The sequence below is a fragment of the Spirosoma fluminis genome (assembly GCF_054778895.1).
This window is the reverse complement of record NZ_BAAGZD010000016.1, coordinates 1-56490: the sequence shown is the minus strand read 5'-3', so window position 1 is coordinate 56490 and position 56490 is coordinate 1. Positions and strand designations below refer to the sequence as shown.

Sequence of the window (56490 nt, the reverse complement as noted above, 5' to 3'; positions counted from 1 at the left end):
ACCGCAGGCTACGTTGATTTTTATTTTACATGGCTCAGGGGGCAACGGCGAAGGCATACGTAACGGCGCGAAGAAGTTAGAAGATATAGCTCCGAAAGAGAATATCCTGCTGGTGTACCCCGATGGCTACAAACGCTATTGGAACGAGTGCCGCAAAACCGCTCAGTCGGCGGCTAACCTGGAGAACATAAACGATAATGCCTTTTTCGACAGCATGATCCATTATTTTCAGCAGCGCTATCAAATTAACCCTAGGAAGGTATTCGCGGTGGGAACCTCAGGTGGGGGCCACATGGCTTACAAACTGGCTTTAACTATGCCCGAGAGATTTCGGGCTATATCAGCCATCATTGCCAACTTACCCGACACCAACAATCTGGATTGTCCCGAAAAGCGCATACCACTTCCCGTCATGATTACGAACGGTACCGACGATACCGTTAACCCCTACAATGGCGGAGAGGTGATCACCGGCAACGTTAGCTTAGGCTTGGTCCGATCGACCGAACGCACCTTCCGGTACTGGGCCGATTTAGCAGGTTACACCATTAAACCGACTACAACGCAACTACCGGATGCTGACCCTACAGATGGGAAAACGATCGAGCGATATACTTACAAGCAAACAGGTAAACCCGAGGTCACGCTGCTACAAGTGAAAGGAGGTAAGCATGATTATCCGAACGATATAAATGTCTACCTCGAATCGTGGGCCTTTTTTCAAAGGCAATTACAGCCTTAATATTGGTATGCGTGCATAATATTTTTACAATAGTCCTGTAATTATTCCCGCAAAAAATAAGTTATTGCAATGAGTTTTCTGCTTAATCCGTAATCAACAGTCTAGATATGGACGCATACATTGTAGCCGGTTACCGTACTGCGGTGGGTAAAGCCCCCCGTGGTGGTCTCCGTTTGACCCGCCCCGACGATATGGCGGCCGAGGTTATCAAACACTTATTAAGTCAAGTTCCTAACCTTGATCCGGCGCGGGTTGAAGACCTTATTGTTGGCAACGCTGTACCTGAAGCCGAACAGGGCATGCAGATTGCCCGGTATATTTCGCTGCTTTCTCTACCTCAGAGTGTACCCGGAATGACCATCAACCGCTATTGCGGCTCCGGACTGGAAGCCATTGCGATAGCTTCTGCAAAAATTCATGCGGGTCTGGCTGACTGCATGATCGCAGGAGGAACCGAATCAATGTCTCTCGTCCCGGTGATGGGCTGGAAGACAGCGCTGAATTACGAAATAGCCAAGACCAACCCCGACTATTACATTGGTATGGGGCTTACAGCCGAGCAAGTCGCTCAGCAATTTAATATCAGCCGCGACGCACAGGATGAGTTCGCTTATGAGTCTCATCAGAAAGCGTTAGCCGCTCAGGCTGCCGGAAAATTTGCCGACGAAATTGTGCCTATCAAGGTTAGCGAAACTTACTTCGACGCGGAGAGCGGTAAAAAGAAAACCCGCGAGTGGAGCGTTACGCAGGATGAAGGTCCGCGTAAAGACACCAGCGCCGAAGGACTGGCTAAGCTAAAGCCTGTATTTGCGGCTGGTGGATCTGTTACGGCTGGTAACTCGTCTCAAACATCGGACGGTGCGGCTTTCGTACTTATTATGTCAGAACGGCTCGTCAACGAGTTGAACCTGCAGCCAATTGCCCGCCTGGTATCGTATGCCTCCGCTGGTGTAGAACCTAAGATCATGGGCATCGGGCCAGTAGCGGCCATACCTATTGCGCTCAGGAAAGCAGGTCTGAACCAGGACGATATTGAGTTGATCGAACTTAACGAAGCGTTTGCGGCTCAATCGTTAGCCGTTATTCAGGAACTTGGTCTTGATCGCGACAGGATTAACCCGAACGGTGGTGCCATTGCACTCGGTCACGCACTCGGTTCAACCGGTGCCCGCTTATCGGTTCAGTTACTGAATGAGATGCGCCGTCGTGACCAAAAATACGGTATGGTATCAGCCTGTGTGGGCGGTGGTCAGGGCGTTGCCGGTATATTTGAGCGGTTGAACTAAATTCCGTTCGTCGTTAATCAAAAAGGCTACTCATCTGAGTAGCCTTTTTGATTAACGACGAATAAGTAAACGCTGCCCTACAGCGATGGTATAGTTCGCTAAGTTGTTCCAGCGCATCAGGTTAGGAATACTGACTTTATTAATCAGGGCTATCCGGTAAACTGTTTGCCCAGGTTTAACGATATAATAATACACACTTGGGGTATTCGGGACAGACTTCGTCGGCCGGACGGATACTTTCGCTGGGGGCTTAGAAGCCGGTTTACCAGCTACCGGTTTACTGGTGTCAATAATCAGCTCCTGACCTACTCTTAAAGCAATCCGCTCCGATAAATTATTCCACCTGTAGAGTTGCTGTACGCTAACGTTGTACAATCGTGAAATAGCGTAATACGTTTGGCCTGGCTTAACAACGTGCATTTTAAAGCGCTCGGTGGGCTGCGGTTCAGGTTCAGACATCTCTTTGTAGTTGGCTAACGTATCGGCAACATGTTGGACGGAATCTACCTTGATCGAATCATGTCGAGCCGAATCAGAGGCAATGACGGTAGCCTGAACAGAATCTTGACGAGCGATGCTGCTACTATCCTGAGCCTGTGCCTGCGGAAGTATGGCTAAAGACGAATCGGCTATTACTGTATCTCGTTTAAGAACTGGGGTTTGATCGACAGGCGGTAATTGCAGATATTCAACCGGCCGACGGTAAGGCCGTTTTTTGCGCATCCAGATTATACGGCCCGGCTGTACACGCTGCGTTGGGGCAATATCATTGAAGAACAAAAGGTACGACAGGCGAACTCCGTACATGTTTGATACTTCCCGTAAGGTCTGATTCCTCTGCATCACATGATACGGAACCTTGGCCCGTTTTGCTTTTGGTTCGAGGTAATAAATTTGCCCCGGCCACACGACATCCTGCTCCGTGAGCTCATTGTACTTCAAGAATTGGCGAATTGATATCCGACCATAATAAGCGAGAATAACCGGGTTATCACAAACCTGCGCCTGAACTCCCAACCGTTCATTAATGGTATACAAAACCGCCTTTGAACGTAGCCCGGACTCTCGCTCCGGCATCTTTTTCACAATCGGAAATCCGATATCCGTTTGATAGTCAGGGGCTACTGGAAGATTTACATCCGCAGCTAGTTTTACCGTGGGAAGCTCGTCGGGCGTAACGAGGACTAATACTGAATAGTCTTTGTCGGTAGGAACAGTACTGTCTAGCAGCCATTTATTAACTGGCGTTACTCGATCGATATCTACTTTCAAACTTTTGGCAATAGACACCAACGTTTGCCCCCCACCTTTGCGATACTCGAAAAATAAATAGGCGGGTATGGGCCGATACGTTGGCTCTTCATTCTCAATTGCCAGCTTTCGGGCCAGCACTTTCCAGAGTATAGAAGGAACCTGCGGGCTAAGTTGGATATCAGCAGGATCTTTTTGGGCAACGGTATAAGGAGCAGTAGTCAGTTGGAAATAGCGTAGCAGCGTGGCTACGTAGTTGCTTTGTGTTTCCTGAAGTCGGCTTAGATACGGAAGTACAGCTTCTGTAACCAGGATGGGGTGGTATCGCTCATCAACCTCACTATTCACCAATAATCTTAAGGTTTGAACCTGTGATTCCTGAACGGACCAATACGTATTAGGTTTTACGTCCGCAAAGGGCATAATAACGTAACGGAAATCGTCTGGCAAACCTGCTTCCCGTATTCGTGGCTGCAAAAGTGCGGTTAACTGACGTAGCGTAGCCACCTCACGCAGAAGTTGATTTCTGTTTCCGTATAGTTTACTTACTTCCTGCTTAAGTTGTATCTGTTCCGCATCGGTAAGATGGATAGTAACACCAGCGAACTTTATAGTGGGCGAAACATCCGGAATCGATTGCCCTGATACACGATAAGTGAATAAAACTAAACTTTGAAAAATTACAAATACATTAATAAAGGCTTTGTATTTACTCATGCAACAATAGCTCGTTAGCGGGTTATTTTATCTTGTTTAAAGTAACATACGTTATTGCCCATCTTTCAAAAATACAAATTAGAATTGTGAATAGACTAGCCGTTAACTATGAATTTTGAATTCTTCCGTAGGTTAGACCTGCTTCAGATCCGGCTACGTAGCACAAAAAATTGCTTCTGACTAAGCGGATTATTTTACCATTACTTTTGTTATTAGTATGCTTGCATACTAATCCTATTCTTATTTTATTTGTACAATAATTAGTATGCAAGCATAACAAACAACCTTAACTATGATTGCGACAGAGCCCAAAGCCTCTATAAAGGGAGGTGAGTTCCTGATTAAAGAAACCACTGCTGCTCAGGTATTTACTCCAGAAGAGTTTACGGAAGAGCAGTTAATGATTGCTGCCAGCAGCCGCGAGTTTTTGGAGCGTGAAATCTGGCCGCGTCTCAACGAAATAGATAATGCTAAATCACCAGAGTTGATTTCATCGTTGATGGATAAGGCTGGTGAACTGGGTCTGCTGGGCACATCCGTACCGGAAGAGTTTGGGGGCTTCGGCATGAATTTCAACACCTCCATGCTCGTGGCTGAGGTGACTGGTGCAGGCCACTCGTTCTCGGTTGCCTTATCGGCTCATACGGGTATTGGTACGCTGCCTATCGTGTATTACGGCAACGAAGAGCAAAAAGTTAAATATTTACCTAAACTTGCTACCGGCGAGTGGAAGGCCGCTTATTGCTTAACTGAGCCAGACTCGGGTTCAGATGCGAACTCAGGCAAAACTAAAGCGACCCTCAGCGAAGACGGAAAATACTACATCCTGAACGGTCAGAAGATGTGGATTACCAACGGTGGCTTCGCCGATATATACATCGTTTTCGCGAAGGTTGATGATGGCAACCGGTCCGCCGGTGCGGGCCAATTGGACAAAAACCTATCGGCGTTCGTCGTTGAGCGCACGTACGAAGGTATCACCATGAATGAGCCCGAGCACAAAATGGGTATCAAAGGCTCCGATACGCGTCAGATCTTCTTCAACGACGTAAAGGTACCGGTTGAAAACCTACTGTCGGAGCGTGGTAACGGCTTCAAGATTGCGGTGAACATTCTGAACATTGGCCGTATTAAGCTGGGTATCGCTGCGGTAGGCGGTTCTAAAGAGGTGATCAACAACGCGATTCGGTACTCAAACGAGCGGAAGCAGTTTAAAACGCCGATTTCAGAGTTTGGCGCGATCAAGCATAAACTGGCTGAGATGGCGATAAAGGTGTATGCCTCTGAAACCGCTGCGTACCGGGCTGGCCAGAACATTGATGAGCTCATTGAAGATCTGAAAGAAAAAGGCATGGAAGACGGCCAGGCTAAGTTGAAAGCCCTTGAGCAGTTTGCCATTGAATGCGCCATCATGAAGGTGCACGGATCAGAAGTACTGGACTACGTAGTCGATGAAGGTGTGCAGGTATACGGAGGTATGGGCTATTCAGCCGATGCGCCAATGGACCGTTCCTACCGTGATGCCCGCATTAACCGGATTTTTGAAGGTACGAATGAGATCAACCGCATGCTGGTTGTCGATATGCTGCTGAAGCGGGCCATGAAAGGTGAGTTAGACCTGATGGGCCCAGCGATGGCGGTTGCTAAGGAAATTATGTCTATTCCCGACTTCAATTCGGATGAGGAAGAAGGCTTGTTTATAGCGGAGAAAAAAGTCTTGCGTAATCTTAAAAAAGCAGGGCTCATGGTGGCTGGCGCGGCTGTACAGAAGTTCATGATGAACTTATCCTCCGAGCAGGAAATCCTCATGAACATTGCCGACATGGTTATCGAAATATACGCAGCCGAGTCAGTATTGTTACGCGTAGAAAAGCTGATCGGTACGAAAGGTGAAGAAGCCGTTGCGTTACAAAAACAAATGGCCCTGGTGTATTTACACGAGGCAGTCGAAAAAGTGAACAATGCAGGCCGGGCAGCTATTACGTCTTTCGCCGAAGGTGATGAGTTGCGGGGAATGCTGATGGGCTTGAAACGGTTCACGAAAATTGAGCCAATGAACCTGAAGAACGCTCGTCGTCAGATAGCAGACGCTATGATTGCCGAGAACAAATACATTTTTTAATCATTCCGATTGACTTCATCAACTATAAGCCAGCCCCGGTACTTGGGGCTGGTTTTCTTTTTTACCGCATTTCCATAAACCGGTCGAAACCCTGAAGCTCGCCATCAGAGACTTGTATGTTCTGCACCTCGGTACCATCGGGACCTGTTTTGCACCAATCCACGAGTTGATCCAGGGCTTCTGGCACACCTTCGGCGTCGATACGCAGATCGCCGTTCGGTTCTATCTGGGCATGGCCTACCAAGCCAAGTTTTTCGCCTTTCTGCCGAGCCTCCTGCCGAAACAGCGTTCCACCCAATTGGCCCGATACATGAATGATTATGTTCTTTTTCATTAGTCGTTTTGTTTGAGATACGGCAGAAACGTCTTTCTGAAGCCCGTCGTAGTCTTCTAACTGCCATCAGCTACGTATTGTTAGCGCCTTAACGTCATGGAATCTTTGAGAAACTATAATACGTCAATTACCAGTACCTAACCATCAGAATTTGTCTTCATTACGATACACATACCGCAATCGGGGAGCTGACAATGCGATACATATCTTCTTAAAAATTTGTAAAAAGCTACTGACATAAGGCTGTCACAGCTACGCCCGACCTTTGGTGCAGTCGTCTGATAAACCCAAAAATTATGACAATGCAGCAAACAACAGGTATTGATTTACACGCTACCGATGTAGAACCGTTCACGGCCTTGTGCTTCACTACTCAAACTACGCTCCAGGCGATGAATGAGCATAACCACATTCCGGAGGAGCTGTATGCAGAAGCTGATCGCTTAGGCCTTTTTCCCGCCGGGCCCATTCACTACGTGTACACCGACGTTACCGGCAACCCAGCCAATGCCTTTCAGCTCAACATCGTTCTGCCCATTGAGCGGGCAAAAGACGAATCAAACGTATTTTCGGTCACGACATTCCGACCCTTCCGTTGCGTATCATATACGCATACCGGTTCATGGAGTGAATTTCCCACTGTGTATAACACCCTGTTTGCTCAATTTTATGGGGAAGGGTATCAGGGTGGCAGCATCATTCGTGAGGTGTATGTTGTTGTTGATATTGAAAATCCAGCAAATTGTGTGACAGAAATTCAAATCGAACGTCTGTAAAATAAGCCAACCTTAATGTATGTCCACAGTCATGCCCGCAAGGGCTGATTTGTGGACAGTTTTTTTATGGCCCAACTGCGTGCTGCATTTTTCGTAGCTTTACCGCGTATCCTATACGCTTATTTCCTGTCCATGAAAAACGCAGATTTCTCTCGCAGAAACTTTTTACATCGCCTGTCGGCGTTAAGTGCCGGTATGGCGTCTATACCGCTCGTCGGTCAGGCGGGTACCGAAGCTTATCTGGACGAGTATGCCCGTACTCATTCATTAATCACAAGCCCGGACTTGACTCGCCTGCACCAGCCCGGTCGGAAGCTGGGTATTGCCTTGGTTGGCCTGGGTAGCTACAGTAAAAATCAGCTCGCACCAGCGCTACAGCAAACGCAGTATTGCCGCCTGGCCGGTATCGTTACGGGTACTCCGTCGAAGGCCGACGAATGGATGAAGAAGTACAATATCCCGAAGGAAAATGTGTACGACTACAAGACCTTCGACCGCATCGCTGACAATAAGGATATTGATGTAGTATACGTAGTGCTGCCTAATTCGATGCACGAAGAATACGTAATACGGGCGGCTCAGGCAGGGAAGCATGTCATCTGCGAAAAGCCGATGGCCATTATGCCCAAAGCGTGTCAGAACATGATTGATGCCTGCAAAAAGGCGAACAAGCAGCTTGCCGTTGGCTATCGGCTTCACTATGAACCATTTACGAAAGAAGTGATGCGGTTAGGCCAGGAAAAGGTGTTCGGGCCGGTAAAATTCATTGAAAGCAGCGACGCCTTTCGTATTGGTGATCCGACTCAGTGGCGGATGAAAAAAGACATGGCCGGTGGTGGTGCTCTCATGGACGTAGGCATCTATGCCATTCAGGGCGCTCGCTACGTAACGGGCGAAGAGCCGATTTCGGTTACTGCCCAGTTTTCGCCGAAAACCGAACCGCAAAAGTTCAAGGACCTGGAAGAGACCATGTTCTGGCAGTTTCAGTTTCCGAGCGGAGCCGTCAGCAACTCCACCACCAGTTACACAGGGGGCGTTGAGCGGTTATACGCTTCTTGCGAGAAAGGCTGGTTTGAGCTTTCACCCGCCTTTGGTTACGGACCACTCAAAGGACGTACCAGCAAGGGGCCCATTGAGCAACCTGTGGTGAACCATCAGGCGAATCACATGGATGGCGTCTGTAAAGACCTGCTCGATGGCAAAAAACTTCCCGATCACATCACCGGCGAAGAAGGCCTGCGCGACGTTCGGCTTCTGCAAGCCATTTACAGAGCCGCCGAAACCGGCCGCAAGATTGACCTAAAAGCTTAACTTGGCAGATACGTAACGTGGGTGCAGCAAGTGGAGAGAATACTCATTCCCTTGCTGCACCCACGTTACGTTTGTACTGATTTCACCTACTCCGCCGATTCAATCGACTGCATAAGCGCTCTGGCTTTACGTATGTTCGTATTCACACGATCCGTTTCAACGAGTCCATCGCGCAGACGAATGATGCGGTGAGCATATTCGGCAATATCTTCTTCGTGCGTAACCATGATTACCGTGTTGCCTTTGCTGTGGATCTGATCGAAGAGGTCCATAATTTCATAAGACGTCTTCGTATCCAGGTTACCGGTCGGTTCATCAGCCAGCAGAATACTGGGGTCATTTACCAGCGCTCTGGCCACAGCGACCCGCTGGCGCTGACCACCCGACAGTTCATTGGGCCGGTGCCCGGCGCGGTTTTCTAAACCCACATTTTTCAGAGCCAGCATTGCCTTTTCGGTCCGATCGGCCTTGCTGTAGCCAGCGTATATCAACGGCAGCGCTACGTTCTCAAGCGACGTTTGCCGGGGTAACAGGTTGAACGTCTGGAACACAAATCCAATCTCTTTGTTACGTACCTCAGCCAGTTCGTTTTCGCCCATTCCGCTCACGTCCTGACCGTTCAGGACGTACTGTCCGGACGTTGGCGAGTCCAAACAACCAACAATGTTCATCAGCGTCGATTTGCCCGAACCGGATGGGCCCATGAACGCGACGTATTCTCCTTTTCTGACGGAGATTGTGATAGATTTAAGGGCTTCTACCACTTCAGTCCCCATCACATAGCGTTTAGCGATACTGTGGGTTTCAATAATGTTCATCAACTTCTATGATTAAGCGCCAGCGGCTGCGATGGCTCCGGCAGCGACTCGCCGACGGCGTTGAAAATAGTTTCTAATAAATAAGCCTGTCAGCACAACCAGTGCCGACGTTGAGCTCGTGTCTTCGATGTTTATGTCACCATGATCGCTGAAAAACTGGCGCGTAAGGGAGTAGTTCACAACCTCTTTATCCTCAGCGTCCGTTTTGCCCTCCCGAATCATGTCCCACTGGCGCATCAGTACGTTATGGCGTTTCCAGGTATAAAGCTCGCCGTTTTCTAACCGTAGTTCCGCGCGTTTTCCGAAATGAAACGTAATCCGGCCGACAATCTGGTCGCCGTTACTCACATCATGGATATTAACATTGTGGACCAGGAAACCCATTACATCAAACCGAATTTTCAGGCTGTACAAGTACGCTTCAACGTCCCGGCTAAAGGCATCGCGATGCATACCACCTACTGGCTGATTGTTTTCAGTAATGATCGTGTCACGGCTGAATGCGTTCTTGACCCAGCTTAATTTTTTATCCATGGTGCTTCTGTTTAGGTAGCACCAAATCTACACTACTGAATGAATTTATTTCTATCCTTTTCGATTAAAGCGAGCCTTTCCTGATAAGTTACCATAAACGCCTGATAATCGGCAGGAGTTGTAGCCGCCTGGAGCTTACTTAACGCGTTGGTAGCGTAGTCAGGCAGGCTCAAATCAAGGCATAAAGAGATGTATGTTTTGAGCAGATCGGCATTGTCTTCATTAAACGGCAAAGCCGTCAGCACCAGGTCATACGCCTGTTGCATTTGCTTTCCCAGCTGTTCTAACTGAGCGATGGCCGTAATGATCGGCGCATTCAGTGGTGCGTGGCTATAGGCCCGTTTATAAGCCTCCATTGCCTGAACGGGTCTTCTGGCTCGTTCATACGTTTGTCCCAGCCAATACGCTCGTTCGGCTTCGTGTTGTGGCAGAACAGGTAACTTCGCTATGGTTTCGGCAGACCCAACGCTCCGGCGAAACGCGGACAAACGCAAAGCGGCTATATTTCGCATTGACAAAGCTACCGGACTGATCGGCTGGGTTGAATCAGGAAGCGTAGACAGCATCAACTGCGCATTTCGCCACTGGAGCTGAACAAGATAATCGTTTGCCAGAGCAACACCAGCTACCGTTTTTAAACTAGCGTCGGTAATGGTTTCCCAATACGCGCCCCGGTTCAGATCGTCGGGGCGGTACGTTACGTAAAACGCTTTTTCCAGATCGGTTTGCGGCTTTCGCTCGTCATACAAAACCTGTTTCAGCGAAGCGACCGCCGAATCGTTCATGGAAGCCGTTTCCCAAAACGACTGAGCCAACACCGGATCACCCGCTTTGGTTAATGCCAGGGCTTGGTAATACATAGATGTCGTATCCGTATTATACCCAAACTGCTCAGCCGCCTTGCGGTACAATCCCTGTTCGAGTAACCATAAACCCGTGATCGAACGGTAAGCCGGGCCATTACGTTGGTCCCCCTCCGCGAGCTGACTGATCAGCCCGAAAGCCGTTGTGTGGTTATGGCGGTTGTATTCAGCTACGGCCTGCGCAACTAACAGGTCATCCGTAAAATCCTGATTGACGGGATCAGCTGCGCGACGCTGCAGGGTTGATGTTAGCGTCGTGTCAGGACGTGGATTAACCAAAGCAAAGTTATACAAGCTGGCAAATCGGCCAACACTTAGCCCTTCACCGGCCTGGTTTCCTCCCAGCCATTCTGGCGGATCAGGCTGTGTTGTATCGGCATCAGCCTGGGTAAGCAGTCGCAGAGCAAGCGAATTCGCCTGATAGGATTCGTAGTCTGACTGAACGCTGCTCTTGACCAGGCTCGAGTCAGCAGCCAGCAATTTAGGGTTCTTCACGTAGAATGCCAGTAAATTCGACTCAGCGACCTCCGTTCGACCCGCATTTGCAGTAGCCGATTTAAAATAATAATAAGCCGAGTCGGCGACACTCGTCCGGGCGTAGAGATAACCCAGATTGTTCTGTAACTCACCACTTTTCGGAAACACCCGTATGCCCCGCTGCAACGTTTTGACGGCTTCAAAGAACAAATCCGTTTGCAGGTACGTCTGACTGAGCCCTACGTAATCCTGTGGATTAGGTTGCTTCAACGTAGCCTGCTGAAAATAAAAAGCGGCCGCCGTCTGGTTATTCTGCGATAACGCCAGCGAGGCCAGCGCATAGTTCGACTTATGGTTCTGAAACTCCTGCTCCAGCGCAAGCTGGTAAAACGCATTGGCCGACGCAGGCTCATTGTTAGCCGTGTATAAATCGCCCAAACCGTTATAGTATCCGGCGGCAAATTGCCGCACGGTAATCAGACCACCCGAAGCGAGAAGAACCACCACGCCAAACACCCCCGCGACCCGAAACAAGCTAAGTTCCAGTCGCTTCGGTTTGTATAAGATCCGGTAGACCGGCAGATTCTGACGAAACATTGGCCATAAGTTTATCAATACGTAGGCAACAAAGAACAGCCCCATGGCCAGATGTGTGTAGACTATTACGTCTTCAAACATCTCGACCAAAGGGTCATTGGCCGTACCAAACGCGTACGCCATCGTCAACGTAGTAAGCAGCGCAAGACCCGTGTACAAACACGCTGCGCCCCCGCTGAACGTAACGACACCCTGCTGTTCGGTCAGTCGTTTAAACCCCCAAACCCCTACCGCTACCGAAATCAGGTATAAAACGAAGGGACTGATGGCCAGTATATCCCAGTCAATCGACTTCGTGTTCTTTAGCCAGATGAGGATTAGGTTGATTAAATATAGAGAGCTGATGATGAGAAAATTGGTCAGCCCCAGGGCCCGCCGGTTACCACTTGCGGCACCGGCATCTGAACGCCCGGTTGAGGTCAACCATACCAGCCCCGCAATGATTTCGGCCGCGATAAAGAAGATGAACCCGATGCTAAATGCCAGCAGAACCGGCATTCCATAGCTAACGATGGTTAAGGCAGGCAGCGAAACCGGTGTCACGGCACTTAGCAGAGCGGCTACTAAGGCGGTTACACCGGCGAATACCCCAACACGTACCGGTAGCGCATGATCCGTCCGAAATGCGTGGAAATAATAACTAACCGACCCAAACACAAACGTCAATAGCAAAAACAGATAATTACCGCCCAGACCAGGTATTTCCAGCATCTCCCACCGAAAAAAGGCCAGTCCTACGATCATCACGACCATACTGACGAGATACCGAACACGATCGAAGCGCGTAATGGCGCTGTTCAGAAGAACGAAAGCGATGCCTATGCCAATCAAAAAAGCCGTGGCCAGGCCGGGTATGACCTGCATGGCTGAAGCGATAAACTGTTCGGAGACAGCATAGGCTTTACCATTTACGGAATAATCGAGCAGGCCATCGGTGAATGAATGGAGCACGATGGGCAGTTCATTCAGCTCGCTTAGTACGTCCCAGCGAACAACATTAGACAGACCGCGCAGCCAGGCAACGGCAAACAGAATGAGACTACCACCGAAAAAAAGAAGAGAGGCCAGGTAAGTAAGCCGGTAAGACCGACTCCATTCTTTCCAGAAAAATAATGACGACATGCAAAGGAAACGCAGTTGCGAACGGCTTAGTGCCTTTGCGGACCTTCGCGTGGGTAATCAATTGCCTGTCAAAGTCTTACTCAACCGTATAATCACACGTAGCGGAATATACTCTGCTTTAGTCTGGCGGCTGACGTAGCAGGCCGGGCAACTACTGACCAACCAACACGGACTTCGTTCTTAAACTAACTTTTGTACAAATCGGCGAACGACTCCGTTTCAGCGCCCCAACACCTAAAAAGCTTATTGCCAAACCCATTCGATGGTGAACTAGCTGTAAAATGAGTAAAGCGTCCCTTGACCTTACGCGGTTTTTCTCCTACTTTTGCAGTCCCAAATAATGGGCAACTTTTCAATCAGCTACATCACATACAAATGATTACGGAAACGGCAGTCAATACGGGTAAGATTACGCAAATAATCGGGCCGGTCGTGGACGTGAGTTTCGAGGGCGAAGGCTCGCGGATTCCCGCCATTCTGGACGCCCTCAAAGTAACCAAAGCCAATGGGCAGCAGGTAATTCTGGAAGTTCAGCAACACCTTGGTGAAGACCGTGTTCGGGCCATTGCGATGGACTCGACCGACGGACTGTTCCGCGGGATGAACGTTACCGACCTTGGCCACCAGATTACAATGCCTTCGGGCGACGGTGTTCGCGGACGGCTGTTCAACGTCGTTGGCGACGCTATCGATGGTATTCCTCAGCCCCAGAGCGCTGGCGGGTTGCCCATTCACCGGGGTGCACCAAAATTTGAAGACCTTGCTACGTCTACCGAAGTACTCTTTACGGGTATTAAAGTAATTGACCTGCTGGAGCCTTACGCGAAAGGCGGTAAAATCGGCCTTTTCGGTGGAGCTGGTGTAGGCAAGACTGTATTGATCCAGGAGCTAATTAATAATATTGCTAAAGCCTACGCGGGTCTGTCGGTATTTGCTGGTGTTGGCGAACGGACCCGCGAAGGAAATGACCTGCTCCGTGAAATGATCGAAGCCGGTATCATCCGGTACGGCGACGCGTTTAAGCACTCGATGGAAGAAGGCGGCTGGGACCTGACGAAGGTCGATGCCGAAGAGCTGACCAAAAGCCAGGCAACGTTTGTATTCGGTCAGATGAACGAACCCCCAGGCGCCCGGGCTCGGGTGGCCCTGTCCGGTCTGACCATTGCTGAATATTTCCGCGATGGTGACGGCGAAGGTGCTGGTCGCGACATTCTGTTCTTCGTTGATAACATCTTCCGGTTTACCCAGGCTGGTTCTGAAGTATCCGCTCTGTTAGGTCGGATGCCCTCTGCCGTAGGTTACCAGCCAACCCTGGCAACCGAGATGGGCGTCATGCAGGAGCGTATTACGTCGACTAAACGTGGTTCCATTACGTCGGTACAGGCCGTTTACGTACCTGCCGATGACTTGACTGACCCCGCGCCGGCAACGACTTTCGCTCACTTGGATGCTACGACCGTATTGAGCCGTAAAATCTCTGAGCTTGGTATTTATCCCGCGGTTGACCCGCTCGATTCTACGTCACGGATTCTTACTGCCGAAATTCTGGGCGATGAGCATTACAACACCGCTCAGCGCGTAAAAGAAATCCTGCAGCGTTACAAAGAGCTTCAGGATATCATCGCTATTCTGGGTCTGGAAGAACTTTCGGAAGAAGATAAGCTGATCGTTTCGCGCGCTCGTCGTGTTCAACGGTTCTTGTCGCAGCCGTTCTTCGTGGCTGAACAGTTCACCGGTCTGAAAGGCGTTCTGGTTCCGATCGAAGACACTATCAAAGGTTTTAACGAAATCATCGACGGTAAGCACGACCACTTGCCAGAAGCAGCGTTTAACCTGGTCGGCACCATTGAAGATGCCGTTGCCAAAGGCGAACGGATGCTGAAAGAAGCCGGGCAATAACAATACGTTCAGAATACGGCCGGTAAACTTAGGTACGGCCGTATTCTGAAAACCAATTCCCTCGACTTCAGGTCTACTTGTTTAATTGATAACCCAAACGGTTTTATGAAAACATGGATTAGATTGACGTCGGGACTATTGCTGGCAGTGTTTCTCCTGGCCAAAACAGTAGTTTCGGCACAAAGTGAAATTTCGTTAGCACAACCAAAGATTACGGCAGGAGCCATTCGTGAGCCTGCGATCAGTGCACCTGCTGCGCTGGAAGATACGTCGTCTACTGCTCATCTGGACAAAGCAGTAACGGCTTTAGATAAAGGCGATCAAGCCACTACAAGTCAGGAACTTGAAGCGGGCATCGCCCGTATGGAAGCGGAAGCCCAGCAGAAGCCAACGTCGTTTAAAACGAAGCTGTTAGCGCAGGCAAGCAAACTAAAGGCGTTGTTGCCACTTATTCCCAATGGTGCACTTGGCAACGGCGTACTGGGAAAAGCAGTAGCGCTGGCTAAGTTAGCATCGGGCGGTAATCAGCTTGAAAGCATTTTGGGGGCAGGCTCTTTGTTGGGTAAAGGCAGTCAGCTATCGGGTGGTTTATCAAGTATCGGCAGCGCCCTGGCGACGCTTGGCGGACAAACTCATTCGACCGGGCAATCGTTGCTGTCTAAAGCTCTCGGAACGGTTAGCAAACTGGACCAGGGCGGATTTGTAGCTAAAGCCGCCGAACCCATTGCCAAAACAGAAGTTGGCAGTTTGCTTAATTTTGTGAAAGGAGTGCTTTGATTCAGGGCTTACGATGTACTTAACCGTGCATCCGCCGAGAATCACAAATCGTAAAGTAGTATGAATCTCGATATTATAACTCCTGACCGCAAGGTCTTTTCTGGCGAAGCCACTGCGGTAACGTTCCCCGGCAGCCAGGGACAGTTTCAAGTTCTGAACGACCATGCTCCGTTGGTGAGTACGCTGGCCCGTGGCCCAGTTGTTGTTCAGACGGCCTCTGGTCAGCAGACGTTCACGGTTGACGGCGGTGTCGTTGAAGTACTCCAGAACCGGGTACTGGTATTAGCCGAAGCTATAGTGGTCTAACATAGCCACTTAGTTACTATAAAAGCGAGATGCTCGAGCTGGGTATCTCGCTTTTCGTTGTATAAAAGCCGTTTGCCTATCAACACTTGAACTGGATTCATTTTGTTTTAAGCGCTTCCAGTTCATTCCCACATATCTTTACCGAATGATCAACAAACCATTTATCGTTGGTATTACTGGTGGTAGTGCCTCGGGCAAAACCTCGTTTCTGAAGGATATCCTCAACGCATTTACTCACGATCAGATTTGCCTTATATCTCAGGACAATTATTACCGAACGCTTGAGCACATTCCGTTAGATCCGAATGGCATCTATAACTTTGATTTGCCCGAAACAATAAATCACGAATTGTTTGCCGGGCATTTAGAGCAGCTTCACGCCCGGCAAACGGTAGAGACGCCTGAGTACACGTTCAATAACCCAAACGTTACACCAAGAACGCTTGTTTACCGCCCTACCCCGATTATCATCGTTGAGGGTTTGTTTGTGTTTCATTTTCCCGATGTAGCCCGCCAGTTAGACCTTAAGGTTTACATTGCCGCTAAGAACAAGATTAAGCTTAACCGACGCATTACCCGTGATCAGGCTGAGCGAGGACTAACCCTTGAGCTAATCCAATATCAGTGGGATAACCATGTCCGTCCGGCCTATCGCGAATTTGTAAAGCCGCATAAAGACGAGGCAGACCTGGTTATTCCAAATAATGTGCACTACCAGAAAGGGCTGGAAGTCCTGATAGCGTTCCTGAAAACCAAACTCTAATCGCTATAACTGGCGGCTAAACCTCGATGACGACATCGTCGCTTTCGGGATAGCCTGTACAGGTCAACACCCATCCTTCGGCTAGATCACGGGCCGTCAATACGTCGTTAATTGTCATGTGAATGCGTCCGGACAGACACCGGGCCAGACAAGTAGAACAACGGCCTCCCCGGCAACTATAGGGCAGATGGATACCTTCGTCCAGGGCAGCCTGCAAAATGGATTTGTAAGCAGGCACCTGAATCTCAACGGCCCGTTCTCTGTGCTGAATCAGCATCGTCCGGTCAGCCGCAAGCGCGGGGGGTGGCGTTTGCACAACCGGCTCCACGACAAAGTTTTCCCGCCTGATCTGCTCGGGGCGCACACCACTGAACACAAGGGTAAACTGCACCATCCGCATGTAATCGCCTGGTCCGCACACGTAATAACTGAGGTTAGCCAGATCAGACGTACCAACAAGCGTTGGCAGGAGCCGCTCAAGCAGGACGTTATTCAAGCGTCCGCGCATCCCGTTCCACTCGTCGGTCGGGTTACTGAGCAGGTAGAGGAGCCGAAACCGCGCTGGAAACCGGGCTGCCAGTTCGTCGAGTTCGGGCCTGAAAATAATCGTGCGCTCCGTTGAGTTACTGTATAGCAACGTTACGTGTCGGGCAGTCTCGGCGAAAAGCGCCTGCTTGATAATAGAGAACAGCGGAGTTATGCCGCTACCGGCTCCGAGTAGTACTAAATCGCGGGGTTCGTCTGTCAGCGTAAAGCGGCCGGCTGGCCATAAACAGGTTAAGGCATCACCAACCTGCAGTGTATCGAGTAAGTAGCGCGAAAGTTCTCCATTTTGAACCCGCTTAATCGTCAGCCGCAGCGGCTCCATGGGGGCCGAGCTAAGCGAGTAAGACCGACGTACTTCATGCCCATTATGCTCGAAAATAAGCGTTAAAAACTGACCGGCTCGATAAGGCACGCGCTGGCCATCCACACTTGAGAGAAAATAGCTTCTGGTGTCTGCCGTTTCGTGTCGTATCGCTGTAATACGAAGTTTCAGATAATCCGTAGTCATTCGCAGGGGCGCTCTATATCCCTAAAACCACACAAATATGACCCGTTGTTTGAAAGCCCGAAACGTTTGCTGAAATTCGCCCGCTAACGATGGAGCCTGTGACAATTTCCTACCCAGCGTTGTTTATGTAAAAAGCACCTGACTACAACAAATGGAAGCAATACTAGAGGAAGTTCAGCGCATTGGTTACGTAAACGAGCCTGTGCCTGACAACATAGATTTAGTGGCCGAAATTAACCGGCTGAAAAAGGAAAAGAATGCCGTTATACTGGCTCACTATTACGTCGATGGGGCGATTCAGGATTTAGCCGATTACATTGGCGACAGCCTTGGTTTATCGCAGCAAGCGGCCAGTACCAACGCCGACATGATCGTGTTCTGTGGCGTACACTTTATGGGTGAAACGGCAAAGGTCCTTTCTCCGCAGAAGAAAGTAGTGATTCCGGATCTGAACGCGGGCTGTTCGCTGGCTGACTCAGCCCCGGCGGATAAGTTCGCGGCTTTTAAAGCGCAGTACCCCGACCATATTGTGCTATCGTACATTAACTGTTCCGCCGAAATCAAGGCGCTGTCCGACATCATCGTTACGTCGTCGAACGCCTTAAAGATTGTTGAGAGTCTCCCACAAGATCAGAAGATCATATTTGCTCCGGATGCGAACCTCGGCCGCTTCGTCTCGAAGAAGACCGGCCGCGATATGGTGCTTTGGGACGGTGCCTGCATTGTTCACATTGACATTTCGCTGGAGAAATTAACTAAGCTCCGTTTGGAACACCCGGATGCAAAATTTATTGCGCATCCTGAGTGTCAGGAGCATATCCTGAGTCAGGCTGATTACGTTGGTTCAACTACGGCTCTGCTTAAATACGTAGTGGATAGCCCGGAACAAACGTTTATTGTGGGGACGGAAGCCGGTATTCTGCACAAAATGCGGCAGGCGGCTCCACACAAGAAAATAATTCCGGCACCAGCCAGCCAGAATAACACCTGCGCCTGCTCCGAGTGTCCATACATGAAGATGAACACGCTCGAAAAGCTGTACAACTGCATGCTTTACGAACAGCCCGAAATCATCGTGCCCGAAGACGTACGTGTTAAAGCGTATGAATCTGTTGCGCGCATGCTGGAGCTGAGTAACTAATAAAAGTTGTCTAGATCATGGAAATAACCGTTCAGATTGGATCTGACGAATTGGTACAAGCCATAAAAAGCTATCTCCTGAACAGCGCAAAAGCCATCAAAATGCGCTCGAATCGGAGACTGCTCAATCTAATAGTAACATTCGGGAAAGGCAATTTGTAGCGTTAAAGAACCTAGTTACCTATATAACGGATGACTTTGACGCGCCCCTTGACGATGATGTAAGGATGCGTTATATAGTAGATACCCATACGCTTTTGTGGTTGCTTGGCGACGAATCCGTACTACCAGCAGCGACTCTAACTCCTTTAAAGAACCCGGCTAACAACCTGCACGTAAGCACAACCAGCATCTGGGAAATAGCCGTTAAACGTTGAGACTTTGCCTTTTCACCATAAAGATCCGTTTGACCGAATTATCCTTGCTCAGGCATTAGTAGAAAATTGTATCGTCGTCAGTAAAGACACTAACTTTCCATTCTATCCTGTAAAGGTATTGTGGAGTCGATAATGTAAAAATGCCCCACCAATTCGATTTCTTAGTCATAGGCTCCGGCATTGCGGGCCTTAGCTACGCCACTAAGCTGGCGATGCATTTTGAAGGCCAGCAACAACCGGTTCGCATTGGCATCATTACCAAAGTTCAGGCCGATGAAACGAATACGAAATACGCCCAGGGCGGTATTGCCGCCGTATGGTCGGAAGACGATTCGTTCGAGAAGCATATCGAAGACACGATGGTTGCGGGCGACTTCCTGAGCGACCGTCATATCGTCGAGATTGTCGTGAACGAAGGGCCCGGCCGGATTCGTGAGCTAATCGACTACGGAACCCGATTTGATAAGGAACACGGGGGCACAGATTATGACTTGGCCAAAGAAGGGGGCCACTCCGACTATCGCATTCTGCACTTCAAAGATATAACCGGGGCAGAAATTGAACGGGCTTTACTCGAAAAAGCACGCTCACTGCCTGGCATTGAAATTTTCACGCATTTCTACGCTGTCGAACTGATCACACGCCACCATCTGGGCGAAACCGTTCACCGCTACGATACCGACAATGTGTGCTACGGCGCTTACGTATTAAATACACAAACGGGGCAGGTTGAGAAGTTTCTGGCTAAGACGACGCTCTTAGCTACCGGCGGCATTGGCAACGTCTATCAGAACACGACCAACCCGAGCATTGCCACCGGTGATGGCATTGCGATGGCGTACCGAGCCAAGGGTATCTGCAAGGATATGGAGTTTATCCAATTCCACCCGACGGCATTATACGAACCCGACAAAAAGCCGAATTTTCTGATTTCGGAAGCGGTACGCGGCTTTGGTGGCGTGTTGAAGAACATGAAGGGCGAAACCTTCATGGAAAACTATGACTCCCGATTATCGCTGGCACCGCGCGATATTGTGGCTCGTGCCATTGACTCGGAGATGAAGAAATCGGGCGATCCACACGTTTATATCGACGTAACGCATGTGGATTACGAGCGTTTTGTCGAGCATTTTCCGAATATTACTGCCTACTGCCGTGATCAGTACGGACTTGATTTACGAAAAGATTATATCCCAGTTGTTCCGGCGCAGCATTATATGTGTGGGGGCGTTCGGGTGAACGAGTGGGGTCAAACGAATATCCATTACTTATACGCTGTAGGTGAGTGTTCCTGCACCGGCCTGCACGGGGCCAATCGGTTAGCCTCCAACTCCTTACTCGAAGCGGTCGTATTCGGGCACCGCGCTTATTTAAAAACTGTGGAAAATCTTGGTGAGTCTGCTGTACCAGACAATATCCCCGACTGGAACGATGCGGGTACGACACACCCGGAGGAGTTGATTCTGGTCACCGAAATTCAGCGGGAGCTGGAAGCTATTATGTCGAACTACGTAGGCATTGTCCGCTCGAACCGGCGTCTGAAACGAGCGATGGACCGGCTGGAACTGCTTTATCTCGAACACGAAGAGCTTTATCGTCAGTCGAAAGTTTCGGTACGTATCTGCGAGCTACGTAACATGATCGAGGTCGCGTATCTGGTAATTAAGGCGGCTATGTCCCGACGCGACAATCGAGGATTACATTTCAACCTGGATAATGTAAAGTCGGTTCATTAACCGGTTTTGCTGCCAATAAATAAGCCCAACGACCGAGTTGGGCTTATTTATATCACTATCTGGTGTTTCCAGTACGTTACAGTAGCGGGCAGGCGCGGGAATTAGCTCTCCGTCTTTTCTGCGTCTACATCCTTCTTTACGCTCCAGAGAATAGCGGGAATCACCACAATATAAAGTGCCATAAAGGGCAGAAACGAGCTTTGTTTTCCGTCCTCGTGTGCTGCGATAGTTACGCCGATATGAATTCCGATCAGGAAACACGCGAACGCCAGTTTCATCAGCGCCGAGCGGTTCAGGGTTAGTTTACCAATTCTTAGTTTCATGATTCTATTGAAGGGAAGTTGCTAAAGCCGTTAAAATCTATGGTTCATTTTGTCTAGCCCCCGAGAATATTGCGTTGAAGAGCTGACTCCAGTCCTTTACGTATATCAGTCATACCAAACGCCATTTGTCTGCAAATCTGTCCGTGATAGAATTTAGCGAGCGTAGCCCGGGTAAGTTTCGTCTGTTCGGACAAGAATAACTAGCTTTGCCCGCCCATTTGGCCCGAGAACCATTTATCCGCGTAAACTATGGACCAGCAAGCCGTCATTGACTTTATTAAGCAGAGCGACAGTTCAAAAATTAAATTTGCGTTTGCGGACATCGACGGCGTCCTGCGCGGCAAAATCATTAGTCGACAAAAGTTTTTAGACGGTCTGGACGATGGTTTCGGTTTTTGCGATGTTGTCTGGGGCTGGGACATGACCGATACGCTTTACGACAACGGGCAGACAACAGGCTGGCACTCAGGTTACCCCGACACGCCGGTCCGCATTGACTTGTCTACCTTCCGGCAGTTGCCCTGGGAAGACAACATGCCTTTTTTTCTGGCCGATTTCAGTCGTCCTGATGCCGATGCGCTTCCTGCTTGCCCGCGTTCGTTGCTGAAACGAGTAGCCGCCCAGTGTCATGATCTGGGATTCCATCCTGAATTTGCCCAAGAGTTTGAGTGGTTCAACTTTCGCGAAACGCCACTGAGCTTACAGCAGAAAGCGTTTCAGCAACTGGAGCCGCTGACGCCCGGCATGTTTGGGTACTCCATCCTGCGGCCATCGCTGGAAAGCAGCTTTAATCAGGATCTTTTTGATTTGCTCGGTCAGTTTGACGTAGCCTTAGAGGGCCTTCATACGGAAACGGGGCCGGGCGTTTACGAAGCCGCTATTTTGCACGACGAGGTGATTCGGGCGGCTGATAAAGCGGTGCTCTTCAAAACGGCGGTTAAAGAAATAGCGTATCGCCATAACCTCATCGCTACGTTCATGGCGAAGTGGAACGCCGATTTACCTGGATGTAGCGGACATATTCACCAAAGTCTTTGGAACGCCGATCAGACAAAAAACTTATTTTTCGATCCGTCGCAGCCTGACCGTATGAGCGAATTGATGAAGCAGTACATAGCTGGTCAGTTATATTGTCTACCTCACATTACGCCTATGTTTGCCCCGACCATCAATAGCTACAAGCGTCTGGTTGAAGGAGCCTGGGCTCCCACAACCGTTACGTGGTCAATTGACAATCGAACGACGGCCATACGTGTATTAAACCATAAAGAAGCATACACGCGTGTTGAACACCGCGTATCGGGGTCCGACACGAATCCTTACCTGGCAATTGCAGCCGCGTTAGCGTCGGGTCTATATGGTATTCGCCACAGATTGTCTTTGGATATTCCGCCCTCCGTTGGTAATGGGTACGCGGATAAGCAGCATGGTGTGATTCCGGCTAATCTGGGCGAAGCAACGCACATTATGGCGAATTCGTCTATCGCGGCAGAACTCTTCGGAACTGAGTTTGTTGACCATTTCACCCGCACTCGCGACTGGGAGTGGCGGCAGTACGCTAAACAGGTTAGTGACTGGGAGTTGAAACGTTATTTCGAAATCATATAAACCCGTCATCGAGTAGTCATTGCAGTCATCAGGCGTCATGCCTTGTTATGGATCATGAATGACACCAAACGACTATACATGCCCTTCAATGGCAACGACAACAATGCGTTTAATTGATTACTCAACTATAGTCCGGCAGGCCTGGGCCGCTTACGACCCAACTCAGACGGTGCAGACTGTCGAGGACATCAGCGCCCGCGTTTCCACGAACCACGTCTTTCGATTAACATTAGACAACGGGGGCCGGGTGATTGCGAAGCTGTCCTATTTTGGTAAGTTCGAACACTTCCGCGACGATCACCGCATTATTCAGGCGCTGGCCAACAACCTGCTTTATCCGTTTGAGAATGTGCTGGCCCGTTCGTTGTCGAAAAATGGGCAAGTCTTTACGTATCGTTATCAGGAAGGCCCCATTGATGCCTGGGTAGTTTTCTACAACCCGATCCGCACCCAGAACCGGCTGCCCCGCCGACTCGACGAAGAGCATATCCGGAAGCTCGGTGCCGAAGTTGCCCGGTTTCATCTGGCGTGTGCCCGCGCCAGCACCGTGTTGCCCAAATACGCCAAAACGCTCCGCTCGGATATTCAGGGCCTGATCGATTTGCTCGATACAGAAGCAGGTAAGTTTGAACACCGTTTACACGTAGCGGAATTGCGACGTCAGTGCCATTTGTTTCTCGAAAACCGGCAAAAGTTAGTTGCCAAAGTGGTTGAGACAATGCCGGTTTTCGTCGACTGGAATATCGGTAATTTCTCCGTTACCGACGATTTGCACCTGTTCTCGCGCTGGGATTACGATTGGTTCAGGATCAGTTACCGCGTCATGGATTTTTATTTTTTCAGCCGTGTGTGCTCCGATGTAGGCGATCGGACCGTATTCAGCTACGTGATTGGCCCGCTTATGGAAGAACGCTTCGGCTGGTTTTTGGAAGAGTACCACAAAGTGTATCCACTGACTGAGCGTGAGATTCGATTTCTGCCCGAAGCGTACCGGTTTTTTATTCTCAACTACGTCATTAAATACGGTCGGTATTTCTTCCACCGCACCTACGCCACTAAGCTTCAGCGGGAGGCTTATGAAACGTATTTTCCTTCCGTCGAACGGTTTGACGCCGACAAATTATTACGCCATCTTAACTTGTAAGACCTGATGCAGCTTGAAACTTTTGCTACGATTGCCGACCGGTACCAGGTCTTTTTCTTCGATGCGTTTGGCGTTTTAAAAAATTACAAAGGATTGATTCCGGGCGTTGTCGATACGTTTACCTACTTGCGCGAGCAAGGTAAACTGGTGTTTATCCTGACTAACGATGCGTCACGTAGTCCGCAGCAACTGGCTGAATCCTACTGGCGGCTTGGGTTAACCGACATCACGGCTGATATGATTATTTCGTCAGGTATGTTAGCGCGCGAATACCTGCAATTAAAAGTTGACCACGGCACAGTAGCATACCTGGGTACCGAGAACTCAGCGCACTACATTGAATCGGCGGGACTTAAAACACTTTCAATCAGCGAGCTGACGTTAGAAAACATCGGCGAAGTGAACGCCCTTGTACTCCTCGACGACGAAGGGTTTGACTGGAATACAGACATTAACAAAGCCGTTAATCTGTTGCGAAGACGTAACATTCCGGTTATTGTGGCAAACACCGACGCTACGTATCCCGTATCCAAGAACCGGCTGGCTGTTGCCATCGGCAGCATCGCCGACATGCTCGAATCGATTGTGGGAAAGCAGTTTATCCGCTTCGGCAAACCCGACGCCCAGCTGTTTATGTTTGCCTATGAGCGTGTACAAGACTTACTGCCCACGGCCAGCAAGCGAAACACAGTCATGGTCGGTGATACGCTTCGTTCTGATATATCGGGCGGCAACAAGTTTGGTCTCGATACGGTATTGGTACTCACAGGAAATACAGCCAGTCACGAGGCTGAACTACGTATTCAGGCGACTGGTATCATACCGACCTACGTCTGCGAGTCGATTGTGATTTAATACCTTCATAAGCTGAGTAGATGGGATGGCGAACCATCAAGCCAGGTAGTTGCCAATACCCACAATGACTGACGACAGCACTACGGTAAGAATGCCAATCGTTATGGTGCGCATGGTGCGCTGATTAGCCCCGCGCCATTCGTGTAAATAGAGCCCCCAGAAGCTACTGAACGCGATAATAAAGGCCATGTGCAGTGTCCATCCCGAAAAGCGGTATTCGCCCATTTTGCTGTCGCCCATTCCATAAAAAAAGAACTGAAAATACCACGTAACGCCGGCTATGGCACAAAATAGAACGTTCCCTAAAATAGGTGCCGAAACGTTCGTATAATCGGTATATGTACGATTCCGAATATTCAGATAAATCGCCCAGATGGCGTTAGTAGTAAGGCCACCGAGCAGAATAATGACCAAGGCGGCATTATTCATATACAATGGATCAGTACCGTACCGAACTGCGAGTTCGGCAATGGGCTGCCCAGCGGTTAGCCCGAAGGAGAAACAAGCGCTCATCACGCCCGAAAATACGGCTACAAAAAAGCCTTTTTTAAGATCGAACTCGGCAATAGTCGCTTTCTTTTCGGCCTCGGGCAGACTTTTCTCTTTCATCATACCGGCTACGCCACAAATGCAAATTCCGATTACGCAAACGGCTAAGCCAGCCATAATGACCTGACCCGACGTAGTGCTGATCAACTGGCTGAATTGTCCTGCCCAGATTGGGGGCACCAACGTACCGAAAACGGCACATAGGCCAAGAACAACGGCCATTCCGAGCGACAGCCCGAGGTAGCGCATGGCCAGTCCAAACGTCAAGCCGCCGGTACCCCAGAGAACACCCCAAAAATAAGCCCAGAGCAGTGTTTCGGTAGGAGACTCAGCCAGCACCTGTCCTAAATTCGGGACAGTAAGATAACCTAGTAACCAGGGGGCTACGACCCAGGAAAACAGCCCGCCCACGAGCCAGTAACTTTCCCAGGCCCAGCCTTTCACCTTACGGTATGGTAAGTAAAAACTGCCTGATGCAAACCCGCCGATGGCGTGTAAAACAACTCCCCAAATAACTGCCATTAGAGTAACGTAGCCAGTAGTTCAACTAACAAACTAAAGCCCGCTCTGGTACATTACTTACCCATACCTTCCTATAAAATTGACTTGTCCGTATAAAATTTTAAACTTTATCAAGTCTCTATAGTTGAAATGTCTCTGTCTATTTTACAGGGTTTGTATATACGTTTATGGGGATTGAGCAAGGCTGAAAGAAGCCACTTTCAGGTCTTAAGATTAGCCGCAGCACATATACACTACAATTCCTATTAACACTATATACAAATGATATTTGTTGATAATTTATTAATTATCAATTACTTAATCCTGAATTAGCAACATATTCCAACGGTTTTACCCGCAAAAAATTGTTTGACAATACAAAGGTAAATCCCTTTCTTTGCGCAGTTTTTTAACCCCAACGGACTACGAAAATGTCGGAAATTGCACAAAAAGTTAAGAATATCATTGTCGAGAAATTAGGCGTTGAAGAGTCAGAAGTAACGCCAGAGGCCAGCTTCACGAACGATCTGGGTGCTGACTCGCTTGACACGGTAGAGTTAATCATGGAATTTGAAAAGGAATTCAATTTGCCAATCCCAGACGACGAGGCTGAAAAAATCACGACCGTCGGCATGGCAATTGATTACCTTGAAAGAAACAGCGGTAAGTAAGCGTTTACGTTTACTACCTTCAGTAATTTTTATTAAATAGTATTTGTAGAGTAGGGTACGAACGTGTCGTATGCGTTTCTCTCTCAACAGAGACCAGTTATACGTTTAGCCTTTGCTGTTGTACGTAAAAGCCAACAGAACTCTCAAACACACTAAAAGACAACGCCGGAATTCAAGCTTCGGCGTTGCTTTTCTTTTTTCATCACGCAGTTTATCTGTATGACAATCAAACGAGTAGTAGTGACCGGTCTCGGTGCCCTGACGCCGATTGGCAATGATGTATCTACCTATTGGAACAACCTTGCCGCTGGTGTAAGCGGAGCGGGGCCGATCACGAAGTTTGACGCCAGTAAGTTTCGGACACGCTTCGCCTGCGAAGTGAAAGGCTTAGACGTAACGCAGTACATTCCCCGTCAGGAAGCCCGCAAAATGGATACGTTTACCCATTATGCGTTAATTGCCACTGACGAAGCTGTTCAGGACTCGGGGATTAACCTCGATACCATTGACAAAAATAAAGTAGGTGTTATCTGGGGGTCAGGAATTGGCGGTCTCAAATCGTTTGAAGACGAGATGATCGACTACGCCAAAGGTGACGGCACCCCTCGAATTAATCCGTTCTTCATCGTTCGGATGATCGCCGATAGCGCATCGGGCCAGATTTCCATGCGCTATGGGTTTCGGGGCACAAACTACGTCACCGTTTCGGCTTGTGCCTCTACCAACAACGCCATTATCGACGCGTTCAACTACATCCGGTTAGGCCGGATGACAATGTGTGTGGTGGGCGGTTCAGAAGCCGCTGTTACACGAGCAGGCATTGGTGGTTTCAACGCGAACCGTGCCCTGTCGGAACGTAACGATTCGCCAGAAACAGCCTCACGGCCGTACGATAAAGACCGTGACGGCTTTGTATTGGGTGAAGGCGCAGGAGCCCTGATTCTGGAAGACTACGAACATGCTCAGGCTCGGGGTGCCAAAATCTACGCTGAACTTATCGGGGGCGGTATGTCTTCGGACGCTTATCACATCACAGCTCCCCACCCCGACGGGCTAGGCGCTTTCCTGGGCATGCAGGACGCGCTGAACGATGCCGGTATTGAGCCAACCGAAATTGACTACATTAACACCCACGGAACATCAACGCCAATCGGTGATCCACAGGAACTTAAAGCCATTCATCAGTTGTTCGGTGAGCATTCGTTCAAGATGAATATTAGCTCTACCAAATCGATGACCGGCCACTTGCTGGGTGCAGCGGGGGCAGTTGAAGCCATCGCTTGTATCAAAGCCATTGAACATCAGCTGGTGCCTCCTACCATCAATCACTTCACTGCAGACGAAGACATTGATTCGCGCTTCAATCTTACGTTCAATACGGCTCAGACCCGTCCAATGACGACCGTAATGAGCAACGCGTTCGGATTCGGAGGGCACAACGCTATTGTAATCTTCCGTAAACTTAGCTGAGCCGTGCAACTCGCTCTGCCCCGTAGTCTATTTAATCCTCTCGACTGGTTTCGGTCCAGTAGCGCTGATCCACGCAAAAACCTTCGTCGATCCATTGCGCACATCATTGGTGCACGCCCGTCAAATTTAGGGCTTTATCAACTGGCGCTTCGGCACACATCTGCTTCTAAAGCAACCGCTATTGAAGGCTTTCGTGAATCGAACGAGCGGCTGGAGTATTTAGGCGATGCTGTGTTGGGCATGGTGATTGCTGAATTTCTTTTCAAGAAGTATCCGTATAAAGACGAAGGCTTTCTGACAGAAATTCGCTCCCGTATCGTTAATCGAGAAACCTTGAACGGTATAGCACGGAAGATTGGCCTCGATCAACTGATTGAATTCGACGGTAGCCGTACCCGTAGCCTTCCGGCCCGTACCTCTATGTACGGCGATGCCCTGGAAGCGCTTGTTGGCGCAGTTTATCTGGACAAAGGATTCAGCTTTTCCCGGCGGTTTATCTTAAAAGACCTGTTAGCTCATTATGACATTGATTCCGTCGTTCAGAATAACGCTAATTTCAAAAGCCGTTTAATTGAGTGGGCCCAGCGCGAAGGCAAAGAAATCCGTTTTGAAATTGTATCTGAGAAAGGTAACAGCCATTTCCGCGAGTTTATAGCGCAGGTCATGGTTGGTGAGGAGCCCTTTGCAACGGGTAGCGGTTACAGCAAAAAGAAAGCAGAGCAGGCCGCAGCCGAAAAAGCCCTGGAATTGATTGCCTCTGTGTAATCCGTAGTAACCTGACAGAAACTGATACATACTAAAATACCCTGCTGTAATTGTCATAGCAGGGTATTTTAGTACATGCCTATATGTCAGCTTTAAGGATAAAGAGGATATGCATTAATGACATATTGTCTTAATCATATCCAAGTAATGGGCTGGTATGGAAATTGAAAAAAGAGTAATCAAAACCTATTAACTCTTTTTCTTAACGTTAACCAACATACAGTTATGAATTCGGTAATGCGTTCTAACAACATCCCATCATTGATTGAGAATTTTTTTGGTCGCGACATCAACGACTTTTTCAATCCTGCTACGGCCGCGATGTACAACGTACCGGCCGTAAATGTGGTTGAACACAGTGATGGCTTCCGGATTGAGGTGGCGGCTCCAGGCTTAAAGAAAGAAAATTTTAAGTTGAGTCTTAACCATACTAACCTGACTATTTCGGCCTATCAGGAAACACAGAAAGAAGAGCAGGAGAAAAGCATGGAGAAGTACACACGCCGTGAATTTAGCTATTCATCGTTCCAGCGTACGTTCACGTTACCCGGCTCGGTAGACGCTGATGCGATCCAGGCTTCTTATAACGATGGCGTTCTGACTATCAATTTGCCGAAGCGCGAAGAAGCTAAAGTGAAACCGCCCCGTCAAATCGAGATTGGAGGTTAATCGCTGACCGTTTGTATCAGAAAACGGAAGCCCGTATAGTAAATGCTACGGGCTTCCGGCTTTTAAAAAACCACCTAACAAAGGCTTGTTAAATTTTGTTAAGGACGGACACACACCGGATTTATAAAGCGTTTCTTTCCGTTATATTGGCAGACACAAAGTCGCCGTTCAATACAAAAAGACAGCAATCTGATTTTTCCCATTTAACTATGAAAAGTAACTGGAAATTATTGGCGTTGATGGCACTCTTATCGAGCGTCGTAACGCTGGCCGCTTACAACCTATTAGGCTTTAACAAGCGGGATGTGGTGTTCAACGAGTCGTCGCCAGCACCGACGATTACTGGCCGTCTGGCAGCCTTAACGGGTGGCTCAGGGGCTCCCGGTTCTAATGACTTCTCTACGGCCGCTGAGGCCGTTACGCCAACTGTCGTGCATATTCGTACGACCATCACGCGGACTGTCCGTCAGCAGCAGGTTCCTGATATATTCCGGGAGTTCTTCGGCGACGATTTCGGTGGTGGCCAAAGCCGCCCACGGCGTCAGCAGGGACAGGCGTCCGGTTCGGGCGTAATCATTAGCAAAGACGGTTATATTATTACGAACAATCACGTAGTACAGGACGCCGATGAGGTTGAGGTTATTATGACCGATAAACGCAGCCTGAAAGCCAAAGTGATTGGCACCGATCCACTGACGGATCTGGCCGTAATTAAAGTTGAGGCTAATAACCTGCCTGCTATCACTCTGGGCGATTCTGACGCTCTGAAGCTAGGCGAATGGGTTTTGGCCGTTGGTTATCCATTGGATCTTGAATCGACCGTAACGGCGGGTATCGTTAGTGCAAAAGGCCGTCGGATCGGTATTCTGGATCAGGATTTTGCGCGCCGACAAGGTCAGCAAAGCAATACTGACAATAAACAAACGGATACGCCTGTAGAAGCTTTTATCCAAACGGATGCGGCTATCAACCCTGGTAACTCCGGCGGTGCGCTCGTAAACCTGCGTGGTGAGTTAGTTGGCATTAACTCTGCCATTGCCTCACAAACTGGTTTCTACAGCGGTTATGGCTTCGCAGTACCTGTATCGCTCGTGAAGAAGGTATCGGCTGACCTGCTCAAATATGGTAACGTACAACGCGGCTACCTGGGCATTCTGCCTATCGAATTAAACAGCACGGTTGCTAAAGAGAAAGGTGCTAAAGTAGGCCGCGGTATCTATGTGGAAAGCGTAGTAGAAAACGGTGCCGCTCAGGCCGCTGGTTTGAAGAAAGGTGACGTGATCGTGAAGATGGAAGGTCAGCCACTTGATTCGGATGCTCAGATGCGGGAAATCATTGGCCGTCGTCGTCCAGGTGATGCGGTGACCGTAACGGTAAACCGCGACGGTAGCGAGCGTGATTTTAAAGTAGAATTACGTAACCGGAACGGTGGCCGTGATGTGATCAAGAAAACCGACGTAACCGCAGCGAATACGACGTTAAAAACATTAGGTGCTGACTTCGAAGAACTCAGCGCTCAGGATGCGAAACAACTAGGTATCAGCGGTGGTGTTCGGGTGAAGAAAATCGTAGATGGTAAACTTGCCGAAACCGACATCGAAGAAGGTTTCATCATCGTCAAAGCGAATGGCAAGAACGTCAAAACGACCAAAGACCTTCAAACGATCATGTCTTCGGTAAAAGAAGGCGAAGGCCTGATGCTGATTGGCATGTATCCGAACAGTTCGCGCATGTACTACTACGCGGTTCCTGTTTAATAGGCAGATTTAACAGCGCAGTTCATAAACAAGAAACCCGCCAATCAGGCGGGTTTCTTGTTTATAGGTATATAAAGAACTAACTAGTACGTATCGGTAGACTATTCGTAGTAATTCAGCACGGGGTGGCCGCTTTGTGCCAAAAGCTGATCGCGACGGAACAGTTCAATATCGGCGGTCATCATATCTTTCACAAGAGCAGGCAGATCGTACTTTGGCTTCCAGTTCAGTTTCGTCATCGCTTTGGTTGGGTCGCCAAGAAGCAGATCAACCTCCGTCGGGCGGAAATAACGCGGATCGATGCAAACGACCTCCTTACCAACCTCTACCGGGAAATCAGGATTTGTAGAACTCACTACCGTTCCTACTTCCGACGCGCCTTCGCCTTTAAAGGCCAGTTCTACGCCAATTTCTGCAAATGACATGCGAACAAAATCGCGAACGCTGGTCGTAACGCCCGTAGCAATGACAAAATCATCGGGCTTTTCCTGTTGTAGAATCAAGTACATAGCTTCCACGTAATCCTTGGCATGGCCCCAGTCACGCAGCGAATCCAGGTTTCCTAAGTACACCTTATCCTGTAAGCCCAGGGCGATACGGGATACCGCACGGGTAATCTTACGGGTTACGAACGTTTCGCCACGTAACGGAGATTCGTGGTTGAAAAGAATACCGTTACACGCATACATGTTGTAGGCCTCACGGTAGTTAACGGTAATCCAATAACCATATAACTTGGCTACAGCGTAGGGAGAGCGTGGGTAAAACGGAGTCGTTTCTGATTGAGCATGTCCCTGCACACCGCCATAAAGCTCCGACGTTGATGCCTGGTAAATGCGGGTTTTTTCGGTCAGGCCTAGCAGCCGGACAGCTTCCAGAATCCGCAGCGTTCCAATACCATCTACCTGCGCCGTATATTCCGGTTCGTCGAAACTAACCCGAACGTGCGACATAGCACCGAGGTTATAGATCTCATCGGGCTGAGTCTCCTGAATAATCCGAATCACATTCGTTGAGTCAGACAGATCACCGTAGTGAAGTTTGAAACGAACGTTTTTCTCATGGGGGTCCTCATACATGTGATCAACCCGTTGCGTGTTAAACAGCGAACTACGGCGTTTGATACCATGTACCTCATATCCCTTCTCCAATAACAACTCGGCCAGATAGGCTCCATCTTGACCGGTAATCCCGGTAATTAACGCTTTCTTCATACCGCTAACGGTTTATAGACCAATGCCCAATAGTACAAAAACTATCAAAGGTAGCCTAAGGAGGTTAAATTTGCTTATAGTATATAACTTATCTTATTAACAGGCTTCGTCTAACATCAACTTTATCAGGCTGTAACTGCGCTGAAGTAATCAACCGCCGGATGGATGCGTAATAGCGTTCGGCGTCCATTCGGCGCATGAAATCGCCTACTTTGAGCTTATACGTAGGCTGGTTATAGCTTAAATATGGGCTTAATTCGGGGTAATTCTGATAGATCAGCAGTTTGGCCGCGTCAGCCTCCTGACGTTGATTGCCCACATATATCTGAATGCGAAAACCAGGAGCGTAACGAATCGATCGGTTTTTCGTAGCAATCGTGTCAAGTACCAAATCCAGCCGACGGTTTACGTGCAAGGCCTCGACAGGGCCGGTAGTCTTCCGGGGTTCTGTCTTCCGGGGCGTTACGGTCGCGGGCGCAGACGGTACAGGTGTTGAGGGCCGTGCTGGAGTCGATGAAGTAGCCGGTTTTGTGGTTCCGTAAACCGGACGTACTGAAGCCAGATCTTCGTTATAGCTATTGTAATCAACCGACGATCGGCTCGTTGCAGCGGGCCGACTGGTTGCACACCCCACCAGCAGAGAAGCCACCAAAATCACTCCACCAAATTCGTAGCGCATAGCAAAAAGAAATGAGTTGGTAAAAATAACCAATTTGTTAATTCTATAGTGAAGCCAGTTACCGAACGCGTTCAGCCGTTCGGTATTTTGGTTAATTTTGAGCAATACTACAAACAACACATGTTAAATATACAAAGCCATGTGTCGCTCAAACCCTACAATACGTTTGGGATTGATGCCGATGCGCGGTACTGGGTCGATGTTTGTCACGAAGACGATTTACAAACCCTGCTTCAGCTAACCGATTTCATTGATACTCCCAAACTAATACTCGGCGGAGGAAGTAATGTTCTCTTGTGTCATAATTTCGACGGGCTGGTCGTAAAAATGGACATCCAGGGTATTGAACTTGTTCGAGAAGACGATACGCATGTTTTTGTCCGGGCGGGTGCGGGGGTCAACTGGCATAAATTCGTCATGTTTTGCGTTGAGCGCGGGTATGCCGGCGTAGAAAACCTGTCGCTGATACCCGGTACCGTGGGGGCGGCTCCGATGCAGAACATAGGCGCTTACGGCGTCGAACTAGAGCAGGTATTTGAATCGTTAACTGCCGTGAACGTACACACGGGCCAACAACAAACTTTTCTGCATGCAGATTGCGCTTTCGGCTATCGGGAAAGCATATTTAAACGGGCGCTGAAAGGTCAATACATCATTACCAGCGTAACGTTTCAGCTCAATAAGCAACCCATTTTTCACACGCGTTACGGAGCCATTCAGGAAACACTCACCGAGATGGGAGTCACAGACGATACCCTATCAATTAAAGCCATTAGCGAGGCTGTTATTCGCATCCGACGTAGTAAACTTCCTGATCCGGCCCAGATTGGGAATGCGGGCAGCTTCTTCAAGAACCCTGAGATCCCAGCAGCTCAATTTGAGGCTTTAAAAGCCGAATATTCCAATTTGCCGGGCTATCCCATAACTGATGGAGTCGTGAAAGTTCCGGCGGGGTGGCTAATTGAGCAGGCCGGTTGGAAAGGCTATCGAACCGGCGACGCTGGCGTTCACGCTAAACAGGCGCTGGTGCTGGTTAATTTCGGCGGGGCTACCGGGCCACAAATTCTGGCACTGGCTCAAACCGTACAGGCTTCGGTAATGGAGAAATTTGGCGTGACGATTTCGCCGGAAGTAAATATTGTTTGACGACTTTTGAAGAAAAGGGCATGGGGTCTATAAACACCCATGCCCTTTTCTTCAAAATTTGTATAGCTTACTCAAAACAAAGCGAAGCGGCTCCAAGCAGACCAGCGTCATTACCCAGCGTTGCGCGTTTGATGCTTAAACCGTTTTTGTAATAGGGGTTGAGCCAGTAGTCAAGCGTTTCGTTGACCGCGGGCAGGATATAATCAAACGAAGCCGATAGTCCTCCGCCAATCAACACCTGTTTGATATCCAGAATTTTAATCAGGGAAGCCAGCCCTTCGGCAAGTATCTCACCCACTTCACCCCAGATTTTCAGGGCAAGCTCGTCTCCCTCAGCCGCAGCCGCAACCAGGCCCGTTGTCGAAATACTGCCATCACCCGCCAGATGGGTTTCGCCCTGGAATTCGCTCCGGCGCTGGTTGGCGAGGTCTAAAAGCTCTTTTTTGCCAATGTTACGTTCCAGCACGCGGCCGTGGCGTGACGGAATATGCCCAGGCTCCATCGCGTTGCCGTCTCCACCGGTAAAGATCCGCTTGTTAATGATCGCGGCTCCACCTACGCCCGTTCCGAGCGTAATAAATATATAATTCTCAGTAATTTTTTCTTCGGCGAAGTAGTACTCGCCCAAAGCGGCTGCATTGGCGTCGTTTTCCAGGAAGAACTGAATACCAGGAAACCGTTTGGTCAGCAAATCAACCATTGGCAAACCGTTGATCTCGGGAATTGCCGTTATTTCGAGCGGAACGGTACGTTCTCGATTGAGCATGCCGGGCAGGCCAATGCCGACCTGTTTAACGTCTTTATTGGCTAATAACTGCAGAGCAACGGCATCACCAAAGCGCTCAATGAAGTGACCCGACTGGCGCCAGCTGATGGTATCGTGGCTGTAAAAATTAGAAATTTTGCCGGTCGTGGCGTCAACAATACCCATTTTGACGTTCGTACCGCCGACGTCAATACCCAGATACTCAACAGAAGACATGTACTTGCTATTCGATTACGTGGTTGCGATTTATACTGTAGGAAGAACGAAGTGGGCCGCAAGATACAAAAGAGTAACCAGTCGGAGCATAAAATGCCGTCGACTAATACGTAACAACCTTACTACAAGCTAAATATCGCCCAGCTGAGGCCGAATCAAGATCTCTTCAACAACGGCGCTCTTCGACAATGTATAGGCGGCCCAGGCACTCTCAGCTACGTCTTCGGCTTTCATGAAACGATCTTCGGGCAGATCGGTACCGGCCCAGCTAGCCGTCAGGGTTGCGCCCGGCAACATCGCCGTTACTTTTACGCCGTGAGGTTTAAGCTCCTCCCGGAGTACCCGGCTCATGCCCAGCAGGGCGTATTTGGAGATGCAGTACGAACCTCCGTTTGTATAAGCCGTAATACTGGCCGTCGAGCACATCATGAAAATATGGCCCTGCCGCCGATTCATCATATTTCCTACCAGACCCCGAGTCAGATGATAGGCGCTGGCTACGTTCGTATTTATCAACTGCTCGAATGTACCTTCGGCTTCGTTGTGAATCTGCCCAGGCTGAAAAATCCCGGTATTGTTGACCAGTACGTCGACGGGTCGGTTAAGTGAGCGAGCGTAATCGATCAGCGAATCGACGCCAGCGCGGGTTGACAAGTCCGCAGCAAACGGCAGCAGGCCGGGGCCTTGACTATCCTCAACGGAGCGGGCGCAGATGACGGCGTCAAATCCGCCCATTACAAATCGGTCAGCAATAGCCCGGCCGATGCCTTTAGTACCTCCCGTAACAACAATTAATGGATTCATAGCTGTACAACGTATCTCGAACGAATGCCTCTACCTAAAGACAGAGCGGTTTAGGATACGGCGCAAGTTACGTCAGAAACCATTCTACCTTTGTTGAAGTTCTCCCGAATGAATACCCTGAGCTGCCCGCCTGTGCAGCGCTCTGCTTTGCTACACGCTTTATATGTCACGTTTAGGTAATTATCTGATTTTTTTAGGCACGCTCTTCCGCAACCGGGAGAAACTTCGTGTCTATCTGGGCCTCATTCTCAATGAATGTACGTCGATTGGCGTCGGTTCCATCTTTATCGTAGCGCTGGTGAACACATTTATCGGGGCGGTTACCTGCGTCCAAACCGCGTACAACCTGACGAATCCTTTTGTTCCGCGTAACATCATCGCCCTGATCGTGCGCGACAGTACCATTCTCGAATTGGCCCCAACGCTCTCCTGCATTGTGCTGGCCGGTAAAGTTGGCTCGAACATAGCGGGTGAACTGGGTACGATGCGCATCACCGAACAGATTGACGCCTTGGAGGTAATGGGGATCAATTCAAGCTCCTACCTGGTACTTCCCAAAGTTATTGCGTCGGTACTGATGTTTCCGCTGCTCGTCATTATGGCCGGATTTCTGTCAATTCTGGGCGGTTATATCGCGGGTGTGTTATCGGGTGTGATTACGCCGGAAGAATACGTATCTGGCCTGCGTTTCGATTATAAACCATTCGGCGTTACGTTCGCTCTGATCAAAACAGTCGTGTTCGCGTTTCTGGTGTCAACGATTTCAGCCTATCAGGGGTATACAGTTAGTGGTGGAGCCCTCGAAGTCGGCAGTGCGTCAACGTCGGCGGTAACTAACAGTTGTATTGCCATCGTAGCCGCCGATTTTGTTTTAACCCAGGTCTTGCTCACCTGATAAGCGAATGAATGTCCGATTTAAGGTGTTCGTTCTTTACGTATGATTGACATTAAAAACATAACAAAGTCGTTTGGCGACCGACAAGTGCTGGCGGGTATTGACGGGTCGTTTAAGCCTGGCGACACAAGCTTGATTATTGGGGGTAGCGGTACCGGTAAAAGTGTCTTGCTTAAATGCATGATTGGCCTCGTCAAACCCGATACGGGCGAAGTGCTTTACGACGGACGTAATTTTCTGACGAGCAATATCGACGAGCAGAAAACGATTCGGCGAGAAATGGGCGTTCTATTTCAGGGATCAGCGCTGTTCGATTCGAAGACCGTACTGGAGAACGTTCGCTTTCCGCTGGATATGCTTACCGAGCAGTCGGAAGAGGAAAAAGTAGAGCGGGCTCAGGAGTGCCTTCGGCGGGTTGGTCTAGATGGGGCCGCCGACCGAATGCCGTCCGAAATTAGTGGCGGCATGAAAAAGCGGGTGGGTATTGCCCGCGCCATCGTACTGAATCCCAAATACCTGTTCTGCGACGAACCCAACTCCGGTCTTGATCCGCTGACATCCATCAAAATTGATCAGCTCATTAAGGAAATCACCGATGAGTTCAAGATTACGACCGTTGTGATTACGCACGATATGAACTCAATGATGGAAATCGGCGAAAAGATCATGTTTCTGTACCAGGGTAATAAACTGTGGGAGGGTACCAGCGATACGTTAACGCACTCGGATGTGCCGGAGCTAAACGAATTTATTTACGCCAGCAAGCTGATCCGGGAAATGCAGAAGTAACAGGTGGACATTGATGTATACCAGCGATCAACTTTCCTGATCGGGCTTAGAACCGCCAGCGTGCCTGTACCTTTACTTCCGATTTATGCGGAGCACTAATCTGGTCGAGGTCCGAACCCACTGTATCCTGATTGGTAAGATCTGTTCGGGCCCAGCGCACCCACACGTCGAGGTAGCGGCTCAGGTTATACTGCACCAGCACGTAATGGCGGACGCCCCGGTCGAAATAAGCGGGAAACGAAAACGCATACAATACGTCCCGTTCGTAAACGTACTGTCGGCTATCGTAGTCATCGGTACTGAACAACGCAGCCCGCCCGCTTACGCTAAATCGCCGGTACTCAAACGTAACATCCTGAACCAGCGCAACACCCTGCGAAGCGGTTTGACCTGCATACCGAAACTGGCCCCATTGTACCCGCGACCGCAGCGATAAACCGCGCATCGGTGCGTAGTCAGCATTTATGGCGTACTGACGGCGGGTTGTCCCGACAACCTCTTTGACTTTGCTGGCTGGCCGATTCTTTTCTTTGTGCTCTTCGTGATAGAATGCGTAAAAAGCCGTCTTCCGGTTGGGCGTGTAGCGAACCTGTACTAAATAGTCGAATCCGCTCGATGGCTTATCAACCAGGTATTTTAACCACGGAAACCGGTAGAAATCAGCAAACCCGCCCACGGTCAGTTTCCGGTATACCGTATACTTGATGCCCAGGTAGGCGCCGGTTTCGTTACTGCTGCGGCTCCCTTCGCCGAACGCGTTGCTGTAAAAGCTGTGAAAATTCCGGTCGTAATGACGGAGTACTGTTGCGACATCAACTCGTTTGGTAAGACTACCTACGGCCCCTCCAACGACGCCAACGCCCCCGCTGTTCGTTTGTGAACCTGTACTGCGGGCTAGTTCCCCAAAGAAATTCCAGTTATGGTATACATAACCACCGTGAATCCCAACAACCAGATTCTGCTTACCCGTAAATTCATACTGATTATAAGGCAGGTCACGCTTTCGAAACAGCTTGTCATACGTTGTCTGCAATACGGTTAGACCCAGTTGAAGCTGCTGGCGGGTATGGTACAAAACATGGGCACCAAGATTGGTTTCGAGCAAACTGCCCTGATCGTCGAGCTCCGACAGCGTACGGTGCAGGCCGGATGTTTGGATCGACGTAGCAATGACACCTTCGGTTGTATTTCCAAGAGCCGTATTCGCATCCCGTCGGTTTCGAGCAGCCAGAACGGTCAGATCTACATGAGGGTGTAAGGCATACGTAGCAGCAGCCCCGCGAAAATAGCCGTACTCAGTCAGCGATGTGTAGGGGCGGGCACCCAGCGTCGGACGCCGGACGGTTTGTACAGTTTCAGCGCTTTTACCCAGCGCGAACCCGCCGGCCAGAACGAGCCCCTGCCCTGCCTGCATCTGGTAATCGCCAAGTATAATATTCCGCCAGCGGCCCCGGTTCTGGATCTGCGCGTGAAATGACAGGTAGTCAAGGCCGTAGCGACGCGCCGAAGGTTGCCAGCCGAACGTTTCTCCAGGGTCTTTCTCTGCCGTCACGCCGATGCTGAACGCGTGAGGTCGGTTATAGCGGTATCGGGCGTACCATTGTCCAGCATTACCGGCGTAACGCGTAGGTAGATTACCCTTTTTATCAGCAATGGCCTCCGAAAAGCCTTTCTGCTGTTCAATGATCTGTTCATACCGAACGATCAGGTAATTATCGGTGGGAGTAGGCAAGGAGCCGAACAACCTCGACGTACCCTGCACCGTTACGAATGGCAACAATCGACGAATTGTTCCTACGTCGAAGTCGGGTACGGCCTGAAGCTCATACAGCGACAGAAAATCGCCATAATCTGCCCGGTACGTGATCAGGCTGGTTAGCTGACGTTCGGTCAGCAGATTTGTAGCGCTTAGTTCGTCGCGGCTGGCCCGGTTCAGATCCAGCGGGCTGGCGTAGAACTGCGCCAGCGCATCGTAAACAGCCTGATAGTCGACCCCCTCCGACTGGACCGGAAACAAATCCTGTACGTACCGACTAATATCGACAGAGCGATCAGGAGAGACCGGCGATTTGGGGCTTTGCGAGTAAGCAGCAACAGCCATGAGCCAGATGCCCATAGCCAGAACGTAAACAGTACGCAACGTTTTCTTTAGTCAAGGTACGGTGATATGCCACCGACTACCGGGGCATTCGATTCGATTGAAAAGAAACGTTGTACAGGTGTGGTTGAGTAGTTGCTGCGGGGCTGGGCCTGCCGTTGGGCTTACGAAAACCGACGCTTTAGTATTTCGACCAGTTCGCTGACTTCATCACTGCTCATGTCCCATAAGTACTGAGACGCGTAGCGGTACGAAATCAGATCGAGCGCCTGCCCGTAATTGTTCAACGTATCGATCTCTTCAATAGCCTGATTATAGGCACTGGTATTGCCGTTGAACAGCTGGTTTATAAACCGAAACTTCTGGTTCAACGAGATACTCCGCGCAATACTTTCGATCGGTGCCCGGTGGAACGTTTCGGCAATACTGGCTGGCTCAGTCGTGGTCGTCTCCCGGAGTCGGTCGTTCAAAGAAGCTCCATCTGCCGATGGTGCAACCGGGCTGGTATCCAGGGCAGATGGCTGGCTGATGGCTCCGGTCTCCACCTGCGAGGGCTGGCTGATCGGCGCAACCGGTTCCGGTCCTTCGTGACCATTCAAGAACAGGGGGCCGTGCGAACTGGTATCGTCGACGGGCGCGGGGGTTGGGTCCGGCTGCGGAGGAATAGCCGGGGCTACGGCTTCCGGTGTTGCATCAGCGGGAACTAACGGGGCTGGAGGCACAACAGGTTCGGTTGCGGTATCAAAAAATGAGCGGGCATTGGCCGACGGAATTGTATCCGGTACGTGGCTGCGTAGCAGCGCCGGTACGTTCATGGGCACCTTCTCCGAAAACAGAGCCACAAATTTGTCGTAATGCTCTAATTCATGCGCCCGTTGCGCGAAGGCTTCATCAAGATACGTTAAAGCCTGGTTGACGTACACAAACGATTTTCCATTCATTCGCTGGGTCAAGTATTCCGGAATGAACTGGTTGATTTTTGTGTACCGCGTAATCTGTTTGAGCGCATCGGCCGTCAGCGTAAACTCCGGCTGTCCGCGAAGAATCTCATCAAAATAGGCCCGTGGGTCAAAAATCATGATTATGGTTCGGCGAACTGCATCGACAAGCAACGGTTCCAGATGCTCCCGGCGCACGGAAATATGCTGGGACACCACATTCATAAACGCTTGCAGAGCCTCCTGCACGTCGGCGTGGGTAAAGTCGAAGTAGGGGCTGCGAAACTTCTGCGCATCGGCCCGCCATTTTTCCGACAAGCTGCTAATAACGAATAAGTTGATCTGGCTGATTGGCGTCAGCGATAAGATTTGCTGTCCACTAATTACCGAGTGGTTTTGGTAAAAGTCAGCGGCTATCCGACGAGCGTAGGACTTGCTATATTCGGTAAGAGCGTTGGCGTTAAACTTGTTCGACATTAGGAAAAGCCTTTGTTTTGTAACTACATGAATTGAACCTATACAACCCTTCTAGGTTCACACTCTTCAAAATACTTGCCAATCTTCAACGCCAATATACCTAATTAATTCGGCACGGTTTGGCAAATGTTATCCTACTGTTGTACCCGGTTTCTTTTTGAACAGATCGCGGGCGCCGTCAACCGCCGATTCCTCCATTTCATCTAAGTACTGCTGCGTCGTGGTGATCTGCTCGTGACCCAAGGCGGTCTTGATCTGCATGACGTCCAACCCTTCCCGGCGGGCCAGATCGGCGAAGCTGTGGCGGAAGATATGCGAGGAGAGACTTTTTTCGATGCCCGCCAGCTGAGCGGCTTTGATCAGGTTATCCCGGATGAGGGTAACCGGGCCTTTGAGCTTGATCCGCATGTGATACGCGCTGTAGCCTTTGTCGATCGCTTTGCGCAGGTAGGGGAACACCAGATCATCGGGACCCTGGCAGGCCTGGCGATAGGGAGCCAGCAGTTCGATGCACTGATCGGGCAGTAAGACGTTCTTGGGCTTACCCGTTTTGCTCATCTGATAGATCAGCCGGTGCTCGGTCTCGCCGTTCTGCTGAATAACTACGTAGTTGGACAGCCGCAGCCGGAGCGCATCACCGACCCGCATGCCGTGGGCGTAATACATCATCAGGGCGATATCGCGCGCCCGGCGCATAGGCGAACCCCACGTCAGGTCCAGCTCCGCCAGCCGGTTAATCTCATCCTCGTAGAGCCGGTGCTTCTTGGTCTTTTCTTTGGGAATCTTTACCCGTCGAAACGGATCGATGACCACGGCCGGTACGCTGGCCAGTTGCTGATTGTCCTCGACGGCCTGAAAGAAAATCGACTTTAGCCGCGAGTGATACATCCAGGCCGTGTTATTGGCCCGGTTGCTCAGTATCCACACCTTCCACTCCTTCAGAAACGGAATCGTCAGTTCGTCGAAGCGTACATCGGAGAGGTTTCGGCTCGACAGAAACTTACCAAAGGCTTTCACCGCATCGAGGTAGGTATCCGTCGTCGAGGAGGTGCCCCGGCGCTGGATATAAAAATAGGCGTACTCGAGGAAGGTCGGCAGCTGGGGAGCATCTGCGGGTTTGGATTCAGCCAGCGGCTCACTGGCTTCGAGGAGGGCCTTTACCCGGTCTGCTGTGGCGCCGACCGGCAGGGCATCGATCACCGCCAGCGCCCGGTCGTAGAGCTGAGCCAGCGAATGGTTATGGATGCCGTGGTTCGGATGACCTGAACGAATCCAGTTGGAGAGTTCACGCTTTCCTTTGGGGTTAAAGGCGCTGGGCGCTACGTCGATGGGCGTCGATACAAACCGGTTGGTTCGGTCGGCCGTGATGCGAAGCCGGACGTTTTTCTTGCCGTCGGTCCGGGCCTCGTACTTCTGGACAATTTTCAGGGTGATCTTGCCCATACGGGTAATTATAATCTGGCTCTCCAGTAGTCGTAGACGTGCCAGATGTGACGAATGTCGGCCATCGGTACGCGCAGTTCGGCCCCGCCGTTATCGCTCCTCAGCGTGACGGTATGGTCGACCCAGTCGATGGCCGCCAGGCGTTTGATGGTCAGCTCATCGCGGAAGTCAACGAGTACGATCTTGTTGAGGTGCGGAAACTGGCCCGGTTTGAGCCGGTAGGCCAGCATTTCGTAGCCCGCCTTCAGCTCGGGCTCCATCGAGTCGCCATTGACCTCGACGATGTTATGATCGTCGGGTTTAACCCCGGCATAAAGTTTGTCGGGCGGAATCGTTACGTGCTCGCGTTCGGTTTCGGGGCCGGTAAAGTAGGCCACGTAGCCTAAGCCCGCCCGCGCCCGGATCGGAATTTTAACGATCGAAAAGCCGGCCTCGCTTACCTCGACGGGACGAATGCGCCGACTGGGCTGGGGCTGCTCCGGACTGCCGAACACCTCGTCGTAGGAAGCTCCGAGCGCTGACAGGATCGCGTCGCGGGTGTTAAATTCAAACGAAGCCGTATCGAAATATTTCGATACGGTTGATTTGCTTTTGCCCATCCGGGAAGCCAGTTCGGAATCGAGCGGGCCGTGACGGTCCATGTAGTCGCGCAATAGCTGCCCCTGATGCTGGATCGGGGGCCGGGCGGGAAGCTCACCCACTGGCCACTGCATCGGCTCCTCGCCCCACTGAAGCCACTCCAGCCGGGCGCGGGTGGCCCGCTCGATGGCCCGAAGGTGCACCTCACTGAACTCGCGCCGACCGCCCGATTTGAGCAGTTTCGACAGCACCGATTCGTCAATGTTAACCATTCTGGCAAACACCCGTTGCAGTCCATCTGCCTTAAGTTCAATGAGTTGTTCGACCCGCGCCCGGACAGCTTCGTTGTCAACTTCCATCCCTTGCAATTCGTAGTAAAGTTCAGGTATCATACCGTCGAAAAAATATTTGTTCGTAATAGTTTGCAAATAGTTCGTATTATTTCGGAACTTTGGAAACTATAGTACGAACGGTCGTTTTCCGCGATAGTTCGCATAATGTCCGTGATAATACGCAGAATATGGGGCGCACACAAAAAAAACCTTCGGCTGTACAACTCGATCCGAAATTATTTAGTGAGATAAAAGCCGCTATCGTTTCGGTCGGTCCGACGAAACTGATCCAGGATTACAACCTCAAGAAGACCTCCCTCTTTAAGTATAAGCGGGGGCAGGGTGTCGAACCCGCCATCGAACGTCAGATTCTGGTGGCCTTAAAGAAAGCCGGTTCGAAGAACCATTCGGCCTTAGCCAAGGAAGTAGCGAGCCTACACGCTGATTAATTTGTGATATGGAAGTCCCTACTAAAGAGGAGTTTAACCAACTCAAGGAACAGCTATGTGCCTGCCAGCGTGATTTAAAGCTGGTAATGGGACTGCTTACCGGCCAGCAGTGGATTTCGCGCGAGCAGGCGATGACGGCGCTCGACGTATCGAAGACGACGCTTTGGAAGCTGACCAAGCTGAACCAGATCGCCCATCGCCACGAAGGACGAAAGATCTTATACGAAGTTTTTAGCGTTCGGTCGTACCTGGAGAAGCAAAAAATCGACCCGACTGCGGTCGATCAGCGCCTGCTCAGGGCCGCTTTTGCCTGACCTTTCCCTCTGTTTACGAAGAAACCGACCCCATCAACGATAAGGCCGGTTCTGATTTGGTATCAATAGTTCGCATCAGTTCGTGCGATTGACAAAAATATTTGTTCGCTATTGTTTGACAATAACGCGAACTATTACGAACTTTGATTGTCAATATAAAACTAGAGCACAAAGGTAATGAAAACGAACACGCTAATTATCGCCCTCTACGGCAACCCCGGAAACGTAGAACGGCTATCGGGCCACTACAAGGCTGATTTTGAAACGAAACAGCAGGCGACGTATTCAATCGAAAATGGCCTGGCTACCATCACCGAGTTAAGCCCTGTCATCTGCACGCACCTGAGTTTGCCCCTGCCGTTCGTCGTGCCGGTAAACGATCTCGGCTCGGGCCATTTGCAGCGCATCGACATCAACGCCGACACGCTTCTTCCGCATCCGGCCACTTGCCCGACGAACGCCTGGGCTGACCGGCGGACGCAGCACCCACTGCTGCCTGACGCATCGCTCAACCTGATCATGGCTGACTATAGCGGCCTTCACTAATCCTCACTGGCCCGGCTAACAACCGGGCCCCAAACCTTACCGACATGAATATCGCCCGCATTGCCCTTTTGTTTCAGCATTCAAACCCTGGCAGCGAAGAAACCAAGCGTTTGCACTGTGTACTGACCGTCTGCGTGGTGGCGGCTAAGCTCGAAGCCGACGCTCAATCGAAGTACATGAAGCGCCTGGTTAGGCTGGACGATGAGTCGGCCACCTTTTCGATTGACGATATAATGGAATATATCCCGACCGAGCCTGACGGTAAGAAGCGGTACAAAATCTATCAGGTACTCGACGCGATCGAGCAACTTAAGGCGAAGGGCTACATCGACGACAAGAACGATGACTTTGAAACGATCCAGCTGACCGATTTCCTATTCGAGCAGATTGCCAAGAAGTGGATGGAATCGAGGTGTATTCGCCGGTTTGAGTTTGGCTATACAGGAATATATACCCGCTCCCAAAGGAAGGCAGATCGCATCTATAAAATCCGGGTGGCCATCCAGGCACGTGGTGGCTACAAAGAGAAAGGAGCGGTGTACGCATGAACCCGATGCTAACCTGTTTCGGCTTTTTTCTCGCCTTCGCTCTGGTCGCTCACTTCGCCTATGGCCTGAGCCGACTCATCCTTCTCTTTGGTAACGACTGGCCTATGCGACACCCGAACCGGGTACGTCAGCGGTGGCGGCATCGACTACGGCGTAAAGGCCGACTGATCTGGTACCGTACCATTCTGCCGACCGGTCTGCTGATCCTGGGCCTGCTGGCCTTCGGTCGGCTGCTGTTCGTTCTATCGGCTCATGGTCTAATGTGGTGGTAGGATGAATCAGCAAAACCAACGACTCAGCGCCCGACTGGCCGCACTGGCCTTTGTACAGGCCAATGGTGAGGAGTTGCCCGGTGGCGACGATCCGCAAACGCTAACCGTCTTCTTTGCCGACGTACTGATCATGTTCGAAAATCAGTCACGGCCGTTCTGGCCGAGCTTCAGCGCCCAGGATAAACTACACATTGTCAGGGGTTCGGCCGCGTTTATGATGGCTAATAACCTGCCAGCTCTTAACAACCGGCTTGAATCAAAAGACCGTTTTGACTGGCGATTCAAGCTCTGTAAGTTAATCCTAACCTTCATGGCCGACCGGCAGCGCTACGAAGCGGATGTAGTTGAGGCCGATGGTGCTCTCGACGCCCTGCTAGAACGCTATTTTCTGGTCTGGGAGGCTTTTCATTATCCTATGCGCTACGACTGCCTGGTTCGGGGCATTGACCTCGACGAGCGAATACCTATGCCTTTCACCCCTTGCCCCAACTAAGCTATGACTAAGCCCAAAACCGACGAGGTCGGCATTCTGATCGCTTACGGCCTGTTTATGGCCTTCGGCGGACTGATGCTGAGCTTCTCGCTAATCCTGCTCTGGCCAAAAATCAAGGCTCTTTTTGAGTGGATCACAACCCCGTAATCCTATGAGTACCGAAACCATATGTCTGGCTCAAATTGCCGCGATCGATTGCTCCCTGCAAGCGATACTACCTGACGTGTACCTAGCCCAGATCGACGATCAGCGACTACTGGCAACCAACGTAGGTTACCTCTATGACTTTGCTAGTCTGGAGTCAATGGCCGCTCAGGCGCGAACGCTACTGCGTGTTGTGGATTCGATCCGTTCAACCTACGATACTGGCGAGTTTAACCAGTGGGTCGATTCGCTCAATCAACAACGGCTCAAACTCCATCAGGAGCGCGACCAGGCCCATGCCAGTGCCCTGAAGGCTGCTACCAGTAGAGGCACTCCAACGCAGGTGTATCTGATGCGAAACGAGCAGGCCGGTCTCTACAAGATTGGCCGGTCTCGCAATCCATCGACCAGAGAACGAACACTTCAGGCAACCGAGCCGCAGATTACCCTGATCAAAGCCTATCCGGGGACTTCGAAGGACGAAGCGCACCTGCATGAATTCTTCGCTCATAAGCGGATTCGGGGCGAGTGGTTTAACCTGGATGAGGCTGATTTAACCCTTTTTCATTCCTATTTCAAATGACAGTTGACCGGAGTGATCTACACTCCTTCAACTGGGTTCTAGCCTGCGAGATAGGAGTCGAAAAAGCCATTATAGTGGGAAACTTCCAGTTCTGGATTTCCGGTAATGAAGCGCGTAAAAGCGAGGCTCATTACCGGAAGGGGGAGTACTGGACCTATACCACGGCTGCTGACCTGGCTGCAAAATATCCCTATCTCAAGGCTCCGTCGATCTACCGCTGGCTGAAAGAATTGAAAGAGGATGGGTGGATTAAAACCGATAATTTCAATGAGCATCCGCTGGATAAAAAGACCTGGTACGGCCGGGGAAAGCGGCTGATCGAGTGGCTTTCGGCTCCGAATTATCAAACTGATAAATCGAGTTCTCAAACCGATAAATCCAATTATCAATCTGATAATTCGGACTATCAAAATGATAATTCGAGCTCTCAAACTGATAAATCGGATTATCAAAATGATAATTCGCCTATATATAAGGATACAGATATTGAAACAGATAATAATACAGATATCTATCCAGAGAGCGAAGACGAAAAAAACGCGCTCGCGAATGCCGATGAGTCGATAAGCGATTCAGACCTACCGGCTGAAGTGCCCTCATCAAACCCCCGTTCCGCGGCCCCCCTTTCTTCTCCCGAACCCGTTGCCGAGCCGACCGGCGAGGAACCGTATCACGAAGCCGACTCCATCGATGCAGTCGAAGCCGAGCGGCTCGAATTCACTAAGATGCTTCAGGGGGAACGCCGACTCATTGAAGGGCTCAGCCGATCGCAGCAGATTCGGGGCGAAGAGGCTCTGGACTGGATTGAGCAGTTCGTCACCACCCAATGGTCTATAGATCGGCTGAAGAACCGATCGGTTTCGGACCTGAGGGATCATTGCCAGAAATGGATCAAGATTCAACTCGAAATCAAAAAAGATCGTGAACAACGTGAAGCAAACCGCCAGCTCAGCCGCCCAGGAGGTGGCCAGCGTAACCAACCCACAGACAGCCGTTATGGCGCGGCACACGCAGACCGATTCGGATCAGCAGACTACGCAACCGCCTTTGGCCTTGTTGATGCCTATGCTCAAGCAAGTGGTCTCAACGGACGACAAGATTCAGACAGCGATGATTCAACGCAACAGTTCTGAGATCGCCCAACTGGGCCAGGTACGTCAAAGCCAGATCATGGCCCTCGGTATCGGGCTGGCAGGTATAAATGCGACTTCGCTGCCCGCCGTACTCAAACACGGCCAGCAGCTATCACTCCTGCGCAAGACCGACGAGCCGACTTTACTGAAGGCCCTGATCGTTCTGATCGGCTTAACCAACGACGCCCTGAATGTAAACCGCATGAGCCCGGTGCAGATGCTCGATGCGGCCCGGCACATCCTGAAAACCTACTGGTATTTCAAGCCCGAGGAGATCGCCTACGTCTTCGACCAGGGTCGGTCAGGTAAGTACGGCAAGTCCTACAACCGGCTGGATCTGGAAGTGCTGACTAACTGGCTGCACGCTTACGATACGGACGAGCGGCTGTCGATCTGCGAGCGCGGACGGAGTGAGAACGTCGATAATGAGGAACAGAAGCTATCGACTCAGGCCGTAGTCGATTCTTACCAGCGCTTTGCTGAAGGTGAGCCGCTGCTGCAAGAGAAGATCGAAGCCGAGCGTCGGAACGCCGACTACCAGATTCGACGCCAGACCCACAATTACCATGTCTTCCGGGAAAGCTATTTCCAGAAGCGGGACGCTAATCAATCCACCACACCAGACCATGACAACGTACCAACTGCCGAATCGTCGGGCTAAAGTCCAGTATTGCAACGGGATCGACCCAGATAAAGTGAAATCAGGTTTCGCCAGCTACGACCGGAAAACGAATACCTGGGTCCGCTACGAAGCCCTCGAACCCCTACCCCTGCTGCGAGCCAGTACCGAATACAAGGTCAACGAGTGCGAGTTTTTCGTCGAGGCTGGCTGGCAGAACCAGGGGATGAACACGTACCAAATGGAGACGCTGCCGGCCGGTTTCGCCCGGTGGCCAGCCCTTCGACAGTGGGCGTACATGTTCGAGCGGGGCGTATCGGTCGGGACCAACTTCGGGGCTGGCTACTGGATTATCAGCATCCTGAAAGCGCTGAACTACACGGTTCACGAGTACCGGCCGAGAACGGCCAAGTGGGATGCCAAGCACCTCAAGCTCTATACCGGCATCACCGGCCGAACCAACCAGGATGTTAGGGATTCGATCCGGGCAGCCTATTTAAACCGCTAATCAATTAATCTATTTCAACCATGCTTGGACACCTGTTTTTCTTTTTTGGCCTGATCATCTTTATTATCGATTTCGTTCGCTTCCAGAATTTTCGCGCCAACGACGAATTCAATCGCAGGGTACTAGAAAGCGTTACTCGATTAGTCGTTCGACTGCTCAGCGTCAGACTCTGACGGGTCCGAATCGCTATTGGCTGGATCGGAAGGTGGCGTCGAATCGACAGCTTTGGTGCTGAGTGCCGCCTTTAACTCGTCGCGCTCTTTGGTCATCCGCGTGAGCTGACCTTTGAGCGTACTGATCTGTTTTTTGTACTTGGCTTCGATCTCGGCCGCATCGGCTGACTCGTCGCCTTCCTCTTCGTCACCGGCTTCGTCGGGATTGGCTTCGAGCCAGGCGGGATTGACCTTGATCAGCTCACTGTAGCTGGGATTCGCTTCCAGAATTTCCTCCGCCAGTTCGTCGGTGAGAATTTTACGGTTCTCGGTTTCTTCGCCGTCGTTGGCGATCGAATAACTCGCGCCGGGCAGCATCAAGAGGCCCGCGCCGATAATGATGAATTTCTTAAGAGTAGACACAGGGGTAAGCTGTTTAAGTTGATACAAAAAGTGGTGGCGGATATCAGACCACACCGAGGAGCAGGGCTGACAATCGGGCGGAGCGCCGATGTCAAGTAAATACTGCTTCTTCAGCGTCGCCCGATCATCCTCCGATAGCTCGCCCCCGGATGCCAGCCGACGAGCGATCGGTTCGATGTGGGAAAGCATAGACTTAGGCGTCAGCGGTCGTCAACGTAGCCAGATACGAGGTCGTATCCTCGAGTCCGCCCGGATCGGTTTTGTGCAGCAGCGTCTTGGGCAGGCTGATTTCTTCGGGAGCGCCGAGAGTAACCACGAACGCGCCTTTGTTGTCGTCGTTGGGCCGGTAGACGAAGCTCGTCCGGCGCATGCCCGTTTCAGCCCCGTACACCTCGTAATCGCCAGCAGTCCGCTTGGTGATCAGGATAAGGTCTTTGCGGCTCAGCAGCGCTTCGATCTCCAGCTTGGTAGCGGGAGAGTTAGAGAAGATCATCAGCACCGCCGTCTGGGGCAGGGTGAAATCGAACTCCGTCTCGGCCGAGCCGACGCTGAAGTCATTCGAGTAGTTGCGGCCTTCGTAGGCGAACAGCTTCTCGCCCGTCTTCAGGGCAATGCCGGTGATGATGGTCGAGTTGGTCGCGTCGTAGGTAAAGGCGATCTCCTGGGCGTCGCGCATACCCAGCAGGACTGTTTCGTCAACCCCTTTGGCGAGCGCCTTCTGGCCGCAGCGCTTGAGGTTCTTCTTGATTTTCTTTGGATCGCAGACTCCCATACGTTGGGGTAGGATATGGTTTAAGTCATAAGAGCTACCTCGTTGTCTTGGTAGCTCTTACGGCGGATGGTTACAATCAGGTTGCTAATGAACGGTAGCTTGTATACGTTCGCAATTAATAAGCGACCGATACGTACTTTTCCTCGGCGATCATGCAGTCGAGCAAATACATCAATCGAGCGTTCCACTTCTTGTCCTTACGCTCGTACCAGATTTCCATCGCCGTCGGATCGGTGGTATCGCCGTCGATGCCCAACTGGAAGTTGTCTTTCAGCGTCAGGATCACCCGGTGCGGCATGGTCAGTTTGCCGGCCAGGTTGAAGTCGGATTCGAGGAACTGATCGACGATGTCGACGATGATGAGGGGCACCCCGCGGAAGGTCAGGACTTCCTGACCGTCCTGCAGCTTGGTAAACGAGCTTTCCAGCGCTTCCTTGGATTCGAGATAGATTTCGTAATCCTCGTATATCGCCCGCGTGACGTAGAGCACTTTCAGGTTCTTTTTCGCCTGCTTGAGAACCGTTGACTGGTTCTTAAAGACGCCTTTCAGAATCTCGTAAGAACGACCAGCCGCCAGATCCTGGGCTCCGGCATTACCGGCGTTCTCAGCGATGGTATACCGCTTGAAGAGGTTAGCGGCCACAGCTGCGAAAATCTTCGTCCAGAAGCCGTCGATCTGGTTGTAATGCGGTACGTCGCCCGCCCCGTTGGTCAGCTCACCGGCGACGATGCCTTTCTTCGAGAGCCAGACCATGCGCAAAAAATCGGAGTAAGCCGCCGGCTCCAACAGCTCGAGCAGAAACTTTTCGATCTTGGTGTTGGTCAGATCGGGTCGCTCAGAGCCGGACTTGAGGTCTTTCTCGTGGAAGGTGCCCTTCAAATCCGTATAGCACTGATCGACCCAGGCCTCGACGCCTGTCGGGTCCCAGAACTTCTCGGAGCGATTGATGCTGGGGTTGCTGGCCGAGGAACCGCAGCCGGCGTCCTTCTTGGTGATCTTGTAGATCGGGTCAGCGAAGATGACCTGCTGCTTCGTCTTGACGCCGAAGACAACCTTGATGAACTCCTCAATTTTGCCGGTCGCGATGGCCGGACGGATGATGTAATCAACCGCCATATCCCCCGTATAGGTAAGGGGGGTACCTGTCAATAATGACGCCATTGTGTGAGATAGAAAATTGGATGGTGTGGATAGAATCGGTTGGGTTCGGGCCCGATCAAAACCCGCACGTATTGGGCGGTATCTTACTTGGATTCGGCGGTTTTGCCCAGGCCCCGGTTCTTACGCTCCTCCAGCATCGCCTGACGCTCGGTTTCTTCGTCCGACTCAACCTTAGCCCGCGCCGAAACCGGTTTGGTAGTCTTGTTTCCCGCCGGAATGTTGAGGTCAGCCGATTCGCGGGAACCCAGCAGAATCTTCATTTTGGCGTTCACGGTTCCGATTGTTGACTCCATAGCGGTAACCCGGCCTTCCAGCGCCGTTTTTTCCTGTTGCAGCGTCGCGTTTTCCTGGCGAAGCGTTTCCAGTTCGGCCCCGTCGTCGCCCGAAGCCGTTACAGTCGTCTCGTTCGACGCCGTGGTGTCGACTGATTCTTCGCTGGTGAGCGATTCAATCTTACCGTCTTTGACCACGATCGTGACGTTGCCTACTCTGTAGCTGCCATCGGGGGCTGGATCTGACCCTTTCCTGACGACATCGCCCTCGGCGTAGTTATCGCCCCCATCGACGGTCTCGATATCCAGCTCCTCGCCGGAATCGGTCGTTACTTTTCTGGCGACGATCGTTTTACCGTTCAGGAGCGCCGTTACGGACGCACTGACGCGCGACCATTTGTCTTTTAGAATCTTCATTGTGCTTTCGGAAATTGATTGGGTACTGGGTGTGGATGCAGGTGGGGTAGCCTCGGCGCTAGCCGCTACGGAAATAGGTGGTTTAGCTGGCGGACGACAGGAGTACTTAGCCTGAACGGGTTTAGCGATTGACGTCGCAAAGCTGTTGGCGACAGCTTCCTCGGCAGTCATAAACGAATCCTTGCTCATCAGCTCGGCGACCGCTTCGGCATCAAGGCCAGTGACTTCGATGTAGATGGCCGCCATGCGCTCGTTGTAGCTGTCGATAAAGTCGGCAATCGTCCGCAGTTCGTCGGCCGTACCTTCTCCGCCACCAGAAGCCTGGTGGACCATGAAGGCGACGACGTTCTCGTAGATCAGCCGGGCTTTGTTACCCGCCAGGAACACGATCGTTGCCGCCGAGCAGCACTGACCGATGACGACCGTCGTAATGGGGACGCCGTACGAGCGAAGCAGGTCATAGATACCGAGTCCTTCGGCCATGTCACCCCCGCAGGAGTTGATCGTTACCTGGATCTCGTCGAACTGGCCCTGCCAGGTAAGCTGCTCACGCACCCCCTGAATGGAGGCCATGTAACTGTAGTAGGAAATTTCGCCTTCGAGGAAGACACTCGCTGTTTTAGCCACGGTGGATACGCTTGGAGTCGCCTATTGCTCGTCAAAGCTATTTCGCAGAGTAAGACCCCTGACGCGTGGCAAAAGAGAAGTCTAGACTTATTCGCTGGGCGAGCCTCCTCTCCCCTACCGCTCCTCGTAGCTTCGCTCTACGATGATGCTCTCCACACTCGATCAGATCACCCAAACGCTCGGCCTCGTCTTTCTCTATGGTGAACCCCAAGCCTTCGATGTCGAAGCCGACCGCGAGACCGATCCCGGCCTGAATACGCCCGGCAGGGAGCAGTTTATTCTTTATCACGAAGGTTACGTCGGCGGGCCCCTACGGGAGGATGCCCAGGGTGCCTTCGAGCCCAATTATGCCCTGAAGTTGTACGTCCTATTGCCATCTCAGCAAACCGATCAGCCCGTACACCGCAGGCCCGGTTTTGAGCAACTCGAACCCCTACTGTACCACGTACTCGACAAGTTGAGAAAAGACTACGTACTCTCGGGCATGATCATGAAGGAAGGGATCAACCTGACGAACCGGAATCTGGACGGCATTCAGGTGGCCCTCACCGCGACACCTAAAATCCTGAGCGTCCTATGCTAACTGATGTGATCAGTCCGATCTTGGCCGATGGCATGAACGACCTGCTCGCTCAGGTGCAGGAAAGCCAGCGCTCCAAAGGAATCCGCGATACCGGAGCATCGGCCGCAAGTTTGCACGTCGAACTCGTCAGCTCCGACACAACGATCGCCGGCCAGCTGCGGGGCTTCGAGCGGTTCCGCTACCAGCAGAACGGACGTGGGCCGAATAAAAGCCGGAAGCCATCTCGTGAACTGGTCGAACGCATTCGGGGCTGGGCTCAGCGGCACGGCATCGAGATCAAAGCCGCCTACCCCATCGCGCTCAAGATCGCCAGCGAAGGCATCGAGGTGCCAAACCCGCATAACCCCGGTGGCGTGCTGAGTGACGTACTGAATCACGATAACGTAAAGGCGCTGCTTCGCCCTCGCATCCGTCAGGCGACGTTTAAAGAGCTTAAATCCCAATTGTTCAATCTCGAATAATCCAGTCCATGAAATCTCAATCCATGCCCCTGCCCCTCTATCTGGGTCTCATCTTTGCCATTGTCTACGGCTTCTATCAGTACCGCTATAGCCAGACCGAGCGAACGGTCACTTTCATCGTTCAGGATAAAGCTATCAAAACGTCGGGGGGCGGTAAAGAGGCAATCAAATCGGTCTACATGATCTACACGTCGGCGGGTGTCTTCAAAAACGAGGACGACTGGCTCCGTTCAAAGTATAACTCCTCGGACGTCTACAACCAATTTCGGGTCGGGCACACCTACACGGCTGTCGTCATCGGCTGGCGCAGTCCTTTCTTTTCGATGTATCCTAATATTCTGAGAGCATCGCAGGGCATACCGCCTGGCGGGTTTGAGTTGCCAGCACCTGCGGCCATCGAGCCAGTCGGCGAGGGTAACACATTTGATGCTGGTCGAAACTTTTCTACTCCTGTTGTTCTCGATTAATTCGTATGCTGACCTCCACCTTCGATCTGACGTTTGATCAGACGTTCCAGTATTTACAGCTCTCACCCGCTCCGGTGCTGGCTGATCCCTGCCAAACGCCCGGGGTGTACCTGATGTGGCTCACCGTCTGCGGCTGGACCGGCTATCTGTTTTCGGGCAATACCGATACCGACGCGCAGGTCGAGTCGGGCGGTTCCTTCGAGCAGGCCCGTGTCGATCAGGATACGATCAAAATCAGCCGCGACGTGCTGACCATCCGGGCCGGTAGTCTGACCGAAGCGGCCATGCGTACCTTGCGAACTCTGTACGAAAGCCCGAAGGTATTCGCCCAGGCTCCCAACCGAGACGGGCAGATTCGGTTGCTTCCGGTCCGTATCGAGCCCGGTACGTTCGGCGTCTGGCGGGAAGCCAGCAGCCGGTTTCGGCTCGAAGCCAAACTGCTCTTTCCCAAACGAAGTTCCCAACGCGTGTAAGCCATGGATGAGAAACGAATTACCAAAATGCTCGAGCGGGCCATGACCAGCCAGCTCAAACGCTACTCGGCTCTGAGTCATCCCAAGCGAGCTACCTGCTACGGCCGCTGGCTGTATAACGACATTCGCTCGATCAACGAGCTGCTTCTTTCCCGCTACCAATGACTGATCAGGACGGCCTGTACCTGGATGCACATTGACCTTTTGGCTGCCTGGCAGACGAACGAACGTAAAACCAAACAACGCCCGGCTTCTTAATGAGGCCGGGCGTTTCTATATACCTCCTCTCCGCTTAGTAACTATATTCGGCTAGTCATATAATACATAGTTAATTCAATCAGGTCTTTAGTAGCTTTACCGAAGAAATAACTTTTTGTCATTCAATAGATTAGCTAAACATGAAGCACTTGTTTACCTTTCTCTTGTTGCTCACTGGCTGGATGAGCTTCTCATCAGCTCAGGCACACACTCAACTCCTGGAGCGTGAAGCACGCCGGGATAGGCCCCGCACCCAGCTAGTTCCTACCCCGCCGAAGCGAACTGCTGCTCCGGCTAAAGTAACCCTCACGCTGCCTACGTCCAATGGCCGGCTGGCGGCTGCCACGACGCAAACCTTCTCCTATACGGGGTCTATCGTCACCTGGACGGTGCCTGCTGGTGTAACCTCCTTGAACATCGAAGCCCGGGGAGCCGAAGGGGGGGATAATCTAATTTCGGATTACCGTGCTGGTAAAGGAGCCATCCTTACCGGCACGGTGTCGGTCACCCCTGGTCAGTCGTTAAGTATTCTGGTGGGGGAGCAACCTGATAGAGTAAATGATGGGGGTGGTGGCTCGTTTGTGGTCACCGGCACTGACCCGCTCGACCCCACCCCCCTAGTGATCGCCGGAGGGGGCGGGGGAAGTGGAAATATTAACGATTCGGATCAAAAGCATGGGCGGGCTAGTAGGGGCGGAGGTGCAGGTGCAGGTGGGGGTGGTGCTGGCGGAACTGATGGGCAGGGCGGCCAATCGCTTAGCGGCCTCGGAGCCGGTGGCGGGTTACGTACAGACGGAGGGGGGAATTCCAGGTTTAGCGGCAAGGCGTTTATTAACGGGGGCCAGGGTGGTTTAAATAATGATGATGATTTCGCTGGATTCGGAGGTGGCGGTGCCGGAAGTGGTATTTTACGAGCTGGGGGAGGTGGGGGTTACTCAGGTGGCGGTGCTGGTGGTGATCCTAGCGGTTCTAGTGGTGTTGGTGGGGGTGGCGGCTCGTTCAATGCGGGCACCAATCCCAGCAGCCTAACTGGAGCAAGCGGCCAATCGGGCGATGGTCTGGTGATTATCTCTTTTATACCATCCATCCGCTACGTTAAGCAGGACGGTACAGGTGACGGCTCT

At 51.0% G+C, this 56490-nt stretch carries 59 protein-coding genes (1 of these 59 only partly in view); 39 read left to right on the top strand and 20 right to left on the bottom strand.

Annotated elements, in window-relative coordinates; translation table 11 throughout:
- Positions 1 to 742: the 3' portion of a CE1 family esterase gene (locus ACYVBJ_RS18295; RefSeq protein ID WP_460983749.1), read on the top strand. It extends 122 nt beyond the left edge of the window; the window shows 742 of its 864 coding nt (coding positions 123-864); the start codon falls outside the window, past its left edge; it ends in the stop codon at positions 740 to 742.
- 107 nt (positions 743 to 849) lie between these two features.
- Complete coding sequence (locus ACYVBJ_RS18290) at positions 850 to 2028, top strand: acetyl-CoA C-acyltransferase (protein ID WP_460983748.1); 1179 nt, start codon at positions 850 to 852, stop codon at positions 2026 to 2028.
- Between the two features lie 51 nt (positions 2029 to 2079).
- On the opposite strand, the gene ACYVBJ_RS18285 is transcribed toward ACYVBJ_RS18290, so the two are convergent.
- Positions 2080 to 3627, bottom strand: a complete 1548-nt coding sequence (locus ACYVBJ_RS18285) for a LysM peptidoglycan-binding domain-containing protein (RefSeq protein WP_460983747.1) — start codon at positions 3625 to 3627, stop codon at positions 2080 to 2082.
- Positions 3628 to 4288: 661 nt separating this feature from the next.
- Between ACYVBJ_RS18285 and ACYVBJ_RS18280 the strand changes: the two genes are divergently transcribed.
- Positions 4289 to 6118: an acyl-CoA dehydrogenase family protein gene (locus ACYVBJ_RS18280; protein ID WP_460983746.1), complete on the top strand. Its 1830-nt coding sequence runs from the start codon at positions 4289 to 4291 to the stop codon at positions 6116 to 6118.
- Positions 6119 to 6179: 61 nt separating this feature from the next.
- Here ACYVBJ_RS18280 and ACYVBJ_RS18275 read toward each other — a convergent pair whose 3' ends face one another.
- Entirely contained in the window at positions 6180 to 6452 is a 273-nt protein-coding gene (locus ACYVBJ_RS18275; RefSeq protein ID WP_460983745.1) for an acylphosphatase, read from the bottom strand.
- A gap of 302 nt (positions 6453 to 6754) precedes the next feature.
- Between ACYVBJ_RS18275 and ACYVBJ_RS18270 the strand changes: the two genes are divergently transcribed.
- Positions 6755 to 7228, top strand: coding sequence for a GyrI-like domain-containing protein (locus ACYVBJ_RS18270; RefSeq protein WP_460983744.1), 474 nt, complete (start codon positions 6755 to 6757; stop codon positions 7226 to 7228).
- Between the two features lie 132 nt (positions 7229 to 7360).
- Positions 7361 to 8539, top strand: a complete 1179-nt coding sequence (locus tag ACYVBJ_RS18265) for a Gfo/Idh/MocA family protein (protein WP_460983743.1) — start codon at positions 7361 to 7363, stop codon at positions 8537 to 8539.
- A gap of 86 nt (positions 8540 to 8625) precedes the next feature.
- Here ACYVBJ_RS18265 and ACYVBJ_RS18260 read toward each other — a convergent pair whose 3' ends face one another.
- Genes ACYVBJ_RS18260 through ACYVBJ_RS18250 form a run of 3 tightly spaced genes read right to left on the bottom strand, consistent with a single transcriptional unit; the run spans position 8626 to position 12950 of the window.
- Positions 8626 to 9357, bottom strand: coding sequence for an ABC transporter ATP-binding protein (locus ACYVBJ_RS18260; RefSeq protein ID WP_460983742.1), 732 nt, complete (start codon positions 9355 to 9357; stop codon positions 8626 to 8628).
- Positions 9358 to 9369: 12 nt separating this feature from the next.
- On the bottom strand, positions 9370 to 9891 hold the full coding sequence (locus ACYVBJ_RS18255) for a hypothetical protein (RefSeq protein ID WP_460983741.1): 522 nt from the start codon (positions 9889 to 9891) through the stop codon (positions 9370 to 9372).
- Between the two features lie 32 nt (positions 9892 to 9923).
- Positions 9924 to 12950, bottom strand: coding sequence for a tetratricopeptide repeat protein (locus ACYVBJ_RS18250; protein WP_460983740.1), 3027 nt, complete (start codon positions 12948 to 12950; stop codon positions 9924 to 9926).
- 375 nt (positions 12951 to 13325) lie between these two features.
- On the opposite strand from ACYVBJ_RS18250, the gene atpD reads away from it, so the two are divergent.
- The 4 genes from atpD to udk all read left to right on the top strand — a co-directional run bounded on the left by atpD (position 13326) and on the right by udk (position 16695).
- Positions 13326 to 14849 carry a F0F1 ATP synthase subunit beta gene (atpD, locus tag ACYVBJ_RS18245; RefSeq protein WP_460983739.1) on the top strand — a complete coding sequence of 508 codons (1524 nt, stop codon included), beginning with the start codon at positions 13326 to 13328 and terminating at the stop codon, positions 14847 to 14849.
- 105 nt (positions 14850 to 14954) lie between these two features.
- Positions 14955 to 15626: a hypothetical protein gene (locus ACYVBJ_RS18240; RefSeq protein ID WP_460983738.1), complete on the top strand. Its 672-nt coding sequence runs from the start codon at positions 14955 to 14957 to the stop codon at positions 15624 to 15626.
- A gap of 60 nt (positions 15627 to 15686) precedes the next feature.
- The gene (gene atpC, locus ACYVBJ_RS18235) at positions 15687 to 15932 is read left to right on the top strand and encodes an ATP synthase F1 subunit epsilon (protein ID WP_460977139.1); all 246 of its coding nucleotides are present in this window, start codon (positions 15687 to 15689) and stop codon (positions 15930 to 15932) included.
- Between the two features lie 145 nt (positions 15933 to 16077).
- Positions 16078 to 16695, top strand: coding sequence for a uridine kinase (gene udk, locus ACYVBJ_RS18230; RefSeq protein ID WP_460983737.1), 618 nt, complete (start codon positions 16078 to 16080; stop codon positions 16693 to 16695).
- Positions 16696 to 16711: 16 nt separating this feature from the next.
- Here the strand turns inward: udk and ACYVBJ_RS18225 are convergent, their stop codons facing one another.
- A complete protein-coding gene (locus tag ACYVBJ_RS18225) occupies positions 16712 to 17749 on the bottom strand; it encodes a 2Fe-2S iron-sulfur cluster-binding protein (protein ID WP_460983736.1) in 1038 nt (345 codons plus the stop codon).
- A gap of 151 nt (positions 17750 to 17900) precedes the next feature.
- Between ACYVBJ_RS18225 and nadA the strand changes: the two genes are divergently transcribed.
- Entirely contained in the window at positions 17901 to 18890 is a 990-nt protein-coding gene (gene nadA / locus ACYVBJ_RS18220) for a quinolinate synthase NadA (RefSeq protein WP_460983735.1), read from the top strand.
- Positions 18891 to 19406: 516 nt separating this feature from the next.
- Positions 19407 to 21002 (top strand): L-aspartate oxidase, encoded by a 1596-nt coding sequence (gene nadB / locus ACYVBJ_RS18215; RefSeq protein ID WP_460983734.1) that lies wholly within the window; start codon positions 19407 to 19409, stop codon positions 21000 to 21002.
- Positions 21003 to 21103: 101 nt separating this feature from the next.
- Here nadB and ACYVBJ_RS18210 read toward each other — a convergent pair whose 3' ends face one another.
- A complete protein-coding gene (locus ACYVBJ_RS18210; protein WP_460983733.1) occupies positions 21104 to 21325 on the bottom strand; it encodes a hypothetical protein in 222 nt (73 codons plus the stop codon).
- 249 nt (positions 21326 to 21574) lie between these two features.
- On the opposite strand from ACYVBJ_RS18210, the gene ACYVBJ_RS18205 reads away from it, so the two are divergent.
- The 3 genes from ACYVBJ_RS18205 (at position 21575) to ACYVBJ_RS18195 (ending at position 24932) form a co-directional block, all read left to right on the top strand.
- On the top strand, positions 21575 to 22933 hold the full coding sequence (locus ACYVBJ_RS18205) for a glutamine synthetase family protein (RefSeq protein ID WP_460983732.1): 1359 nt from the start codon (positions 21575 to 21577) through the stop codon (positions 22931 to 22933).
- A 103-nt stretch (positions 22934 to 23036) separates the two neighbouring features.
- Positions 23037 to 24077: an aminoglycoside phosphotransferase/kinase family protein gene (locus ACYVBJ_RS18200; protein ID WP_460983841.1), complete on the top strand. Its 1041-nt coding sequence runs from the start codon at positions 23037 to 23039 to the stop codon at positions 24075 to 24077.
- Between the two features lie 6 nt (positions 24078 to 24083).
- Entirely contained in the window at positions 24084 to 24932 is an 849-nt protein-coding gene (locus tag ACYVBJ_RS18195) for a TIGR01459 family HAD-type hydrolase (protein WP_460983731.1), read from the top strand.
- 36 nt (positions 24933 to 24968) lie between these two features.
- Here the strand turns inward: ACYVBJ_RS18195 and rhaT are convergent, their stop codons facing one another.
- Entirely contained in the window at positions 24969 to 26003 is a 1035-nt protein-coding gene (gene rhaT, locus ACYVBJ_RS18190; protein WP_460983730.1) for an L-rhamnose/proton symporter RhaT, read from the bottom strand.
- A gap of 410 nt (positions 26004 to 26413) precedes the next feature.
- Here rhaT and ACYVBJ_RS18185 point away from each other — a divergent pair, with 410 nt between their 5' ends.
- From ACYVBJ_RS18185 to ACYVBJ_RS18165, 5 genes are all read left to right on the top strand, one after another.
- Entirely contained in the window at positions 26414 to 26653 is a 240-nt protein-coding gene (locus tag ACYVBJ_RS18185) for an acyl carrier protein (RefSeq protein ID WP_460977129.1), read from the top strand.
- A 219-nt stretch (positions 26654 to 26872) separates the two neighbouring features.
- Entirely contained in the window at positions 26873 to 28123 is a 1251-nt protein-coding gene (gene fabF / locus ACYVBJ_RS18180) for a beta-ketoacyl-ACP synthase II (protein WP_460983729.1), read from the top strand.
- Positions 28124 to 28126: 3 nt separating this feature from the next.
- A complete protein-coding gene (rnc, locus tag ACYVBJ_RS18175) occupies positions 28127 to 28888 on the top strand; it encodes a ribonuclease III (protein ID WP_460983728.1) in 762 nt (253 codons plus the stop codon).
- 225 nt (positions 28889 to 29113) lie between these two features.
- On the top strand, positions 29114 to 29557 hold the full coding sequence (locus ACYVBJ_RS18170) for an Hsp20/alpha crystallin family protein (RefSeq protein ID WP_460983727.1): 444 nt from the start codon (positions 29114 to 29116) through the stop codon (positions 29555 to 29557).
- 209 nt (positions 29558 to 29766) lie between these two features.
- Positions 29767 to 31314, top strand: coding sequence for a Do family serine endopeptidase (locus ACYVBJ_RS18165; protein WP_460983726.1), 1548 nt, complete (start codon positions 29767 to 29769; stop codon positions 31312 to 31314).
- Between the two features lie 101 nt (positions 31315 to 31415).
- Here ACYVBJ_RS18165 and gmd read toward each other — a convergent pair whose 3' ends face one another.
- Both gmd and ACYVBJ_RS18155 read right to left on the bottom strand, forming a co-directional pair.
- A complete protein-coding gene (gmd, locus tag ACYVBJ_RS18160; RefSeq protein ID WP_460983725.1) occupies positions 31416 to 32528 on the bottom strand; it encodes a GDP-mannose 4,6-dehydratase in 1113 nt (370 codons plus the stop codon).
- A gap of 88 nt (positions 32529 to 32616) precedes the next feature.
- On the bottom strand, positions 32617 to 33207 hold the full coding sequence (locus tag ACYVBJ_RS18155; protein ID WP_460983724.1) for an SPOR domain-containing protein: 591 nt from the start codon (positions 33205 to 33207) through the stop codon (positions 32617 to 32619).
- 120 nt (positions 33208 to 33327) lie between these two features.
- Between ACYVBJ_RS18155 and murB the strand changes: the two genes are divergently transcribed.
- A complete protein-coding gene (gene murB, locus ACYVBJ_RS18150; protein ID WP_460983723.1) occupies positions 33328 to 34353 on the top strand; it encodes a UDP-N-acetylmuramate dehydrogenase in 1026 nt (341 codons plus the stop codon).
- A 67-nt stretch (positions 34354 to 34420) separates the two neighbouring features.
- Here the strand turns inward: murB and ACYVBJ_RS18145 are convergent, their stop codons facing one another.
- On the bottom strand, positions 34421 to 35335 hold the full coding sequence (locus ACYVBJ_RS18145) for an ROK family protein (RefSeq protein ID WP_460983722.1): 915 nt from the start codon (positions 35333 to 35335) through the stop codon (positions 34421 to 34423).
- Positions 35336 to 35464: 129 nt separating this feature from the next.
- Positions 35465 to 36139: an SDR family oxidoreductase gene (locus ACYVBJ_RS18140; protein WP_460983721.1), complete on the bottom strand. Its 675-nt coding sequence runs from the start codon at positions 36137 to 36139 to the stop codon at positions 35465 to 35467.
- Positions 36140 to 36302: 163 nt separating this feature from the next.
- Between ACYVBJ_RS18140 and ACYVBJ_RS18135 the strand changes: the two genes are divergently transcribed.
- A complete protein-coding gene (locus ACYVBJ_RS18135; RefSeq protein ID WP_460977119.1) occupies positions 36303 to 37034 on the top strand; it encodes an MlaE family ABC transporter permease in 732 nt (243 codons plus the stop codon).
- 42 nt (positions 37035 to 37076) lie between these two features.
- On the top strand, positions 37077 to 37823 hold the full coding sequence (locus tag ACYVBJ_RS18130; protein WP_460983720.1) for an ABC transporter ATP-binding protein: 747 nt from the start codon (positions 37077 to 37079) through the stop codon (positions 37821 to 37823).
- A 46-nt stretch (positions 37824 to 37869) separates the two neighbouring features.
- On the opposite strand, the gene ACYVBJ_RS18125 is transcribed toward ACYVBJ_RS18130, so the two are convergent.
- From ACYVBJ_RS18125 to ACYVBJ_RS18110, 4 genes are all read right to left on the bottom strand, one after another.
- Complete coding sequence (locus tag ACYVBJ_RS18125) at positions 37870 to 39924, bottom strand: ComEA family DNA-binding protein (RefSeq protein ID WP_460983840.1); 2055 nt, start codon at positions 39922 to 39924, stop codon at positions 37870 to 37872.
- A gap of 161 nt (positions 39925 to 40085) precedes the next feature.
- Positions 40086 to 41336, bottom strand: a complete 1251-nt coding sequence (locus ACYVBJ_RS18120) for a hypothetical protein (RefSeq protein WP_460983719.1) — start codon at positions 41334 to 41336, stop codon at positions 40086 to 40088.
- A 129-nt stretch (positions 41337 to 41465) separates the two neighbouring features.
- Positions 41466 to 42779 (bottom strand): tyrosine-type recombinase/integrase, encoded by a 1314-nt coding sequence (locus ACYVBJ_RS18115; RefSeq protein WP_460983718.1) that lies wholly within the window; start codon positions 42777 to 42779, stop codon positions 41466 to 41468.
- Between the two features lie 8 nt (positions 42780 to 42787).
- Positions 42788 to 43750 carry a S24 family peptidase gene (locus ACYVBJ_RS18110; RefSeq protein WP_460983717.1) on the bottom strand — a complete coding sequence of 321 codons (963 nt, stop codon included), beginning with the start codon at positions 43748 to 43750 and terminating at the stop codon, positions 42788 to 42790.
- 59 nt (positions 43751 to 43809) lie between these two features.
- Here ACYVBJ_RS18110 and ACYVBJ_RS18105 point away from each other — a divergent pair, with 59 nt between their 5' ends.
- The 11 genes from ACYVBJ_RS18105 to ACYVBJ_RS18055 all read left to right on the top strand — a co-directional run bounded on the left by ACYVBJ_RS18105 (position 43810) and on the right by ACYVBJ_RS18055 (position 49299).
- Positions 43810 to 44139, top strand: coding sequence for a hypothetical protein (locus ACYVBJ_RS18105; protein WP_460983716.1), 330 nt, complete (start codon positions 43810 to 43812; stop codon positions 44137 to 44139).
- An 8-nt stretch (positions 44140 to 44147) separates the two neighbouring features.
- Positions 44148 to 44453: a helix-turn-helix domain-containing protein gene (locus ACYVBJ_RS18100; RefSeq protein WP_460983715.1), complete on the top strand. Its 306-nt coding sequence runs from the start codon at positions 44148 to 44150 to the stop codon at positions 44451 to 44453.
- Between the two features lie 177 nt (positions 44454 to 44630).
- The gene (locus ACYVBJ_RS18095; protein WP_460983714.1) at positions 44631 to 44999 is read left to right on the top strand and encodes a hypothetical protein; all 369 of its coding nucleotides are present in this window, start codon (positions 44631 to 44633) and stop codon (positions 44997 to 44999) included.
- A 44-nt stretch (positions 45000 to 45043) separates the two neighbouring features.
- The gene (locus tag ACYVBJ_RS18090) at positions 45044 to 45547 is read left to right on the top strand and encodes a hypothetical protein (RefSeq protein WP_460983713.1); all 504 of its coding nucleotides are present in this window, start codon (positions 45044 to 45046) and stop codon (positions 45545 to 45547) included.
- A gap of 5 nt (positions 45548 to 45552) precedes the next feature.
- Positions 45553 to 45819 (top strand): hypothetical protein, encoded by a 267-nt coding sequence (locus ACYVBJ_RS18085; protein ID WP_460983712.1) that lies wholly within the window; start codon positions 45553 to 45555, stop codon positions 45817 to 45819.
- 1 nt (position 45820) lies between these two features.
- On the top strand, positions 45821 to 46312 hold the full coding sequence (locus ACYVBJ_RS18080; RefSeq protein WP_460983711.1) for a hypothetical protein: 492 nt from the start codon (positions 45821 to 45823) through the stop codon (positions 46310 to 46312).
- Positions 46313 to 46315: 3 nt separating this feature from the next.
- Positions 46316 to 46459, top strand: coding sequence for a hypothetical protein (locus ACYVBJ_RS18075; RefSeq protein ID WP_460983710.1), 144 nt, complete (start codon positions 46316 to 46318; stop codon positions 46457 to 46459).
- A gap of 4 nt (positions 46460 to 46463) precedes the next feature.
- Positions 46464 to 47039 carry a GIY-YIG nuclease family protein gene (locus ACYVBJ_RS18070; protein ID WP_460983709.1) on the top strand — a complete coding sequence of 192 codons (576 nt, stop codon included), beginning with the start codon at positions 46464 to 46466 and terminating at the stop codon, positions 47037 to 47039.
- Positions 47036 to 48172 carry a hypothetical protein gene (locus tag ACYVBJ_RS18065; RefSeq protein WP_460983708.1) on the top strand — a complete coding sequence of 379 codons (1137 nt, stop codon included), beginning with the start codon at positions 47036 to 47038 and terminating at the stop codon, positions 48170 to 48172. Before ACYVBJ_RS18070 ends, ACYVBJ_RS18065 begins: the two co-directional genes overlap by 4 nt.
- Complete coding sequence (locus ACYVBJ_RS18060) at positions 48150 to 48833, top strand: hypothetical protein (RefSeq protein ID WP_460983707.1); 684 nt, start codon at positions 48150 to 48152, stop codon at positions 48831 to 48833. The genes ACYVBJ_RS18065 and ACYVBJ_RS18060 overlap by 23 nt, the downstream gene beginning before the upstream one ends.
- Positions 48799 to 49299: a hypothetical protein gene (locus tag ACYVBJ_RS18055; RefSeq protein WP_460983706.1), complete on the top strand. Its 501-nt coding sequence runs from the start codon at positions 48799 to 48801 to the stop codon at positions 49297 to 49299. The genes ACYVBJ_RS18060 and ACYVBJ_RS18055 overlap by 35 nt, the downstream gene beginning before the upstream one ends.
- Before the next feature lie 140 nt (positions 49300 to 49439).
- Here ACYVBJ_RS18055 and ACYVBJ_RS18050 read toward each other — a convergent pair whose 3' ends face one another.
- The 4 genes from ACYVBJ_RS18050 to ACYVBJ_RS18035 all read right to left on the bottom strand — a co-directional run bounded on the left by ACYVBJ_RS18050 (position 49440) and on the right by ACYVBJ_RS18035 (position 53124).
- Positions 49440 to 50063: a hypothetical protein gene (locus ACYVBJ_RS18050; protein WP_460983705.1), complete on the bottom strand. Its 624-nt coding sequence runs from the start codon at positions 50061 to 50063 to the stop codon at positions 49440 to 49442.
- 4 nt (positions 50064 to 50067) lie between these two features.
- On the bottom strand, positions 50068 to 50646 hold the full coding sequence (locus ACYVBJ_RS18045; RefSeq protein WP_460983704.1) for a hypothetical protein: 579 nt from the start codon (positions 50644 to 50646) through the stop codon (positions 50068 to 50070).
- A gap of 115 nt (positions 50647 to 50761) precedes the next feature.
- The gene (locus tag ACYVBJ_RS18040; RefSeq protein ID WP_460983703.1) at positions 50762 to 51796 is read right to left on the bottom strand and encodes a hypothetical protein; all 1035 of its coding nucleotides are present in this window, start codon (positions 51794 to 51796) and stop codon (positions 50762 to 50764) included.
- Positions 51797 to 51891: 95 nt separating this feature from the next.
- Positions 51892 to 53124: a Clp protease ClpP gene (locus ACYVBJ_RS18035; protein WP_460983702.1), complete on the bottom strand. Its 1233-nt coding sequence runs from the start codon at positions 53122 to 53124 to the stop codon at positions 51892 to 51894.
- 142 nt (positions 53125 to 53266) lie between these two features.
- Between ACYVBJ_RS18035 and ACYVBJ_RS18030 the strand changes: the two genes are divergently transcribed.
- The 6 genes from ACYVBJ_RS18030 to ACYVBJ_RS18005 form a co-directional block, all read left to right on the top strand.
- Complete coding sequence (locus tag ACYVBJ_RS18030) at positions 53267 to 53707, top strand: hypothetical protein (protein WP_460983701.1); 441 nt, start codon at positions 53267 to 53269, stop codon at positions 53705 to 53707.
- Complete coding sequence (locus ACYVBJ_RS18025; RefSeq protein ID WP_460983700.1) at positions 53701 to 54168, top strand: hypothetical protein; 468 nt, start codon at positions 53701 to 53703, stop codon at positions 54166 to 54168. Before ACYVBJ_RS18030 ends, ACYVBJ_RS18025 begins: the two co-directional genes overlap by 7 nt.
- Positions 54169 to 54176: 8 nt before the next feature.
- Positions 54177 to 54635: a hypothetical protein gene (locus ACYVBJ_RS18020; RefSeq protein WP_460983699.1), complete on the top strand. Its 459-nt coding sequence runs from the start codon at positions 54177 to 54179 to the stop codon at positions 54633 to 54635.
- A gap of 5 nt (positions 54636 to 54640) precedes the next feature.
- A complete protein-coding gene (locus tag ACYVBJ_RS18015) occupies positions 54641 to 55108 on the top strand; it encodes a hypothetical protein (protein ID WP_460983698.1) in 468 nt (155 codons plus the stop codon).
- A gap of 3 nt (positions 55109 to 55111) precedes the next feature.
- Positions 55112 to 55273, top strand: a complete 162-nt coding sequence (locus ACYVBJ_RS18010; RefSeq protein WP_460983697.1) for a hypothetical protein — start codon at positions 55112 to 55114, stop codon at positions 55271 to 55273.
- Positions 55274 to 55506: 233 nt separating this feature from the next.
- Positions 55507 to 56490, top strand: a 984-nt coding sequence (locus tag ACYVBJ_RS18005; RefSeq protein WP_460983696.1) for a hypothetical protein, incomplete at its 3' end; no start/stop codon positions are given.

Bases quoted from the DNA above. Each gene is read 5' to 3' on its own strand.
- ACYVBJ_RS18045 (WP_460983704.1), bottom strand. From the start codon at position 50,646: ATGGGAGTCTGCGATCCAAAGAAAATCAAGAAGAACCTCAAGCGCTGC.
- ACYVBJ_RS18275 (WP_460983745.1), bottom strand. From the start codon at position 6,452: ATGAAAAAGAACATAATCATTCATGTATCGGGCCAATTGGGTGGAACG.
- ACYVBJ_RS18200 (WP_460983841.1), top strand. From the start codon at position 23,037: ATGCGTTTAATTGATTACTCAACTATAGTCCGGCAGGCCTGGGCCGCT.
- ACYVBJ_RS18015 (WP_460983698.1), top strand. From the start codon at position 54,641: ATGCTGACCTCCACCTTCGATCTGACGTTTGATCAGACGTTCCAGTAT.
- ACYVBJ_RS18080 (WP_460983711.1), top strand. From the start codon at position 45,821: ATGAATCAGCAAAACCAACGACTCAGCGCCCGACTGGCCGCACTGGCC.
- ACYVBJ_RS18290 (WP_460983748.1), top strand. From the start codon at position 850: ATGGACGCATACATTGTAGCCGGTTACCGTACTGCGGTGGGTAAAGCC.
- ACYVBJ_RS18155 (WP_460983724.1), bottom strand. From the start codon at position 33,207: ATGCGCTACGAATTTGGTGGAGTGATTTTGGTGGCTTCTCTGCTGGTG.
- ACYVBJ_RS18090 (WP_460983713.1), top strand. From the start codon at position 45,044: ATGAATATCGCCCGCATTGCCCTTTTGTTTCAGCATTCAAACCCTGGC.
- ACYVBJ_RS18065 (WP_460983708.1), top strand. From the start codon at position 47,036: ATGACAGTTGACCGGAGTGATCTACACTCCTTCAACTGGGTTCTAGCC.
- ACYVBJ_RS18140 (WP_460983721.1), bottom strand. From the start codon at position 36,139: ATGAATCCATTAATTGTTGTTACGGGAGGTACTAAAGGCATCGGCCGG.
- ACYVBJ_RS18205 (WP_460983732.1), top strand. From the start codon at position 21,575: ATGGACCAGCAAGCCGTCATTGACTTTATTAAGCAGAGCGACAGTTCA.
- ACYVBJ_RS18050 (WP_460983705.1), bottom strand. From the start codon at position 50,063: ATGCTTTCCCACATCGAACCGATCGCTCGTCGGCTGGCATCCGGGGGC.
- ACYVBJ_RS18240 (WP_460983738.1), top strand. From the start codon at position 14,955: ATGAAAACATGGATTAGATTGACGTCGGGACTATTGCTGGCAGTGTTT.
- ACYVBJ_RS18030 (WP_460983701.1), top strand. From the start codon at position 53,267: ATGATGCTCTCCACACTCGATCAGATCACCCAAACGCTCGGCCTCGTC.
- ACYVBJ_RS18135 (WP_460977119.1), top strand. From the start codon at position 36,303: ATGTCACGTTTAGGTAATTATCTGATTTTTTTAGGCACGCTCTTCCGC.
- ACYVBJ_RS18125 (WP_460983840.1), bottom strand. From the start codon at position 39,924: ATGGCTGTTGCTGCTTACTCGCAAAGCCCCAAATCGCCGGTCTCTCCT.
- ACYVBJ_RS18130 (WP_460983720.1), top strand. From the start codon at position 37,077: ATGATTGACATTAAAAACATAACAAAGTCGTTTGGCGACCGACAAGTG.
- ACYVBJ_RS18055 (WP_460983706.1), top strand. From the start codon at position 48,799: ATGACAACGTACCAACTGCCGAATCGTCGGGCTAAAGTCCAGTATTGC.
- ACYVBJ_RS18260 (WP_460983742.1), bottom strand. From the start codon at position 9,357: ATGAACATTATTGAAACCCACAGTATCGCTAAACGCTATGTGATGGGG.
- ACYVBJ_RS18195 (WP_460983731.1), top strand. From the start codon at position 24,084: ATGCAGCTTGAAACTTTTGCTACGATTGCCGACCGGTACCAGGTCTTT.
- ACYVBJ_RS18145 (WP_460983722.1), bottom strand. From the start codon at position 35,335: ATGTCTTCTGTTGAGTATCTGGGTATTGACGTCGGCGGTACGAACGTC.
- ACYVBJ_RS18120 (WP_460983719.1), bottom strand. From the start codon at position 41,336: ATGTCGAACAAGTTTAACGCCAACGCTCTTACCGAATATAGCAAGTCC.
- ACYVBJ_RS18115 (WP_460983718.1), bottom strand. From the start codon at position 42,779: ATGGGCAAGATCACCCTGAAAATTGTCCAGAAGTACGAGGCCCGGACC.
- ACYVBJ_RS18075 (WP_460983710.1), top strand. From the start codon at position 46,316: ATGACTAAGCCCAAAACCGACGAGGTCGGCATTCTGATCGCTTACGGC.
- ACYVBJ_RS18270 (WP_460983744.1), top strand. From the start codon at position 6,755: ATGCAGCAAACAACAGGTATTGATTTACACGCTACCGATGTAGAACCG.
- ACYVBJ_RS18255 (WP_460983741.1), bottom strand. From the start codon at position 9,891: ATGGATAAAAAATTAAGCTGGGTCAAGAACGCATTCAGCCGTGACACG.
- gmd (WP_460983725.1), bottom strand. From the start codon at position 32,528: ATGAAGAAAGCGTTAATTACCGGGATTACCGGTCAAGATGGAGCCTAT.
- udk (WP_460983737.1), top strand. From the start codon at position 16,078: ATGATCAACAAACCATTTATCGTTGGTATTACTGGTGGTAGTGCCTCG.
- ACYVBJ_RS18165 (WP_460983726.1), top strand. From the start codon at position 29,767: ATGAAAAGTAACTGGAAATTATTGGCGTTGATGGCACTCTTATCGAGC.
- atpD (WP_460983739.1), top strand. From the start codon at position 13,326: ATGATTACGGAAACGGCAGTCAATACGGGTAAGATTACGCAAATAATC.
- fabF (WP_460983729.1), top strand. From the start codon at position 26,873: ATGACAATCAAACGAGTAGTAGTGACCGGTCTCGGTGCCCTGACGCCG.
- ACYVBJ_RS18070 (WP_460983709.1), top strand. From the start codon at position 46,464: ATGAGTACCGAAACCATATGTCTGGCTCAAATTGCCGCGATCGATTGC.
- nadA (WP_460983735.1), top strand. From the start codon at position 17,901: ATGGAAGCAATACTAGAGGAAGTTCAGCGCATTGGTTACGTAAACGAG.
- ACYVBJ_RS18060 (WP_460983707.1), top strand. From the start codon at position 48,150: ATGATTCAACGCAACAGTTCTGAGATCGCCCAACTGGGCCAGGTACGT.
- ACYVBJ_RS18095 (WP_460983714.1), top strand. From the start codon at position 44,631: ATGAAAACGAACACGCTAATTATCGCCCTCTACGGCAACCCCGGAAAC.
- rhaT (WP_460983730.1), bottom strand. From the start codon at position 26,003: ATGGCAGTTATTTGGGGAGTTGTTTTACACGCCATCGGCGGGTTTGCA.
- ACYVBJ_RS18225 (WP_460983736.1), bottom strand. From the start codon at position 17,749: ATGACTACGGATTATCTGAAACTTCGTATTACAGCGATACGACACGAA.
- ACYVBJ_RS18265 (WP_460983743.1), top strand. From the start codon at position 7,361: ATGAAAAACGCAGATTTCTCTCGCAGAAACTTTTTACATCGCCTGTCG.
- ACYVBJ_RS18170 (WP_460983727.1), top strand. From the start codon at position 29,114: ATGAATTCGGTAATGCGTTCTAACAACATCCCATCATTGATTGAGAAT.
- ACYVBJ_RS18250 (WP_460983740.1), bottom strand. From the start codon at position 12,950: ATGTCGTCATTATTTTTCTGGAAAGAATGGAGTCGGTCTTACCGGCTT.
- ACYVBJ_RS18085 (WP_460983712.1), top strand. From the start codon at position 45,553: ATGCTAACCTGTTTCGGCTTTTTTCTCGCCTTCGCTCTGGTCGCTCAC.
- atpC (WP_460977139.1), top strand. From the start codon at position 15,687: ATGAATCTCGATATTATAACTCCTGACCGCAAGGTCTTTTCTGGCGAA.
- ACYVBJ_RS18100 (WP_460983715.1), top strand. From the start codon at position 44,148: ATGGAAGTCCCTACTAAAGAGGAGTTTAACCAACTCAAGGAACAGCTA.
- ACYVBJ_RS18280 (WP_460983746.1), top strand. From the start codon at position 4,289: ATGATTGCGACAGAGCCCAAAGCCTCTATAAAGGGAGGTGAGTTCCTG.
- nadB (WP_460983734.1), top strand. From the start codon at position 19,407: ATGCCCCACCAATTCGATTTCTTAGTCATAGGCTCCGGCATTGCGGGC.
- ACYVBJ_RS18185 (WP_460977129.1), top strand. From the start codon at position 26,414: ATGTCGGAAATTGCACAAAAAGTTAAGAATATCATTGTCGAGAAATTA.
- murB (WP_460983723.1), top strand. From the start codon at position 33,328: ATGTTAAATATACAAAGCCATGTGTCGCTCAAACCCTACAATACGTTT.
- ACYVBJ_RS18110 (WP_460983717.1), bottom strand. From the start codon at position 43,750: ATGATACCTGAACTTTACTACGAATTGCAAGGGATGGAAGTTGACAAC.
- ACYVBJ_RS18025 (WP_460983700.1), top strand. From the start codon at position 53,701: ATGCTAACTGATGTGATCAGTCCGATCTTGGCCGATGGCATGAACGAC.
- ACYVBJ_RS18010 (WP_460983697.1), top strand. From the start codon at position 55,112: ATGGATGAGAAACGAATTACCAAAATGCTCGAGCGGGCCATGACCAGC.
- ACYVBJ_RS18210 (WP_460983733.1), bottom strand. From the start codon at position 21,325: ATGAAACTAAGAATTGGTAAACTAACCCTGAACCGCTCGGCGCTGATG.
- ACYVBJ_RS18020 (WP_460983699.1), top strand. From the start codon at position 54,177: ATGAAATCTCAATCCATGCCCCTGCCCCTCTATCTGGGTCTCATCTTT.